Source organism: Roseiconus lacunae, from assembly GCF_008312935.1.
GTDB classification, from domain to species: Bacteria; Planctomycetota; Planctomycetia; order Pirellulales; family Pirellulaceae; genus Stieleria; species Stieleria lacunae.
Window position 1 is genome coordinate 230686 of sequence record NZ_VSZO01000009.1, and the last position, 57671, is coordinate 288356.

At 55.5% G+C, this 57671-nt stretch carries 46 protein-coding genes (2 of these 46 only partly in view); 18 read left to right on the forward strand and 28 right to left on the reverse strand.

Annotated elements, in window-relative coordinates:
* Positions 1 to 102, forward strand: the end of a protein-coding gene (locus tag FYC48_RS13575; RefSeq protein ID WP_149497250.1) for an SMI1/KNR4 family protein. Its footprint begins 1170 nt before the window's first position; 102 of the gene's 1272 nt are visible here — the last part of the coding sequence; its start codon lies beyond the left edge, outside the window; it ends in the stop codon at positions 100 to 102.
* Positions 103 to 288: 186 nt separating this feature from the next.
* On the opposite strand, the gene rimI is transcribed toward FYC48_RS13575, so the two are convergent.
* Together rimI and FYC48_RS13585 are read right to left on the reverse strand one after the other, a co-directional pair.
* Entirely contained in the window at positions 289 to 765 is a 477-nt protein-coding gene (gene rimI / locus FYC48_RS13580) for a ribosomal protein S18-alanine N-acetyltransferase (protein WP_149497373.1), read from the reverse strand.
* 414 nt (positions 766 to 1179) lie between these two features.
* Positions 1180 to 2451, reverse strand: coding sequence for a nickel-dependent lactate racemase family protein (locus tag FYC48_RS13585; protein WP_149497251.1), 1272 nt, complete (start codon positions 2449 to 2451; stop codon positions 1180 to 1182).
* Positions 2452 to 2696: 245 nt separating this feature from the next.
* On the opposite strand from FYC48_RS13585, the gene FYC48_RS13590 reads away from it, so the two are divergent.
* The gene (locus FYC48_RS13590) at positions 2697 to 3917 is read left to right on the forward strand and encodes a DUF481 domain-containing protein (protein ID WP_235034247.1); all 1221 of its coding nucleotides are present in this window, start codon (positions 2697 to 2699) and stop codon (positions 3915 to 3917) included.
* 133 nt (positions 3918 to 4050) lie between these two features.
* Here the strand turns inward: FYC48_RS13590 and FYC48_RS13595 are convergent, their stop codons facing one another.
* Positions 4051 to 5397, reverse strand: coding sequence for a Gfo/Idh/MocA family oxidoreductase (locus tag FYC48_RS13595; protein ID WP_149497252.1), 1347 nt, complete (start codon positions 5395 to 5397; stop codon positions 4051 to 4053).
* A 275-nt stretch (positions 5398 to 5672) separates the two neighbouring features.
* On the opposite strand from FYC48_RS13595, the gene rsfS reads away from it, so the two are divergent.
* The 5 genes from rsfS to FYC48_RS13615 all read left to right on the forward strand — a co-directional run bounded on the left by rsfS (position 5673) and on the right by FYC48_RS13615 (position 11409).
* Positions 5673 to 6116 carry a ribosome silencing factor gene (gene rsfS / locus FYC48_RS13600; RefSeq protein ID WP_230774613.1) on the forward strand — a complete coding sequence of 148 codons (444 nt, stop codon included), beginning with the start codon at positions 5673 to 5675 and terminating at the stop codon, positions 6114 to 6116.
* 12 nt (positions 6117 to 6128) lie between these two features.
* Positions 6129 to 6293 carry a hypothetical protein gene (locus FYC48_RS27790; RefSeq protein ID WP_160149510.1) on the forward strand — a complete coding sequence of 55 codons (165 nt, stop codon included), beginning with the start codon at positions 6129 to 6131 and terminating at the stop codon, positions 6291 to 6293.
* 376 nt (positions 6294 to 6669) lie between these two features.
* A complete protein-coding gene (argS, locus tag FYC48_RS13605) occupies positions 6670 to 8667 on the forward strand; it encodes an arginine--tRNA ligase (protein WP_149497253.1) in 1998 nt (665 codons plus the stop codon).
* Positions 8668 to 9169: 502 nt separating this feature from the next.
* Entirely contained in the window at positions 9170 to 9529 is a 360-nt protein-coding gene (locus tag FYC48_RS13610) for a hypothetical protein (RefSeq protein ID WP_149497254.1), read from the forward strand.
* Between the two features lie 377 nt (positions 9530 to 9906).
* Positions 9907 to 11409, forward strand: coding sequence for a serine/threonine-protein kinase (locus FYC48_RS13615; RefSeq protein ID WP_149497255.1), 1503 nt, complete (start codon positions 9907 to 9909; stop codon positions 11407 to 11409).
* A 137-nt stretch (positions 11410 to 11546) separates the two neighbouring features.
* Here FYC48_RS13615 and FYC48_RS13620 read toward each other — a convergent pair whose 3' ends face one another.
* Positions 11547 to 11909 carry a 2Fe-2S iron-sulfur cluster-binding protein gene (locus tag FYC48_RS13620; protein ID WP_149497256.1) on the reverse strand — a complete coding sequence of 121 codons (363 nt, stop codon included), beginning with the start codon at positions 11907 to 11909 and terminating at the stop codon, positions 11547 to 11549.
* Positions 11910 to 12157: 248 nt separating this feature from the next.
* Here FYC48_RS13620 and FYC48_RS13625 point away from each other — a divergent pair, with 248 nt between their 5' ends.
* A complete protein-coding gene (locus FYC48_RS13625; protein WP_149497257.1) occupies positions 12158 to 15532 on the forward strand; it encodes a DEAD/DEAH box helicase in 3375 nt (1124 codons plus the stop codon).
* 86 nt (positions 15533 to 15618) lie between these two features.
* Positions 15619 to 16230 (forward strand): hypothetical protein, encoded by a 612-nt coding sequence (locus FYC48_RS13630; protein WP_160149511.1) that lies wholly within the window; start codon positions 15619 to 15621, stop codon positions 16228 to 16230.
* A gap of 226 nt (positions 16231 to 16456) precedes the next feature.
* Here FYC48_RS13630 and FYC48_RS13635 read toward each other — a convergent pair whose 3' ends face one another.
* The 7 genes from FYC48_RS13635 to FYC48_RS13665 form a co-directional block, all read right to left on the reverse strand.
* Positions 16457 to 18112: a TolC family protein gene (locus FYC48_RS13635; protein ID WP_235034248.1), complete on the reverse strand. Its 1656-nt coding sequence runs from the start codon at positions 18110 to 18112 to the stop codon at positions 16457 to 16459.
* An 11-nt stretch (positions 18113 to 18123) separates the two neighbouring features.
* Positions 18124 to 19467, reverse strand: a complete 1344-nt coding sequence (locus FYC48_RS13640; protein ID WP_149497260.1) for an HlyD family secretion protein — start codon at positions 19465 to 19467, stop codon at positions 18124 to 18126.
* 63 nt (positions 19468 to 19530) lie between these two features.
* On the reverse strand, positions 19531 to 21642 hold the full coding sequence (locus FYC48_RS13645; protein WP_149497261.1) for an ATP-binding cassette domain-containing protein: 2112 nt from the start codon (positions 21640 to 21642) through the stop codon (positions 19531 to 19533).
* Positions 21643 to 21799: 157 nt separating this feature from the next.
* Positions 21800 to 23482, reverse strand: a complete 1683-nt coding sequence (locus tag FYC48_RS13650; RefSeq protein WP_149497262.1) for a putative ABC exporter domain-containing protein — start codon at positions 23480 to 23482, stop codon at positions 21800 to 21802.
* On the reverse strand, positions 23482 to 24240 hold the full coding sequence (locus FYC48_RS13655) for an ABC transporter ATP-binding protein (protein ID WP_149497263.1): 759 nt from the start codon (positions 24238 to 24240) through the stop codon (positions 23482 to 23484). The genes FYC48_RS13650 and FYC48_RS13655 overlap by 1 nt, the downstream gene beginning before the upstream one ends.
* 22 nt (positions 24241 to 24262) lie before the next feature.
* Positions 24263 to 24478, reverse strand: coding sequence for a DUF4827 domain-containing protein (locus tag FYC48_RS13660; RefSeq protein WP_149497264.1), 216 nt, complete (start codon positions 24476 to 24478; stop codon positions 24263 to 24265).
* 474 nt (positions 24479 to 24952) lie between these two features.
* A complete protein-coding gene (locus FYC48_RS13665; RefSeq protein WP_149497265.1) occupies positions 24953 to 25651 on the reverse strand; it encodes an ankyrin repeat domain-containing protein in 699 nt (232 codons plus the stop codon).
* Between the two features lie 308 nt (positions 25652 to 25959).
* On the opposite strand from FYC48_RS13665, the gene FYC48_RS13670 reads away from it, so the two are divergent.
* Positions 25960 to 26349, forward strand: coding sequence for a hypothetical protein (locus FYC48_RS13670; RefSeq protein ID WP_149497266.1), 390 nt, complete (start codon positions 25960 to 25962; stop codon positions 26347 to 26349).
* 5 nt (positions 26350 to 26354) lie between these two features.
* On the opposite strand, the gene FYC48_RS13675 is transcribed toward FYC48_RS13670, so the two are convergent.
* From FYC48_RS13675 to FYC48_RS13685, 3 genes are all read right to left on the reverse strand, one after another.
* Positions 26355 to 28943, reverse strand: a complete 2589-nt coding sequence (locus FYC48_RS13675) for a serine/threonine protein kinase (RefSeq protein ID WP_149497267.1) — start codon at positions 28941 to 28943, stop codon at positions 26355 to 26357.
* Positions 28943 to 29542 carry a sigma-70 family RNA polymerase sigma factor gene (locus tag FYC48_RS13680; protein WP_149497268.1) on the reverse strand — a complete coding sequence of 200 codons (600 nt, stop codon included), beginning with the start codon at positions 29540 to 29542 and terminating at the stop codon, positions 28943 to 28945. Before FYC48_RS13680 ends, FYC48_RS13675 begins: the two co-directional genes overlap by 1 nt.
* Before the next feature lie 302 nt (positions 29543 to 29844).
* On the reverse strand, positions 29845 to 30174 hold the full coding sequence (locus FYC48_RS13685; protein WP_149497269.1) for a co-chaperone GroES: 330 nt from the start codon (positions 30172 to 30174) through the stop codon (positions 29845 to 29847).
* 391 nt (positions 30175 to 30565) lie between these two features.
* Here FYC48_RS13685 and FYC48_RS13690 point away from each other — a divergent pair, with 391 nt between their 5' ends.
* Positions 30566 to 33679 carry a hypothetical protein gene (locus FYC48_RS13690; protein WP_160149512.1) on the forward strand — a complete coding sequence of 1038 codons (3114 nt, stop codon included), beginning with the start codon at positions 30566 to 30568 and terminating at the stop codon, positions 33677 to 33679.
* Positions 33680 to 33737: 58 nt separating this feature from the next.
* On the opposite strand, the gene FYC48_RS13695 is transcribed toward FYC48_RS13690, so the two are convergent.
* The 5 genes from FYC48_RS13695 to FYC48_RS13715 form a co-directional block, all read right to left on the reverse strand.
* Positions 33738 to 34934 (reverse strand): hypothetical protein, encoded by a 1197-nt coding sequence (locus FYC48_RS13695; protein ID WP_230774602.1) that lies wholly within the window; start codon positions 34932 to 34934, stop codon positions 33738 to 33740.
* 6 nt (positions 34935 to 34940) lie between these two features.
* The gene (locus FYC48_RS13700; protein WP_149497271.1) at positions 34941 to 35498 is read right to left on the reverse strand and encodes a hypothetical protein; all 558 of its coding nucleotides are present in this window, start codon (positions 35496 to 35498) and stop codon (positions 34941 to 34943) included.
* 113 nt (positions 35499 to 35611) lie between these two features.
* The gene (locus FYC48_RS13705; RefSeq protein ID WP_149497272.1) at positions 35612 to 36604 is read right to left on the reverse strand and encodes an NAD-dependent epimerase/dehydratase family protein; all 993 of its coding nucleotides are present in this window, start codon (positions 36602 to 36604) and stop codon (positions 35612 to 35614) included.
* A 168-nt stretch (positions 36605 to 36772) separates the two neighbouring features.
* Positions 36773 to 37909, reverse strand: coding sequence for a glycosyltransferase family protein (locus tag FYC48_RS13710; RefSeq protein ID WP_149497273.1), 1137 nt, complete (start codon positions 37907 to 37909; stop codon positions 36773 to 36775).
* 13 nt (positions 37910 to 37922) lie between these two features.
* Positions 37923 to 39407: a hypothetical protein gene (locus tag FYC48_RS13715; RefSeq protein WP_149497274.1), complete on the reverse strand. Its 1485-nt coding sequence runs from the start codon at positions 39405 to 39407 to the stop codon at positions 37923 to 37925.
* 503 nt (positions 39408 to 39910) lie between these two features.
* On the opposite strand from FYC48_RS13715, the gene FYC48_RS13720 reads away from it, so the two are divergent.
* Positions 39911 to 41215 (forward strand): hypothetical protein, encoded by a 1305-nt coding sequence (locus FYC48_RS13720; RefSeq protein WP_149497275.1) that lies wholly within the window; start codon positions 39911 to 39913, stop codon positions 41213 to 41215.
* Here the strand turns inward: FYC48_RS13720 and FYC48_RS13725 are convergent.
* Positions 41181 to 42302 carry a DUF368 domain-containing protein gene (locus FYC48_RS13725; RefSeq protein WP_149497276.1) on the reverse strand — a complete coding sequence of 374 codons (1122 nt, stop codon included), beginning with the start codon at positions 42300 to 42302 and terminating at the stop codon, positions 41181 to 41183. The genes FYC48_RS13720 and FYC48_RS13725 overlap by 35 nt on opposite strands.
* A 123-nt stretch (positions 42303 to 42425) precedes the next feature.
* Here FYC48_RS13725 and FYC48_RS13730 point away from each other — a divergent pair, with 123 nt between their 5' ends.
* Entirely contained in the window at positions 42426 to 43223 is a 798-nt protein-coding gene (locus FYC48_RS13730) for an undecaprenyl-diphosphate phosphatase (RefSeq protein WP_235034249.1), read from the forward strand.
* On the opposite strand, the gene FYC48_RS13735 is transcribed toward FYC48_RS13730, so the two are convergent.
* The 3 genes from FYC48_RS13735 to FYC48_RS13745 form a co-directional block, all read right to left on the reverse strand.
* Complete coding sequence (locus FYC48_RS13735) at positions 43149 to 44084, reverse strand: glycosyltransferase family 2 protein (RefSeq protein WP_149497277.1); 936 nt, start codon at positions 44082 to 44084, stop codon at positions 43149 to 43151. The genes FYC48_RS13730 and FYC48_RS13735 overlap by 75 nt on opposite strands.
* Before the next feature lie 133 nt (positions 44085 to 44217).
* On the reverse strand, positions 44218 to 44979 hold the full coding sequence (locus tag FYC48_RS13740) for a hypothetical protein (RefSeq protein WP_149497278.1): 762 nt from the start codon (positions 44977 to 44979) through the stop codon (positions 44218 to 44220).
* A 587-nt stretch (positions 44980 to 45566) separates the two neighbouring features.
* Positions 45567 to 46763: a glycosyltransferase family protein gene (locus FYC48_RS13745; protein WP_149497279.1), complete on the reverse strand. Its 1197-nt coding sequence runs from the start codon at positions 46761 to 46763 to the stop codon at positions 45567 to 45569.
* A gap of 482 nt (positions 46764 to 47245) precedes the next feature.
* Between FYC48_RS13745 and FYC48_RS13750 the strand changes: the two genes are divergently transcribed.
* Positions 47246 to 48304, forward strand: a complete 1059-nt coding sequence (locus FYC48_RS13750) for a hypothetical protein (RefSeq protein ID WP_149497280.1) — start codon at positions 47246 to 47248, stop codon at positions 48302 to 48304.
* Between the two features lie 140 nt (positions 48305 to 48444).
* Here the strand turns inward: FYC48_RS13750 and FYC48_RS13755 are convergent, their stop codons facing one another.
* From FYC48_RS13755 to typA, 5 genes are all read right to left on the reverse strand, one after another.
* The gene (locus FYC48_RS13755) at positions 48445 to 49131 is read right to left on the reverse strand and encodes a sensor histidine kinase (RefSeq protein ID WP_149497281.1); all 687 of its coding nucleotides are present in this window, start codon (positions 49129 to 49131) and stop codon (positions 48445 to 48447) included.
* Between the two features lie 2 nt (positions 49132 to 49133).
* Positions 49134 to 49499, reverse strand: coding sequence for an STAS domain-containing protein (locus FYC48_RS13760; protein ID WP_149497282.1), 366 nt, complete (start codon positions 49497 to 49499; stop codon positions 49134 to 49136).
* A 238-nt stretch (positions 49500 to 49737) separates the two neighbouring features.
* The gene (locus FYC48_RS13765; RefSeq protein ID WP_149497283.1) at positions 49738 to 50280 is read right to left on the reverse strand and encodes a hypothetical protein; all 543 of its coding nucleotides are present in this window, start codon (positions 50278 to 50280) and stop codon (positions 49738 to 49740) included.
* A 286-nt stretch (positions 50281 to 50566) separates the two neighbouring features.
* Entirely contained in the window at positions 50567 to 51094 is a 528-nt protein-coding gene (locus FYC48_RS28145) for a hypothetical protein (RefSeq protein ID WP_200836602.1), read from the reverse strand.
* Positions 51095 to 51626: 532 nt separating this feature from the next.
* Positions 51627 to 53480 carry a translational GTPase TypA gene (gene typA / locus FYC48_RS13775; protein WP_149497378.1) on the reverse strand — a complete coding sequence of 618 codons (1854 nt, stop codon included), beginning with the start codon at positions 53478 to 53480 and terminating at the stop codon, positions 51627 to 51629.
* A 444-nt stretch (positions 53481 to 53924) separates the two neighbouring features.
* On the opposite strand from typA, the gene FYC48_RS13780 reads away from it, so the two are divergent.
* The 4 genes from FYC48_RS13780 to FYC48_RS13795 form a co-directional block, all read left to right on the forward strand.
* Positions 53925 to 55274: a Na(+)-translocating NADH-quinone reductase subunit A gene (locus tag FYC48_RS13780; protein WP_149497284.1), complete on the forward strand. Its 1350-nt coding sequence runs from the start codon at positions 53925 to 53927 to the stop codon at positions 55272 to 55274.
* A gap of 118 nt (positions 55275 to 55392) precedes the next feature.
* A complete protein-coding gene (locus FYC48_RS13785) occupies positions 55393 to 56691 on the forward strand; it encodes an NADH:ubiquinone reductase (Na(+)-transporting) subunit B (protein ID WP_149497285.1) in 1299 nt (432 codons plus the stop codon).
* On the forward strand, positions 56678 to 57496 hold the full coding sequence (locus FYC48_RS13790; RefSeq protein ID WP_149497286.1) for a Na(+)-translocating NADH-quinone reductase subunit C: 819 nt from the start codon (positions 56678 to 56680) through the stop codon (positions 57494 to 57496). Before FYC48_RS13785 ends, FYC48_RS13790 begins: the two co-directional genes overlap by 14 nt.
* Before the next feature lie 3 nt (positions 57497 to 57499).
* Positions 57500 to 57671, forward strand: partial view of an NADH:ubiquinone reductase (Na(+)-transporting) subunit D gene (locus FYC48_RS13795; protein ID WP_149497287.1) — the beginning only. 455 nt of this gene lie beyond the right edge of the window; only the first 172 of its 627 coding nucleotides appear in the window; its start codon is at positions 57500 to 57502; the stop codon falls past the right edge of the window.

A 57671-nucleotide genomic window follows, 5' to 3' on the forward strand; every position in this document is an offset into this window, starting at 1 on the left:
CTCGATCGGGTAGCCGAATCCGCCGCGGCGGCAGGATACCAAGCGCTAGCCGAGATGGCAAAGACGCACCGAGCTTGCTTCGAAGGTCGCTACGGCCTCTAAGGAGTTATCCATCAGCCGCAACGCGATCGCGTGCGGTTACCTGGATCACCACTTGCAGACACCCAACTGCGAGCTAGCGCTCAGCGGCTGGTTTAACGCATCAGCCGCAACGCGATCGCGTGCGGTTATTTGAATGGCCACTCGCAGACACTCAACCGCGAGCTGGCGTTCAGCAGCTGATTTTGCTTAACCGGCCATTCGCGAAATGCGATTACCTGGCTGAGCAATCTCGGACGCGTTGGGCTGATAGCGATACTGCATCAGATAGGCGTCTTCGACGGTGTCGTCATAAAAATCACGGAGCACACTGATGGCGCGAAAACCGAGCGACTTGAAAAACAGCTGGGCATCGAGGTTGGTTTCGCGAACTTCCAACATGATGCGGTTGCGACGCTCATGCGAAAGCTTGCCAAACAACTTGCTGCACATGGAGTTTCCGACACCGTCACGTCGGTGATCGGGGTGAACCGCGAAATTCAGAATGTGCAGTCGATTCTTATGCAGTTCATAGATCATGAACCCGACGATCTCGTCATCCTTTTCTGCCACCATGCCTATGCAATTTCGTTGGCGGAGGCAACGGATAAAGTCATCTTCGTTCCATGCGAATTCGAAGCATGCTTTTTCAATACCGAGAACTGAAGGCATATCGCGGCGAATCATCCAGCGAATATGTACGCAGACCGGGGTCTCTTTGGCTTGTTTCACTTCTGGTCTCCTTTCCAGCGAGACGATTAACCCGGCCAGCGCGTCCAATGAACGCCGGGGAAATCGAATTTAATCCGTCAACCAAACCAGCAAATCGTCCCGTTCATCGTGCCGTTTGCCGTTTCGTCGAAAAATAGCAGACGGGCTTAGGCGAACCAATACGGATTAGGGGGAGTTTCGCGGTTGACCGAGATCAGTCGTCTTCGTTGGAAATTCAGTCGCAGACTGCGGTCATTTCCGCGACACCGGCGGAGCACTTGTACCGGGTCACATGGAGAGATCACATTCCGCTCAATTGGGGCAACTGGTATTCAAGCGTCCTGTCGATGCCCCGCCAAGTTTCAATCGTAGCAAAAGCAGCAAAATTTCTTACGAAGTCAGCGTAGCTTGCCAAAGCCCTAAAGCCGGGTTCTGAATGTAATAGAATTCGCTGCCATCGACATCTTTGTGCCAACCGTCGGTTAGACCTGCGGTGTTGTAGCGAGCCATTAACGCGTTGATGTCACCGGGGGTGTAGCCGACCGACCGAATCTCTTCTGCGGACAGTTTTCCAGCCGCATAAACGACCTCAAAACGATTTTCCGGCGATCCATGAACGAGGTGGGCGGCAGCCGATGGGTTGGCCGCTAAATCCTCGTGTTGCTTGACCAATTCGACGATTTCGCTTTTGGTGCGATAGCCGTAGCGCCGGATCAGGCGATCGATTTCGCCATCTTCGCCAAATTCTTCGACGGCCGGCCCAAGGATTGTCAATCGGCCACCGTCGGCGATCGCCAATCGCGTCCGGTAAATCGCCTTGTTGCCCAACCATGTGCTTTTAAACTCGCTGGGATCGAGATAGGCGACGACGTGTTGCGGTGGTTTTTCCAGGTGCGTGATGTTGACTTCATGGGCCAACTCGGCGGCCTTGAAAAACGTTTCGTGATCATCGCCGATATACAGGCCACGCGTATGTAACGCACCATCCGGCATTTGCTGAATCACGGTCAGGGCGTAAAGCAGTGGCAAATCGCCACAGAACTGATCTTGGGCATAGTTAAGAATCTGGCGTAGCGGAGTATTGGCGCGGCCCAACGTCTGCTCGATTCCATAAACGGCGCTTAGATAGTGACTTTCGTTGATTCCTTCGGCGCCGCCGGTGCCGACGAAAATGTTCTTGTTGTAGTTTGCCATCCCGATGACTTCGTGCGGGACGACTTGACCGATCGAAAACAGCAGGTCGTGACCGCCGTCGCGAAGCAACTTGTTGACCTGCGCTTTCCAAGGTCGATTGTAAAGCCCGTCCGTGACTTTCGAGACGTATTCTGCGGGGACCGTTCCGAGTGTGACCACGTCGTCACGCCAACGGTGAGGGCGAAACAGGTCCAGTGGAACGCCGGGAAACATGTGTTCGAGTTGCTGTGGCTTCATCGGGCTATGTGTGCCTAGCGCCGGCATGATATCCGCCACCGCATCACCGAGCATCTCGTAGCACAACGAGGTGATTTCGCCGGCGCGGCTGAATAGACGTGTATGGTCAGGCGGCAGTAGCAATGCCTTCTTAGGCTTGCCTAGCTTTTGAAATGTTTCCGCAAGCGCCTGTCGGAGATCGTCACTGGAAAGAGACGTGGTTGAACTTCCGGTTTCAAAGTAGATGGTCATGGCAAGGCGATCGGGAGCGGCGTGAACAAGCAACGTGGCGTAACAACCAAGAGAATAGGACAGCGACGATGCCCAATCCAGTGGTCGGGCTGACGGGCCGACAACGCCAATTGCCCCCAGGTCGATCAGTCTTAGTTCGATCACCCCGGGCCAGAACTCGATTGACTCGGTCTCGCTGAGTTTGTTACCGGAGGGTCAAAATCTTGTTGGAGAACACTTGTTGACGCCCGGTGAACGTGACCGAGATGAAATTGTCTATTCGTATGATTGCTGCTTTGGGTGCGTTTGGGATTGGCTTGGTAACCGCCATTCCAACGCACGCTCAGTCAGGTGAAACGCCGCTTTGGCAACTGGGAATTTCAACCTTCGGTAAAAAAACCGACCCGTCGGCTGGACCGCCCACACCGATCGCTCCGCCACAAATTCCAGGCGTTTCGCAAGCAAACGCCGACGCCTCGACCGATCCGACCGCCGGCGTAACGCAAGCCGCCGGACCGGCGACGGCTCCGTCAATGGAAATCGCGACGACCAGCGGCACCTGGACGCATCCAGAAGGCGCCACGCCGAATTACGAATCACACGCTTACGAATCGTTACCACTGCCGAACACGGCAATGGACCTGCCGATCGCCCCGCCACAAAATGTGCCTCCGGGAGCACTGCCTCCGGGAGCACTGCCACTTGTCGATGGTCCAGGCGTTGACTCGGCATCACTACCGATCGGCAGCGCGATCGCGAACGGCGAATCTGCCGAAACAGTGCCGCTAGCCGAAGACACGACGGCGTGGTACCAGATCCCATGGGGATGGATTAGCACCGGCTGGGACAACCATGCCGAGTTCGGACTCGATGGCAGCAGCGGAAACGCGAGGACGCTGGCGTTGCAAACCGGATTGGAGATGAAACGGAAGACGGATCGCTACACACTCGCATTGGACTTTGACTACCGCAAAGCGACCAATCGCGGCGTGACGACCGAAGACAACGGGCGCTACAACCTGGACTACGACCGAATGTTCGATGATTCGCGCTGGTCGGCGTTTGGAAAATTCGGCGCCGAATGGGACCAGTTCAAAGCGTTCGATCTTCGCCTGAACCTTAACGGTGGTATGGGCTATTACTTTGTGCGGACCGACGACGCGACCTTCGTTACACGATTGGGTGCTGGTGCGTCCCAGGAGATCGGTGCGGCGGATGATGATTGGAAGCCTGAAGCGGTTTTCGGCACCGAAGCGGAGTACCAACTCAATCGCTACAACAAACTTAAGGGCAAACTCGAGTACTTCCCAGCCTGGGAGGACTTTTCCGACTACCGATTGGTCGCCGATGCCGCCTGGGAGATCTTGCTCGACGACGCTGAGAACTTGTCGCTCAAGCTGGCGGTTACCGATCGCTATGACAGCACTCCGCAAGGTGCGAAACCGAACGACGTTTATTACTCGATGCTGCTATTGATCAAGTTCTAGACGCGGTCTCAGAAAACGCTGTCCCAAGGGCGTTCTCCGCAAGTAGTCAAACAGAAACCGTCGCCAACGCGATTCGGTTAATCCGGAACCTTGCGCGTCGCATGACGCGCAAGGTTGCCGTGCCATGACATCGTTAGGTCAGCTTGGTTTGCCCCGGCACGGCAAAGCTTGGCTCGGGCAAATCATTGTCAAAGCTTAGCGACTCGGGGAACAAATCCAATTCGGATTCCTCGGTGGCAAACTTCCAATCGACCTTCTGGCCGGTGTAAGCTGCCATACGACCGAGGACGGCTGTCATTGAACTGTCGGCGGTTTGCTTCAATTCGACAATCGGTTCGCCGGCACGGATCGAGTCAACCAGATCTTTGTGCTCTTGTTTGTAGGCAGCCTGGATATTGCCTTTCATCGACCACACTTCGTTGCCGTCCTTGTCGTAGATCATCGCACCGCCGTTGCTACCAAGGATCGTCGCGGTCCCGTTGGAACCATAGATCCGGTTGCCAACTTCGGACTGCGTTCCGCGAATTTGGCGACACTTAAAGGACACCTGTCGGTCACCTGGGTAGGTGAAATCGACCGACATGTTGTCCCACATCTCGCTATCGTCGGGGCGGGTGAATCGACCGCCGCCGGCGTATGCCTGTTCAGGCGGACCGCCCATGACCCAGTTCATCACGTCAACGTTGTGAACGGCTTGCTCGGCGATTTGGTCCCCTGACAACCAGATGAAGTGCATCCAGTTGTAGACTTGGTATTGCGTGTCGGTCATGCCTTCCTTTCTGGCGCGGTACCAAATCCCCGTGCTGCAGTAACGGGCGGTCATGTTGATGATGTCACCGATCGCCCCTTCGTGAATTTTTTGAATCGCTTCCATGTAATTGACTTGGCGACGATACTGCGTCCCGGTCACGATCGCGGTCCCGGACTGCTTGGCCAATTCGTGTGCGACCAAGCAGGTTCTGTAGCCGGCGGGATCGACGCAAGATGGCTTTTCGGCGAAGACGTGCTTGCCCGCTTGTACCGCTTCTAAAACATATTTGGGGCGGAAACCCGGAGGGGTCGTCATCAGCACCAAATCAATTTCGGGGTCGTCAAGGATTCGCTTGTATGCGTCAAGCCCGACGAAATTCTTGCCGGCGTCGACGGCGATTTTGTCCCCGTACGTTTTCTTCAGTCGTGGCAGAATGCCCTCGTGTTTGGCCGGGTCAACATCAGCCGTCGCGACCAGTTGAACGTTGTCGTTGATCGTTAAGTTGTCATTGAGGGCGCCGCTTCCGCGGCCGCCCAAACCAACGATCCCGATTCGTACGAGTTCGCTGTTCGCTGCAGCAGCTTCTGCGGAGTGAACGGCGGGGACGTGCAGGGCACTCGCGCCGATTCCGGAAGCAACCGCCGAACCTTTCACCAGAAAGTCACGTCGATTGGACTTGTCCGAAGTGTTTGGCGCGTCGGTGTCAGAAGCTTCAATACGTTCTTGCATCACGAAAAATTTCCTAAGCGGTGAAACGGCGGGGAATTGATTTGCCAGTACAAAACGGCAATTTCAAAACGGGTAACGGAGGGGAGGAACGCGCATTCTAGTCACAGATGCTGCGGCTGTGTATGAAGTCAATCGCTGGTGACCGGCGACGATCCCCCCGCGGCCGAATCATTTTCTCAGGACGCCACCGATCCGCCACATTCCGCCCCGACCTACCAAGCCAGACCCCATTTGCCCCTTCGTGACATGGGCGATAAACCTGATAAACTTTGGAAATGACAGAACAACAACCTTCCCCAACACCCGATCCGATGGCGTCGCCATCGCGTTCGATCCGCCCTCGTGGTACTGAAGAAAGCCGCAAGTTGGCCGCAACGGCGGCGACAGTAGCGATCGACAACAAGGCCCAAGACGTCACCGTCCTGGATGTCTGCGGACAGTCTGCCGAATTTGACCTGTTCGTGATCGCGACCGGGCAAAGCCGTCGACAGCTACACGCAATCAGCGAGCAAATTGACGACGCTCTTGAAAAAGGGCTGGGCGAAAAACGCTACGGAATCGAAGGCTACGACGAGAGCCATTGGATCGTATTGGATTACGGCAGTGTCGTGATTCACCTCTTCGACGAGGAAACTCGCGAATTTTATGACCTCGAGTCGCTGTGGGCCGATGGAACCCCAATCCCGTTGGCTGACCTTGGGGTCACAACGCAGCCATAGTGATTGGAAACCTTGCCGTCTAGTCGCGTTGCCCTGCAAGAAGATGAAGCCGCGATCTGGCAGGTTGCCGACTCATCCTGTTTCTTCGATCACTTGATGAAGCTGACGAGCGGTGCGTCGTCAGCCTTTGAAATTAGGATTAGCCGCATGGCGTTAGCCACGGATTCGGTGCGATAACCGAGGCGAACGCCCGTCGGCTGATGGGCCGAACCCGAACAATTGGTCTAGACAGAGCACTCGCCGATGCCGACTTGTCATCATAGCCCAGGGGATAAGTCTTCAGCGGTCCGCTTGCGTTCAACGTCGCCTTTGCAGATACGGTATTCGCCGGAGCAGCCTTGGCGGCACCGCAGGTCGTCCAATCAATCGCCACCACTGGGCTGAGAAAGTTTTCTTTAACTCACTTTCAGCCGAATTCCTTTCGCTTCAACGTCAATCACTCCGTCATCACATGCATTTTCCCATGTTCCACTGGCGGCTGATTCTTCATTTCGGACGCGACCGACGCTTCGGTCGCGCATGGTTTCTTGACGCCATGGTTTCTTAAAGAACGATGCACATTCCTCATTTGCTTTCTGAGCGTTTCGCAGACGCTATTACACGCAGCCCCTTCGCCGACCAAGTCAGCGACATCCCAAGATTCGCAGGAATGATCCGAATCGCGGGCAACCCGAAGTTCGGCGATTACCAAGCGAACTTTGCGATGCCGATCAGTAAGATGGTCGGCGACACCAACCCGCGCGAGGTTGCTCAACAAGTTGTCGACCTCGTCAAGCTAGATGACGTTTGCGATCCCCCGGAAGTCGCCGGGCCAGGCTTCATTAATCTTAAGCTTAAAGATCAGTTCATTACTGAAAAACTGGTCGCGATGCTGGACGATGATCGATGCTTAGTCCCCAAAACCGATCAGCCCAAAAAGATCCTGATCGATTACTCGTCGCCCAATGTTGCCAAACCAATGCACGTGGGACACATCCGTACCACGGTCATCGGACATTGCTTGGCGCAAACACTGTCATTCCTCGGCCATGATGTGGTGACCGACAACCACCTCGGTGATTGGGGAACACAGTTTGGCATGATCATCTATGGCTACAAGCATTTCGGTGATGCCGAAACTGTGGCTGCCGACCCGGTACCTGAATTGGCAAAGCTGTACCGATTGGTTCATCAATTGATGTCCTACCACAAAGCAGTCAACTCAATCCCAAAGCTACAAACGCAGATCGAGGATCTAGGCGTCCAGCAAGCCGATGCTCGACAAGAGGCGGAGAACGCCGAAGGCAAAGAAGCGAAAAAGAAACGAAAATTGGCGGACTCGATCGCCAAGAAAATCGCTGCCTGCCGTGAGAACCTCAAAAAAGCGGAAACTACGATCGGTGAAATCAACGCCGACAGCGAGATGAAACAACTCGCCGCCGAGCACGCCGAAATTGCGACGGCAGTGCTCGAAGAAACCTCCAAGCTTCATGCCGGTGACGCGGAGAACAAACGGCTCTGGGAACAGTTTTTGCCATATTGCAAAGACGAAATCAATCGTGTCTATCGCCGACTCAATGTCACCTTTGACCATACCTTGGGTGAATCCTTTTATCACGACATGCTGCGTGATACCGTCGACGGATTAGTAGAACGCGGTTTAGCCAAGGAAAGCGACGGCGCGATCTGTGTTTTTCTTGATCAGTTCGAAGCACCGATGATCATCCAAAAACGCGACGGTGCATTTCTGTATGCGACGACCGATCTCGCCACGCTCAAATACCGCGAAGCGGAATTCTCCCCCGACGAAATCCTATATGTCGTCGATGCCCGCCAGGGAGAACACTTTGACAAGCTATTCGCCGTCGCCGAACTAACGAAACTCACATCCGCAAAACTGGTACACGTCAGTTTTGGCACCGTTCTCGGTGAAGATGGCAAACCAATTAAAACGCGCAGCGGAACCCTCATCGGACTGGAAAGCTTACTCGATGATGCCGTCGACGCGGCATTCCAAGTCGTTTGCGATCCCGACCGGTTGGTCAGCTTGGATCCCCCAATGGACGACGAAGAAAAACGCCGGGTCTCGGAAACGATTGGAATCGGCGCGATCAAGTATGCTGACTTATCGCATCACCGAACCAGCGATTATCAATTCAAGCTTTCGAAAATGGTTGCGCTCTCCGGGAATACAGCAACCTACGCTCAATACAATTACGCGCGAACACCCAGTATCCTGCAGCGTAACGGTGTCACTGAATCGGAGGTTCACAAGCGTGTTGCCGAATCGGGTTTTGAGTTCACACATCCCGCAGAACGTGACCTCGCCCTCACAATGCTACGCTTCGAAGAGGCGTTAATGAGCGTCTATGATGACTACGCGCCCAACCATTTGGTTGACTACGTCTATGGCGTTGCAGAATCGTTTGCCAAGTTCAATGTTCAGTGCCATGTACTGCGTGCTGAGACACCCGAGATTCAAACCACACGACTGGGCCTTGTAATGCTGACCGGTCGAATCCTGGAAAAAGGTTTAGGCCTACTCGGAATCAATGTCGTCGAACGTATGTAAATGACATTAGTTCGACCGGATCGACTGCGGAATAAGACTGAACCTCACCAAGGGAATTCATAGTCAAGTCGGCTCGATCTCATGCACGACTTTGCAACATCACTCAACGCGCCGTTGAGTGTCAGTCTCATCAAAGGCGATCACTGCATGACTATGTGGCGAAAACATGTCTTAGCATCATGTTTTTCGGGGGGGGGCTTGACGTTGCTGATTGACACTTTAGCGACATGCTCTATTTTTACGGCGGCGTTTAGATGCTAGTCGATTATAGAAGCGGGCATTGAGAGATCCTCATGATCTGCTCGCTTCAAGGATTTCGACAGATCGATACTGAACATTAGATGAAGGGGCAACCACACGGTGGGTCACCGCGTGGTTCTTTAGGCTCGGTTCGATTGTTGGTAATCGACGAGAGCATCTCGTATTTAGAAAGATTCCTTCCAATGTGTTTCTGATGCCTGAAATGGATGAGGGTCATCAACGAAACAGCAGGCAAGTAAAGATGGCCAAAAAAAGCAGCGGACCAAACAAGTCACTCGAGATCCGAAACTACCTTGGCAAGAACCCTAATGCCAAGCCCCGCGAGATCGTCGACGCAATGAAGGCAAAAGGTATCGAGGTTTCGGCCCAATTTGTCAGTACCGTCAAATCGACCAGCAAGAAAACCGGATCGGCTCCACGCAAGCCAGGTCGCCCGGCCGGGACGACGAAAGCGGCTACCGCGACGCGTCGACCAGCCGCATCCTCCACCGGAGACAAGATCTCCGTCGACTCATTGATTCGCCTGAAAGCGGTCGTTGAAGAACTCGGAATCGAGGAAACCCGAGTCGCACTTAGCACGCTGGAAAAGCTGAGCAAGTAGTTGCTCCACCAGTAGCGATCGCTCGTCTGCCGATGGGACCACCATCGGCCGGCAGGCACGGAATAATCGTGGCGGTGCGTCGTGCTCGACGCGATCGTTTCGCCCCGATCTCCCTCGCGGGGCCCCTCCCCCGACAGAATTTCGCCCCAGCGAAACCTGGTACTAGGTTTCCATCTGCAGGGGCTGACTCGCCCACAAAACCCGCGCCCAGATCCAAACGATTGCGGGTTTGCCTAGCCGTCGCCGAATAATTGGCAGGGTGTTGCTGGTTTTTTCTTTCGGAAGAGAAAGCAACAGGACGAGTTTTCGGAGGTTGGTGTAAACTAAGGCTTGAATTTACACCCCTCCCACGCGCCGCAAGATTCTGCTTCGGACCTATGCAAATTCAGTCTCCAGAGGACTTCGCCCGCCGAATTGTCGATCTAGGACTCGCCGAACGACGGCTCGTCGAAAGCGCGATGGGTGAACTTGGCGGATCCGAATTTACACTCGACGCTGTCGTCAATCAGATGCAGCGACGCGGTTTGGTGACCACGCTGCAAACAGAGAAGATTCTTCGTGGTGACCGCATCGGATACTTCTATGGCGAATACAAAGTCCTGTACCTGATCGGTGCCGGTACGTTCGCCCGTGTCTACCGAGCAAGTAAAGGCGACAAGGTTTTCGCAGTCAAAGTGTTGCGGAAACGGTTCCGCGATGAACCGAAGGAAATGGAGCAGTTTCTGCGTGAAGGCCAAATGGGGCTGAAACTGCGTCACCCAAACATCGTCAGCATTTACGAAGTCGTGCCCGATCCGCGCAATCCATTCCTGGTCATGGAATTTGTCGAAGGACAAACCCTGCGTGAATTGGTCCGAATCCGCGGAAAGCTTCCTGTCGATCTGTCGCTAAAATTGATTGGTGAAATCGCCGCAGGGTTAGCGCACGCGGCCGGGCAGGGAATTTCCCACCGCGATCTGAAGCTTTCGAACGTTTTGATTTCGTCGGACGGTAAGGCGAAGCTCGTTGACTTTGGATTGGCAGCCCTCAGCGATCGAAAAAACCCCGATCAGATTGCCGATTGCCCCAACGCCCGTGCTATCGACTATGCGGCGCTTGAGCGGGGGACGAACGTCCGCAAAGACGACCCGCGAAGCGATATCTTTTTTGCCGGAAACATGCTGTACCACATGCTAGCGGGCACCCCGGCGCTGTCTGAAACGCGTGACCGGCTAGCTCGATTGAATGTGACGCGGTTCCAGGAAGTCAAACCCATTAACGAACTCGTTCCCGGTCTACCCGGACTCGTCACGCAGCTGGTCGGGAAAATGATGGAGTTCAGCCCCAACGAGCGAATTCAATCTGCTGCCGCCCTGACAGCCGAAGTCAAACGTGTCAGTGAACAACTTGCCCGCGGGGTAACTTCGCCGAAAGACAAAGGCGACGAGAACTCGACGAATGGCTATGAAGACGATGAAGCCCCTACCAACGAGGGTGAAGGCTATGTCGTGATGCTAGTCGAATCGAAGGCCAACTTGCAAAATGCGATTCGCGAACGCTTAAAGGCCCGTGGCTATCGCGTCTTGATCATCCAAGACCCCAACCGCGCACTCGCGAGATTCGAACAGGACGACGAACCCGCCGCCGACTGCGTGATTTTCAGTGCCGCAGAAATGGGAACTTTGGCACTCGAGGCGTTCAACCGATTTGCGACCGATGAGCACACTTGTGAGATCCCGTCGATCCTATTGGTTGATCGAAGACAGGTCAAAATTCTCTCCGAAGCGAAGCGGGGCCCCCGGCGACAACTGTTAGCGTTGCCGTTGAAGGTCCGCGAACTCCGCGCCGGTTTGATGAAGGTATTGGCCGGAACAGAGCGCCGGCCAATGGGCACGTATTAAAGGCCCCCGCGATACACGCGAAAGCGTGGGGCCTTCTCGGTAATTCAACGGCTCTGGAGGCGCACGTTGGGGCGTTGTTCGATGATTCGATCGGTTCCGGCCGCTGACCGAATCGCAATGCCAGGGTAGGGGCTAGCTTACTTGGTGGTCCAAACCGGCGGTGGTTGAATCTCCTCCGCGACGGCGGAGCCTTGGTCCTTGCGTCCGCTACCTTCCAGGCGACTGATAAGCTCGACGGACATATCCTCGTCGCAGGTGATTTGACAACTCAGTCGAACGCCGGATTCGGTGACCTCACGGACTCGCAAGGTTTCTTTCTCCGCCTCGGTCATTTTCTCAGGCTCGCCGTCAACGAAGCGAACTCGACAGGTCGTGCACCTGGACACTCCGCCGCAAGCATGCAGTTGGTCGGTCCCCCCTTCTTCGACCAGGGCTTTCACCAGACGTTTTCCGTGCGGGACTTCGATGGCGTCTCGGTTGTCGATCACTAGTTTCGGCATGATGTATTCCTTCGGTTGGTGCCTTTGATTGGGGACAAAAATCGTTGTTTGAGAATGATGAAGTTTTAGGTGAACAGGATTCTAACGCCAGCAGGCATCGCATCCTGTCCCGGCATCGGTAGAATAGCGTGTTGGCCACCGGCGGTTGGCCACAGTCCGCCCGAAGCGATCGGTCGCCCCGCGACGCACGAGAACTTTCGAAGGCGTCGCCCATCTTGAGAGATTGACGAACAGGAATTGATTGAAGCATGGATTTGATGACGGAGAATTTGCCTGCGGCGTTCGGATTGCTGTTAGGCGAAGCGGTCTCCAGGCTCGTCGATGATCATCACGAGTCGTTGGACAAGCGAGCGGCGATGCTGAAGGTTGAGCAGCCAAAGTTCTCTCAAAGCGATGGCAAGTTGTCATTCGAGTTTCGGATGCGCCCCGATCGCAGTCCCCCGTATGTCGTTCAACTTGACATCGCGCCGGAATCCGATGACGACGAGGCTGATTCGCCACTTGATCTTTCACTGGCCGTTGACGCGACATGTGTTTGCCGTGACTTCAAGCGTTCTTCTGAAATGACCGGTGATGGTCGTTGCAGTTGCACTTTGGCGTGTGCTTGGTGGTTGCATGAGCAGATTGCCCGCCGCAACAGCGAAGAAGTCTTGCTGTTTCTCAGTGATCTGAAAGCCGACAACGTCGCCGCCGGACGTGAGGTCGTCGCACAGATTTTGAAACTCACCGAAGAAGCACGTGAGGAGGAATCGCAATCAGACACCCGAGTTCAGTGGCGACTGAAGATCTCCGGTAACCAGCTTTACGGTCCCGTAGCGATCAATCCTTACATCCAAAAACAGAAAAAGAACGGCAAGGGGTGGTCACGTGGCCGGCAAGCAACCCCGTTCGATTTGGTCCGGCCACAACCAGGGCTGATCTCGCTTGATTGCCAAGTAGCTGCGTTGGTGTCACAAGGTAACTACGACGTCAATCGTGAGTATTACAACCTGTTTCAGGCAGTCGATTTATTGGTCGGCCACCCCAACCTAGGCTGGGACGATGCCAATGGAACCCCGATTGAAATCATCCGTGGCGAATTAGGAATCTCTCTGCAACCGATCGAAATCGATGCGCTCGACGATGACGAACGTTCCGGCGAAATCGTGACCGCGACGGAGTCCGACCCCACCCGTCATAAGACACTTTACCGCGTCGGTTTTTCCGTTCCAGGAATCGATATCCAAATTGATCAATGCGAGTTGGTACTGGGGAACCTACACCCGGCGCAACCGGTCGTGTTGATTGCCGAAACCAACGGCAGCCGACTGATCCTGGCCCGACTGCGCGATCGCCGCGCGACACGACTGATCTCTTATTTATTGCGAAGCGAACTCAAAGAGATCTTGGTCGATGACGAAGCCGCGTCGAAATTGTCACTCAAAGCGGGCGTGCTTGGGCAACTGGTGCGCGTCGACCTGCCCGGGCAGTTGGCCGGACCGATCGAGGACGTCTCGGCGGAACTGGTGATCGAACTTCGTCCTCGCGGTGGCGCGGGCATGTTTATTCGGCTGGCAATGTTGGACGCCCGCCTTCACCAAACACTGACGCCCGGTGAGGATCCCGCGATCGTGCCGGCGTTCACCGATGACGGCCCGATCCGATTGAAGCGAGACCTCGCGGACGAGCGAAAACGAGCAGCCGAAATCATTCATCGGTTCAACCTTCAAGAACTCGCCCCGGAAGACGCTTATCACTGGGTCGCTCAAAGTGACGAGCAGGCCCTGGATTTGCTCTCGAAACTTTACGAAGCCGGCGACCTTGCTCCGCGGATGATCTGGCCCGAAGGAGAAACGATCCGCGTCCGTGGTGAGATATCCCCTTCGGCGTTACGAGTTCAGATCGATGATTCCAAGGATTGGTTCGGACTGTCCGGAACGGTCTCGGTCGCCGGACGCGACGTCAATTTGGCCGACCTGCTTCGGGCGGTGACGCAGCGTCGTGCCCTGGTTCGAGTCGGTGACCGCGAATTTGCGAAAATCAGCGAATCGTTTCGGCGACGACTCGAACAACTGGGCGATACTTTGGTCGATGACCGTGGAAAGCTACGTGTCGCGGATGCGGCCGTCCCCGTCGTCCAGGATCTTCTGGGGACCGACGTCCCGATCGAAGCTGCGGCCCGTTGGACTCAGACGATCGAAAACCTTGCATCGCTGAAAGATTTCAATCCTGACAAGCCCGAGTCATTGGACGTCGACTATCGCGACTATCAACACGAAGGCTATCGCTGGTTGGCCAGACTCAGCCGCTGGGGTGTCGGCGGGATTTTGGCCGACGACATGGGTCTCGGAAAAACCGTTCAGACACTGGGCATCTTGGTCGACCGATCACACGACGGTCCCGCGTTAGTGGTCGCCCCGACAAGCGTTGGCGACAACTGGGTGCGTGAGACCGAACGATTCGCACCGGAACTTAATCCGTTGCTTTATCGCGAGTCAAACCGCCAAGAATTGATTCAGTCGGCTGGCCCCGGCGATGTCGTCGTCGTCAGCTACCAATTGGTCCAACGCGATGCCAAGCGGTTTGCGTCACGCCAGTGGGCGACGCTGGTGCTTGACGAAGCCCAGTTTATCAAGAACGCTCAAACGAAAACCTCACGTGCGATCCGTGACCTCAATGCCCAATGGCGTATCGCGCTTTCGGGTACGCCGCTCGAAAACCATCTCGGTGAATTGTGGAGTTTGATGCGAACGATCAGCCCCGGCTTGCTGGGATCTTGGGATCGTTTTCGCAACCGTTTTGCCGACCCAATTGAACGCCACAAAGACCAGGAGCGACGGGAGTCGCTGGCATCGTTGGTCCGCCCGTTCATCCTTCGACGGACCAAAGAAAACGTCTTGAAGGAATTGCCACCACGAACAGAAATCACGCTCCGTGCACAACTTAGCGGTGAAGAACGGCAACGTTATGATGACGCGCGTGTCGCCGCGTTGGCAGAGCTTTCCGGTGCGGCGAACGAAAAACCAGGTGAGTATCGGATGCGCACACTGGCTTGGCTAACCAAGCTCCGGCAGCTTGCCTGTCATCCGCGATTGGTCGATCGTTTGTGGGACCAGGGATCGGCAAAGTTAGACTTGTTAGCGACCTTGATCGACGAACTACGCGATGGCGAACACCGTGCGTTGATCTTCAGTCAATTCGTCAAACACCTGTCTTTGGTTCGTGAGCTGTTGGACGAACGAGGAATCAAATACCAATACCTCGATGGCGCCACCCCCGCAAAAGAACGCGCCCGTCGAGTCGATGCGTTCCAAGCCGGCGAGGGAGAATTGTTTTTGATTTCTCTCAAAGCCGGAGGAACCGGGTTGAACCTTACTGCCGCCGATTACGTTATACATCTAGATCCTTGGTGGAACCCTGCGGTCGAAGATCAGGCGACCGACCGAGCGCACCGTATCGGGCAAGAGCGACCGGTCACCGTCTATCGATTGGTTGCGGCAGGAACGATCGAGGAACAGATCTTAGAAATGCACGCGGACAAACGCGAACTGGTTGCCGGCGTCCTGGACGGAACCGACCGGGCGGCGAAAATGGATACCGAAGATCTGATCCGCTTAATCAAGATCGGCGACGCGACATCCTAGTGCTCGGTCGAGACCAAATGTTCGAGTTCGGCTCATCAGCCGACGGGCGTTAGCCGGGTGATTGCACCAAAACCGTGGCGAACGCCATGCGGCTGATCCTAAAATCGAGTTGGAACGAAACACTCGGGAGTCAACGAATCATGATGACCATTCTTGCCGAACAACCTTGGCTCATCTCAGGGATGATCGCACTTCTGGTCGTCGGTCTTTTCGTGGCATGGACAAACACTGGCGAGAAAAATCTTGCGATCAGTGGCATTGTGATCGCTCTGCTGATCCCTGGTGCATTCATCGTTGCCAACGCAATCGAAACGGACCGCGAGGCAATCTTGCGCACCATCGAAACAACCGCGGCAGCTGCCGAGCAAAACGATCGTGAATCCGTCGTCGTTGTTATCGCCGACCGAGAGACCCGGCAACGGGCACTGAATGAACTATCAAGTTACGAATTCGAACGAGTCCGAGTTGGTAACATCAAAATTCAATTCGTCGAAGGAAGTTTGCCACTCGAAGCAACGGTCGACTTGGATGCGACCGTTCGCGGTGGGCTTGCCAGCGGGCGCGTGCAAGGAATGACCATCCCACGTCGAGTCATTTTGACGATGCAAAAACAAAGCGATGGCCAATGGAAGGTGATCGACTACACCCACGTGTCGTTGACCGGGGATCCGGACGGATTCACACCCAATCGCATCTAGTGCTCCGTCTAGTCCAAGTGATGCGTTCGACGCAACAGCCGACGAGCGTCAGCCCCGGTTATTGCCCCGAAACCGTGGCTAACACCATGCGGCTAATCCTAAATCCAGACGTTGATAAAGCACTGATACACAGTGACGGTCATCAATCTGAACATGATCAACCGAACGGCGAGCATTCAACACGGCGACTGCCCCTCAACGGTCCCCACCGCGATGCGGTCGCCTATCAGTTGCCGAAATCGTCTTCGATCTCTTGTGGATTTTCGATCTTGATTTCTGGAACGTTTCCGGGACCGATCATCTCACTTTCCGGAAGCGAGCCAACGATCATCGCTTGCTCAAGTGGGTCCAGCCCCAATGCCTGCTGAAGTTGTGAGAGAGCGATGAACCAATCTTGTTGGGCCTCGACCAGCTTGATTTCCGTTTCGTTCGCTTTTGTTTCAAGCAGGTTCAGATAGATCAAGTCAATGTAGCCTTGTTCGAACCCGATCCGGTAACGCGTCAAGGTATCGAGCGCGGATCGAAACGCAGTTTGACGCTGCTGGACGACTTGCTCGGCGAGCGTCAAGCGATTGTTGGCCACCGCGATTTCGGTCGCGATTTTGTCACGCACCAATCGAAGCTTCTGATTGATTTGACGCATCTTTGCGGAGGTCGACTGAATCTTTCCGCGTGCTTTGCGACGCTGAATCGGCACCTCGCTCTGAACGCCAATGATCAGTTCAAACTCGCCTTTGTCATCGTCCTTCGTCGCGGCCGGACCGATGTCCTGACTTCCTTGTGAATAGAAATCCAAAGTCGGCAGCATATCGTTGCATGCCAAACGCCGATCCCAATGAACCGACTGCAAGTCCAGCATCAGGATTTCTGGCTCTGGTCGCCGCGAAAATGCGCCGGCCAATTCATCTTGTAGATTGACTTGCAAGTTCGATTGAATCTGTGGGAACCGCATCGGTAGCCACCCATCATCGGGAATCAATGGATCTCCAGATTCATTTCGCAGGTACAAACCGAGCTTGATCGACGAAGCTCGAAACTTCTGCTCCGCCTTGAGTGCGTCGGCCCGGCGTTCGGCAATCAACTGCTGATTAAAAATCAAGTCGACACGTTTGTATTTTCCAGCCTCGACACCGACCTGGATTTGTTTGGCGCGAACTTCGGCCAAATTTAGCAACTCTCGCTGGGCTTGCAGGGTTGCCCCCGACGCAACCCAGTCCCAATAGGCGTTCACGGCGTCGCCGGATGATTGCAAGATCTGCAGTAATAGCTGAGGCTGCGCGGCCTGCTGAGCGAGTGTGGCTTGAAAAACAGCCACCCGTTCGGCATCGAGTGCACGTCCGCGCAACAAGGGCTGGATCCAGGTAAGTTTTCCTTCACCACCTTCGTCGGTCGAACGTTCTTTGTACCAAGGCTGGAAATAACCACGCCCGATACGGTAACCAGCGGATAGGTAGCCACCCCACCAAAGTTGCCGCGCGACGCCTAATCCGTTGCGATAGTTTTCGTAAAACCCCGTTGGCTCGGAAAGCGAATGAGCCTGGAACTTGGTGTCGTAGGCACCAAACGCTGACAGACGGTCTCCGGCGGCAATGGTCGAGATCTCACGTGCTTGCGCGATTTCCGGATAAGACCGATACAAGCTGGCGACGACGTCGGCCAGCGTCAATTTCTCCGCTGCCGACTCAATCGCTCCGGCGGCGGAACGACCAGATTCGACGACGCGTTCGCTTCGGTCGCCGCCACGGGTTGCCCCATCGTTTTCCGTCAGCGAGTCGGCTTCGACCAGCGACAAGAACGCCGCAAACGACTCTGGCTGTCGGGGCGGTTCATCTGCCAGTCCCGCGCCGGTTGTTAACGTCAGCGATGCGCAGGCGATGGCCAACCAACGAGCCTTTAGGGTTTCGGCAACTTGAGCTTGCCACCCTTTGAGTCTTTGGGAGCTTCGTCTGACACGACGGGCGGGAATCCGTTTAGTTGACGCCATATCTCATAACCAAGTGGAACTCGACGCAGCAACACCCATCCGGTAGCGCGTACACCTTGACGAAGGTATCGGCTATCCGGCCAACCGTTCTCCCGCTCGAAGTGGTTATCAGGCACGACGATCACACGAAAATTCCCTTTGCCATCATCAGTGGGGAAAACTCGGTTGACTTTACCGCCGAAGGTTCCGACGGCGACCGAGGGCCAGCCTACGAATTGAACCGCTGGCCAGCCTTCAAATTGCAATCGTACCCGGTCATTTTCCTTGATCAGTGGCATGTCGTTTCCGTTGACACTCATCTCAACGGCCAATTGATCGGCAACGGGAACGATGACAAACAACCGCTCACCTTCTTTGATCGTGTCACTCCCGGTGCGTCCGTACCACTCCTGGATGTAGCCGGACCGCGGCGCTCGAATCGACAAGCGATCGTATTCCTGTCGCTTGTTTCGCAAATCCAAGATCTCTTTTTCGATCGTATTCAGCTTGCTCATCGCATCGAGTACCTTATTCGCCGCGTCTTGATTTTTGATCGAAATCTCTTGTTTCTTTGATTCGATCTCTTCCTCTTTCGAAGAGAGTGTCGCGTAGACTTCTTGGACTTTATTCTCTGCCTTGAGAACTTTCGCTCGTTGAGCTTGAACGGCTTGGCGTTTGTTGATCAATTCCTCTTGCGAGATCAAGCCTTCGGGAAAAACACGTTCGGCGACCTGGAGTTGGTTTTCCTTACTCGCCAATTCGGCTTGAACTTCAACGACCTCGTTCTTCGCCTGTTCCCATTTTTGCTTTGCGGCTTCGAATTCTTGCTCGAGCGCCAGTCGTAAGCTTCGCCCGCTGGAATTTTGCAAGGTTTCATTTTGCTTGGCGACTTCTACACTCGCTTTCAACGCCTCTTCTTTCGACTCGAGTGCGATGATCTGGTTGTCGACTTGCGACACCCCGTCGGCGGCAAACGGAGTCATCCGAAGTAACAATTCACCCTGCTCGACATAACTTCCTTCGCGCAAGCCCGGTTTGACGTAGCTGATCACACCTTTCGCTTGGGCGAGCATCGGTTGAGGCCGTTGTTGGGGATCGAGTGCGACAACGACACCGGTACCGCGAGCCGTCTGACGCCAAGGGACGAAGATCATCGCGGCGATCGAAAAAATCAAAACCCAAAACGTCAGGCGGCCCGCGATTCGAACATAGCGTCCTGTCCGGACCATCTGCAGCGCAGGAAAGTCATCGGCGGAAAAAATGGTTGGTAGCATGGTCGATTGTGCTTGAATCGTTGTTGGAAAAGACGCGGACGTTCTCAGACGCCATCCATGTGTTTAGCGATGAACGGAAACGCGACTATCACATCGGTCAGCGACTTCGGACGCCTGGGTTGCGATCAAAATGGTTGCCCGCACCGCATCACTTTTTAGGTAGTCGAGAATGGATTGGCGATCGTCCAGTGGCAATCGTTCGAACACATGATCGAACAACAGGACCGGAGGGCGTCCCACGATCGCTCGAGCGATGGCAAGCTTCAACACCTGCACGGAGTTGAACGGCATTCCGGTTGTTTGCAAACGCGTGTCGATACCGGCTGGCAACCCTAAGATCAATTCGTGCAAACCAACCGCTTTCAGCGCTTCGCGGATCGCGTTCGGCGAAATCGTCGGTCGGCCCAACGCTACGTTTTCGCCGATCGTACCATGGAAGATTTCCGGATCGCCGTTGACAAATCCGACCAGTTCACCGGGGTAGGCTAGTGCGGATTCGAAGGCATCAAAACTATCGATTTGCGCCGCTCCTTGCTGGGGTCTCGTCAGTCCCGCGATCGCTTTGAGCAATTCCGACGCACCGAATGGATGTTCGCCATTGAGGGCAACAATTTTCCCCGCATCGATTTGCGTAGCTGACAACTTGGATTGCGAGGTCGCTGACTTGAAAACCACATCTGTCCAACTGACCGCCAATGGCCCTTCGGGGAATTGCCCGATGTCCCCGCGAGGATCGTAGTTGAGGTCCAGCATGTGCCCGACTTTGTCGATCCCGGCCATCAAGTCATAAAACTTTTCCAATGACTTGCCCGCCTTCGCGAACGCGCCGACGACGACCGTCACCACCAATTCACTGGCGATCAATTGCCCGAGAGTCAACTCGCCTTCGATGACCAACCAACCGCCAAGTCCGAGCAGTGCGGTTGAAGCGAGTACTTGTAAACTGACCGCGAAAATAACTTGGCGAATGACAACACCGAACTGTCGCTTGCGAGCCTTCACGTATTCGCTGGTCAGTTGATTCGCACGCAAGACCGCGAGCTGTTCCCCACCACCGATCTTGAATGCCGTTGGCATCGAAATCACATCCTGAAGCCAGTGGGCGACCGCATACTTAGTCTTTGATTCCTCGATCGCGGTGCTGATCCCCCCACGACCCAATACCCAAGTCAGGATGACCATCGTCACGATCAGGACGAGGTCGAACCCCAATAAGAACGGATGGTAAAACGCTAACAGAATCAGCCCTAGAATCGTCGTCAAGACGATCGTGATTCCATCGAGCAGCAATATCGCACTCGCTTTCTGAATCGTCATAATGTCGAACACCCGATTGGCTAACTCTCGCGGGTAAATCCCCTGCATTTGAGCCCGCCCGGCGCGGGGAAAACGGTGCGCTAAATCACCGACAATCCGCACGAATTGGCGACGCTGAATCAGCTCGACCACCCAGGTTTGCAACACTTTCAGAATTCCAGCGATGCCAAGACAAACCAATAACATCGCCGACAGCACCAACAACGGCTGGAAATAAATCCCCCAGCTCACGACGTTTACCAAACTTTCAATGACCAAAGGGGTGGCCAATCCAAGAACCCCGGCCACGCCGGCAAACAAGACGACCAGTCCAATGTCATGTCGATCGAGCTTGAGCAACGCAATAAATCGCTGAAGCGGCGAAGGGTGATGGTGCTTCGATGGCAGGTCTGGATTGGTTACCGAGAGTGTTTCACATTCCATTTCTTTCTTCGCGACCAACATTTGAAAGGTCTCTGCCTTCCCAAGCATCCGATCGAGCTGTTCCTGGGAGACCTCTTCGTGCACTTGATCATCATCAATCACGATCACATCCAATCGCTTGCCGACGCGATGCTGCGCGACCAGCCAACGCCTGCCATCGATTAAAAATGCGATCGCATAACCCTGACGGACGGCCGCGAACGTCTCCGCACTTGAGACGTACTCGGTCGGTCGCAGGATGATTCCCGATTCCATCGCCACTTCGACAAGGTGGTCGATCAATTCCTTTGAGGAACGCGGCTGGTCGGAAACGCGGCGGAGCGGCCGCTTATCCAACCTTAAATCAAGGGCAACGGCGATCGCTTCAACGGCTTTCTCGATCGACCGTGCCGCAGTTTGATTCGGAGGCTGGTTTTCGTTATTTGCAGGGTCCATTCTCAGTCCAGTGGCGGCAATCGTTCCCGTCACGAGGGCCGGTAGTGAGGCATTAGTATTGGCACGACAACTGTAGGAACTTGTCGACCTTTGTGACAACTGTCAATCCAGACGATCTATCCGTGCCGCCGGCAAGCATCCAATTTCAATGTTGCTCTTATTCTGTGCCAATCGATTCCCGGTCGCGAAATCGCTGACCGGTGTACCACCAAATCGCAGGAAGTCCCACAAGTAATCCAATCGATCCGCCCAACGCAAATGACATCGGACGAATTTCGAACAACACCCCGGCGAATGCCGCCGAAGCAAGGGCGAATAGGATTGGCGGTATCAAGCTGATTGCGAATAGCAACATGTAGAACAATGATCGAGCACCTTGCAAGATGTCTGGCGTCCCGGTGGGGGTGGCTCGCAACCCGCTAACCGCTGTCACGAAATTGATCATCGTCCCAAGTAAGATGGCGAAAGCAACACCCAGGACCAGCGTCGACAGAGAATCCGATAGCGGCTGTGTACTGATTGCAATCGCAGGTAGCTGAATCGCCACAAAAAGACAGGATACAGCCGCAGCAGTCCCCGACATCGCCCCAATAGCAATCGCGGTGGGACCCACAGGAAGGGTTCGATACCAATCCAGTGTCCGCGGCGGCTTCGCCAACCCTAGCGCGCTGGCGATCGCAATCAGTCCACCCACATAGGAAGCGATCGCAAATGCAATCGAGGGGGCGTAATACTGAACCGTGCTATTCATCCAGTCCGGTCGACTTCTAACGGTGATTCCGCCGACCAGTGCCGCAATCGCTCCCAATAACAAACAGGGGATCAGAAAACGCCCGTTTCTTCGCAGAGCGATCGTGATCTCCAACCAGACAATTGGCCCAATGCCGCTAAGGAATGGGAACGTCGGGATCCCATAACGAACCGAACCTGATCGTCCACGTTGGGATTGGTACGTGTTTCCATCGCGCAGACGCTCAAGTTTCTTGATGCGTCGCGCGACACCTTCGACGGCAAGTTCCGCAAATCCGGCGCTCGTGCGATAACAACAGGCCGTGATCAAGCCCAGGATTGCCAACGATAATGCGGCGTTGGTTGCCAAGCTTACGTCCGCCGGAGCCGAAATCGTTTTAGCGAAGGGCACGAACGGAAATCCGACGATGATCGCGGTATTCGACTTGGTGATGCAAGCCACGATCGACTCGGCGCCAAGCTCTGAAAGCGACGTGGCCGCCGAAAATACGTTCACCAACCGATAGCTTGCCTCTACAACGACGCTCAGGAGCGCGGCGAGCAACCCTAGCCGGATGAGGCTGATCTGTCGTGGTGACAACCGTGGTTGCAACAGCGTGTACTGGAACCCCAGCATGATGATGAAGCCGACGGCGAATGTGATCCCAATCACACCGCCCAGCCAACTAACAAAATAGACGCGCATGAAAAACGTCAGTAAAACGCACAGTGGCAGTAAGCTGATGGCAACCGTCAACAAGCGATAGGTCAGAATCTGAGCCGAAGTAAACGGACCGGCCAAAACAAATTGCAGTTCCGCCGGCCGTAGTTCCAACATCGATTTGCCGCCTTCACAAACAATCAACACTGCCGTCGTCACGAATAAAAGCAGCGGCAGCAACGGCCCGACATGCTTGGAAAACCCTGGGACCGCGTCAGGCTCAGGAGGCTTTAAAAAATAGACAGCCAGCGAAGGGGCGACACCGGCGACAAAACAACCGAGAACCAGCACCATCGAGATCAAGCCGGCCGGCGTTCGGCACATCCGCCAAACGCGACGCACGCTGCCTTTGGCCAATAACCACGTCAACTGAAGCAGTGCGATCGACATCACTCGAGTTCTCGTTCGGTCGAGGTCGCTTCTTCTGATTCCGGCAGCCCGGTCAGATGAAAAAAGACCTCCTCGAGTGACTGCCGCGGACCGCCATACTCTACGCGCGCCTTTTCCAAGCCACCGCAGTAAAGCACTTGGCCACGTCGAATCAAAACCAATTCGTCGCACAGATCTTCGACCAGCGACAGCAGGTGAGAACTGACCAAGACCGTTGCCCCGCGTTGCGACTGTTGACCGATCGTCTCTTTCAGCCGACGAATGCTAGGCGGATCCAACCCCGTCATCGGTTCATCCAGTAGCAGCACATCCGGTCGGCGTAGGTATGCACATGCGATCGCAACCTTTTGCCGCATGCCACGTGAAAGTTCCGATGCCAGTGTTTGGCGTTTCTCTTGAAGTTCGAACAACGAGAGCCAATGTTCGGCTTCGTCTTTCCAGTCGATCAATTGATAGGACGATGCGACAAATTGCAGGTGCTCAAACACCGTCAACGATTCGAACAACGGTGGATCATCGGGCACATAGGCGACGCGACGTTTGACTTCCAACGGTTCACGTTGAAGGTCAAACCCGGCGATTCGCAGCGTGCCGCCGGTCGGACGCAAGATGCCACTCATCGTGCGAATCGTAGTTGTTTTTCCGGCCCCGTTGGGACCGACTAACGCGGCGACACTCCCTGCTGGCACATGAAACGTCGCTCCTCGGACGGCCTGGAAGTCACCGTAGTGTTTGATGAAATTTGAAATTTCGATCATCCGACTCGCCTCGCCGTCCGGGTTATCGCTTGGGCACGTCGATTTCGTACAACAAGATCACCGTCACGTCGCCTCCGGCAAAGGTATTCATTGGCCCGTTGGAAGCCGATGATGCCGATGAATGGTTTCCACTGATCGAGAGCACACGGATATCATTTTTGCGAATGAAACGATTGATTTGTTTTTCCATGTCTTCCAATTCGGTATCGGTCGACTTGAAAATCTTAACTTGCTGCACGTCTTCTTCTCGTCGGTAAAGAGTGTTGTGATGGGAAACACAGGTTAGCGTAGTAGGCCGCCAAACGGCGGCGACGGGGCGGCATGTTTGTCGCAAAAAGCAATGTTTTGAATGCGTCGCCGACACGAATTGTTTGGTTCACGTCTATCACATCAGAAAACCGCGACTGCCATACGCTTGCGATTTTTTCCAATTCGATCGCTACACCGGCGCGTGTTCGGAATCTGGAAAAGACGAGCCGAACGAACTTTCGCTAAGCGTGCTTCACCAACCACCCTTATAGGCGTGGCCCACGGTTCGTGCTCCGCCGAGACCAGATGCTCGGGTTCGACTCATCAGCCGACGGAAAATAAACCTCCATCCAATCGCGACCGCGTCGGGCAACCCTGGCCAAACATGACTTAGCACATAGTTTTATAATCGAACGCAGGTTGGCTCATTGATCGCCGCCGAACCTTGAATTGTAACGTCGCCCTAGTTTGCGGATGCTTCTGAGAGGAGCTGGACCAATTCCGGCTTGCCTTTTTCTTGAGCGAAATCGAGCGCGGTATCGCCGTCAATGTCTTTCATCGTCGGGTCAGCCCCTTTACGAAGTAAGACCTTCGCGACTTCCAAATTCCCTTCGGCGGCGGCGACCATCAGTGCCGTAAATTGCTCGACTTTATCAACCGAATTGATTTCGGCGCCCGCGTCGAGTAACAGCGACACGGTTTTTGGAGCTTCCAGACTAGAAGCATGATACAAGGGCCCACGACCTTCGCGATCGAGCACATTAACTTCTGCCCCCGCATCAATTAGGTAACGGCAAACCTTTTCATGCCCATTGTAGGCTGCCATCGCCAACGGTGTCCGACCTTGCGGATCGGACTCATTCACATCCATCCCCTCTTCGACACACGTTTTCACGAGTTCCAACTTGCCTTCCAAGGCAGCTTTGCGAAACGCTTCGGGCGTGTACGAGAGTGTCGTTTTTTTCGGGTCGCTATCGGCAGAATCTGTCGCCGCTTTCCCATCCGGTTCGGAGACCGACGTCCCAACCTGATCAGCAGCAACGGTCGCGACTGAACCCTCTCCGCCGTCCGTCGGCGCACCCGCCGGTTTCGAAAAATAAAACACGATCGCGGCGGCGAATGCGAGGAAGAAGACAACCGTTAGGGCAATGAATCGAAACATTAGCAGCAGTAAATCGGGGCCGAATGAAGGACGCTTGAGTAGCCCGAGAGTATAGCGGGAATGGGTGACCTAGTATTCCCCGCTGGTCACCACCTCTCGTCAGAAAAACATTGTTAATCGACCAATTTTCTAGCTCCAGAAGCGGCGTGACCGGACGTGTCAACGGACTTTCGATAGTTCTCCTGTCGCCGGCAAACAACCTCGATTGTCCGCGGCAAATCGAACGATCAGTTTTCTCTCGCGACGTTGTCTCACGATAGCTTGACGACCAATCGCGATGGGAGCATCCCGCAAGAAGGAGCGGCACGGTGGCAAAGTTTTACATTTGGTGCGGAAAAACGGAATTGGTTCTCAATTCGGATTCGGCAGAATCTGCGGCGTTGGCGATGATGGATCGGCTGCTGGCCCCGCACCTGTGGGTCTACGACGATCCGGGCCTATCGGAACGCGATTGCTTGGAACACCTGATGCTAGAGGCCCTGCTGCACCTGCCAACAGAAATCGGCATCAGCGAAATCGGAATGGGCGGACGAGATGCCCAGGTGATCCCTGTTCCTGACACCATCCAACAGTGGCATACCTTGATGATTGGAATGCAGCGCATCTTTACCGAAGCAGGTCTCGATCGTAGTGTTGCCGTCTTGGCTGGTTCGGAATGGATCGCCGAAGCCACCTCGATTCGGCGGCTCCCACGATGATCGAATCAGCCGAGATCTTCACCGTGGACGCGCCACCATGCTCGCGCCTGTTCGACCGACCAAGGATACTTGGGGATCAACTCGTCAAGGTGCTTGGCCAGTTCATCGATGGACCGAAAGCGATCGTCGACGTTCTTCGCCATGCACCGTTTCACAAGCCCACTGATTTCTTCGGGAATCTCCTCGTCGCGATGTACCCCGATTCCGATCGGCTGTTCGGTCAACACCAACGCAAACAACGACTCGGGGTCACACTCGAGAAATGGTGGACGCCCCGAAAGCAAAAAGTAGGCGATGCAGCCAACTGAATAGATGTCCGAACGAGGATCAATCTTGTTCGGATCACGATAACGCTCCGGAGCCATGTACATGGGTGTCCCCGCCCAAATGGTTTCCGAAGTTTGATACGAATTGGCGTCCGGCAACAGCGGTTTTGCCAAACCGAAATCGAATACCACCGCCCAATCGCCGACCGATGGATCCATCGAAAGCATCACATTTTGAGGTTTCATGTCGCGATGAACCAAACCTAAGTGATGGGCCTCTCCCAACGATTCACAAACCTGTCGCAAGATGAACAGCGTCCGACCGATGTCAAGATACCCGCTGCGAGCGACCGCGTCGTACAACGTGATTCCACGCAGGTACTCCATCACACAGTAAGCCTCGCCCTCTTCACCACGTCCATAATCGTAGATCGTCACCGTATGCGCACTGCTCAGCGATGCGGCTAACTTAGCCTCGCGATCAAACCGCAACCGATCTTCCAAGTTATCGCGATCGGCCCGCAAGACTTTCAGTGCCGTGTCGCGACCGAGTTGGTTGTGCTTGGCCCGATACACAACTCCCATTCCGCCGCTTCCCAGTTCTGACATGACTTCATAGCGACTGAGCGGATGTACCGCTGCTTGGGCGAGGGCGGTGCGTTTAGCGATTCGGCTGGCAGCGACCAGTGCCGTTAGTGTCAAAAGACATCCGAGCGTGATGAACCCATACCGAACCGTTCGCGCGGTGGCGAATGCGAGGTCGCTGGTTCGTTCGACAACGATACCGATGTCGTATCCATCGATCCAACGCCATGATCCCACAACCGGGATTCCTGCATAGTTCGGATAAGGCGTCAACATTGACCCACTCGCGCCGTTGGAAACCCCGGCAACGGAATAGGTCAACGGTTGAGATCGCCGCAAATCCAAGGCGAGGCTGCTGGTGGCAATCGAATCATCCGGATCAGAGACACGCAGCTTGCAGGCCACCGTTTTCACCTCACTTGCTTGCTGCCCCTCCATGGTCGTCGGCACCACCGCGGCGCACAATCGCTCGATCGCATCGGGGCTGTTAGTGATCATCATCCCGGAACTATTGACCGCGTACACATCCAAGCCGCCGGCTTCGGACGTTTGATGAAAAAGCTCGTCGAACGTCTGGAACATCCCGAAACCGCGGATCAAAATCGTCGCTACAATCCGCCCGTCTTCGTCGTGAATTGGCAAGATCTCCGCCATGACCGGCAGCGTCGTTTCGGGCTCGAAGCCGCTTTCTTGCGGTTGCAGAATTTCCGGCCCGAATAACACTGTTTCGCCGCGCATCGCCCGGGCCAAATTCGCCGCTCCTTCCGGAGGGACGCGTCCCCCGATGTCTTCGCCTCCTTCGAGCCAGCTGGCGATGATCTGGCCGGTCCGGTCCCAGACGACATATTTGATGTCGTCAAGTTGAGACAGTGAGCGCAGTTGGGAACGAATTTCGGTCGCGTGCGGACTATCGCGAAGCTGATCGGCGGAGTCATCGTCTTTGGCGGTTTCGATCAGCGCCAAGATTGATTTGCGTAAGTCGACTTGCTGACTCCACGATCGTGTCAGTCGCGACTGATCGTCGAGATAACGCTGAATATTCAGTTGAACGCTATCAGCGATCCCGGCCAGTTCACTGGCGGTCGATTGCCGCAAGCCTTCGACGACGGTGGTGTAAGTCCAAAACCCGACGAACACGGTTGGTAAGATTGCCGCAAGAAGAAGCCATCCCGAATTAATCCGTCGATGCCGTTTGGCTCTCGATTGCCAAAGACCGGGCGAAGGAGGACGTCGTGGCGGCGAACTGTCGACGGCGTAACGGGGGGAAGCATGCGTCCGCTGGGAACCTTGCATCGTCGCTTGGCCCGCCGCGGATTTGGGCTTTGCTGAGGACTTTGCTCCGCTGTTTTTTCCCGTTCCCGACTTGCTGGGGAGTTCTCGTTTGCGTCGGCTGAATTGCCGGTGTGATTTTTCGGCCGGGCTATTTCCAGTCGCGGTACTCTGTTGACCAAGCGCGGACGGCATGAAGGGTGCGATACCGGAATCGATAGCAGCGGAGGAAACGGTCCCCGAGCTTGTCGTCTCGGAACTTTCGACATCCCCCGGGAGCGTCGGGGGCTTGGCTGCGTTGCCTTCGACCAACGCAGACTCGCTATCGTGCTCATCGAGTAGCGAGAGGACCTCTTCAATCAGCTCTCGATCGTCACCACACCGGTCCGCCAAGTAGTCTTGTTGTTGATCAGACGAAAGTTCCTCGACCGCTAAAAACAGCGATCGGACTTTCGCGTAACGTTCGGCATCCATCAAGCGGTCTCGGAATCCGCTGCTGAGTCATCGTTGGGTTCTTCGTCACGCCGTAGCTCACGGCGCATCCAAGCTCGGCTCATCGCCCATTCTTTTTCTACGGTTCGCAAGCCAAGCTTCATTTCTGCGGCAATCTCGCGCATCGTCATCCCGCCAAAGAAACGCAATTCGACAATTTTGGCCTGACGCGGATTTAGTGTCGCCAGTTGCTCCAACAGATCGTCGAGGGCCACGACGTCTTCGTCGCGGTTGAGTTGGAACGTCACGTCGTCATGGAGTTGACGCCGTTCCCAATCACCGCCTCGTTTCAATGACTGCACTTTTCGCGCATGATCGACCAAAATCCGGCGCATCACTGTCGCGCCGATGGCGAAGAAGTGCGTCTTCCCCTGCCAATTGATTCGCGAATGATCGACCATCCGCATGTACGCTTGGTGAACGAGCGATGAACTGCTCAAGCGATTGCGTAGCGGTTCGTTTTGCAGGAAGCGCCCGGCGAGACGTCGAAGGTCATCGTACATCGCCGAGAACAGCTTGTCGGTTTCGCCTTCGCTACCGCCATCCTGACTTCGATTGATCAATTCGGTAACGGAGGTCATAGTTTCGACTCGAATTCAATCGCGGTTGTCACTCGTTATTGCACCCCAGTTGCAACTCCACAAATCTTGTCGACGAGAAAAACGACGACATTGACAGACTGCGGATTACGCTCCAGTGCTTCGTCTAGACGAAATGTTTGGGTCCGTCTTCTCAGCCGATGGGCGTTCGCCCCGCTGACTGCTTGGAAACCGTGGCGAACGCCATTCGGCTAACCCAGAAATCAAAACTGGAACGGAACTTTAGTGTAACGACTCTCACCGCAAAGTGGAAAAAGTCTTAGTGAGGTTTCTGCGGCGACTGTTCAAGTGTCTTCTGGTTTTTCGCGTCGAAAGACGGCCACGATGTCGTCGACCGGAACGACGAACAATTGATTGTCATGTTCTAGGTCAACTGGGATCGCGTTCTTGGGATGGAAGAGGATTTTGTCGTACTGGCGAAGCGGCAATTCTTCATCGTTTTCTACGACGGCGCTGATCGTAACGATTCGACCGGTGATCGTCGGAATCTCCGCCGCATCGGGAAGCGCGATCCCACCACGGGTTTCACGCTTGGGTTCATCCTTGCGGACCAAGACTCGGTCACCAATCGGCTCGACGTATTCGAACCCCGTATTTGATTTCTTCTTCGCCATTTCCTCTCCAGGACACTTCACTCGTTTCGCGCCATGGCTTTTCTCAGCCAGCCCCATAGTTTTGTCAACGCCGGCGGTTCCGTACACCCGGCATCGCAGCAGCAAAGCATTCGGGAACCAGCGGGGGGACAACACACCTTTCCTGCGTCCGAAGACACTCGTTTTTTTGCTTCGCAGCGAGCGGCATTTCCCTCAACTTGAAGCGACGTGAGCAAAAGTTGACGGAATCTTACTGAAGGGGCAAATCCTGCCGGAGCATGTCGTACCGACTCCGCCGAGATTTACCGACGCCCACCGATCATCGCTGAACCGAGATCATGATCTAGCCGATTTTGGTAGGCAAGGCGGTTTGGATTGCCACCTCCTATTCCCCAAGACCGATGGTCACGCAATGCGCAAGGACGTAAAACGCTCTCTCTTCGTTTGGCCTCTAACGGCGGCCACACTTGTCATTCTACTCGGTGGCGTTGCCCTCCAGCGGAATGCTTTTACGAGGGCATTAGCAGGCCGAACTGCCGGTTTGTGGTTTTCGATCGTCCACCCCGATGGCGAAATCTCACTACCCGACGTTGACCAAAAAACGGTCGCGGTGCAAAAGGAAACCCCGGGCATCGCTGAACTGGCAAGTCGCGACTCGGCCAAGACCGAATCGCCCCTCGCTTCGGAATCCAGCGAGCATCGTTCGCCGGCTCAATTGTCGACCGTGCCCACCGCCACTTCCGCTCCTGAACTGCCGACGAGATCCGACGCGTTTGAAATCGCGATCGCAAATCCGAGCGTGACTCCCGAAGTCACCTCCGACCGTGAGGAGTCCGAGTCCACGAGCGATCTTTCGGCGATCGAATCTTGGCTTGATGCCCCGATTAATGTGAAGCAACCGGTCGTTGCCGGGATCCCTGCACCGACACTGAACAGCCAGAGCGATCTGTTTGGTTTCGATGTCGTTGCCGAGCCAGCCTCTTCGCGTCAGCGGCAGCCACAACGTCAGGCGACCGAGATCGCCGAGTCGACTCCGGAATCACCGGTGATCGATCTTTCTTCCGAGCTGCTCGATCTTACCGTGGGAGCTTCGGTTTTGACTCATGACGAATCGCTTGACCTGCCGTTGGTCGATCATGATGCGTCGCAATCGGTCGAACTGATCCCACCGCGATTGGCTGAACGACCGACGACTGACGATTTCCAAGTCGAACGGATCGCCAAAGAGTCTCGTCCGCCATCGCGATTGTCGCCTGAGCTAGAATCCGACCTCTCTGCGAAAGCGATCCCGGCACTTGGTGAACACGAAACACCACAGCGTACCGAGTTGCAACAAGCATCACCGGCGATCGTTGACCTGGCTGACGAGGCCAGCGAAGAAAGCAATGCCGAACCATCGCGTCCGCTCGCCAAAGCTCGTTCAAAAACTTGGCCGGTCGCCGCAAAGCTGTTGGAGCAACTCGATCAACTCGATCGTGTCGCTGCCACACAACCTCGCGAAAACTTGATCCGTACGGTCAATGTGCCCGTGGGGCCACAGATGGTGGTTTCGTCGAGTGACTTGCTAGATTGGTCTTCGACCGTCCGCGGCATTCTCGAACAGCTACCGCAAACGAAACGACTGGGCGATGACCAGGTTCCGGCAATGTTGGATCAACTTCAGCAGGCTTGCCACTTCGCGTTCAGTCACGCCGAAGCGATCGCCTACCGCAGCGAGCAAGTCGCTTGGCTTCAAGCGGCCTATTCGGTTCAGCGACGACTGCTGGTGTGGTATCCGATCTACCAGATCAACTCTGGGGACTACCCACAAACGCAATACGTGGGCGACGACTTGGTTGGCGCAATCGAAGCGATCGACACATTGAAATCAGCCTTGCCAGAAACTGGGGATGCCGACGGCTGGGACCAATTCCTATTGCTCAGTGATCTCGGATTGGCCTTCACCAGTGGCACCGACGGGGATCGCCAGGAACTATCACAAAAGTTTCTTTCTCGGATCCAATGGCCAAATCTCGAAGCATCCCATCGCAACTGGCTTGATAGTGAAGCCGTGGAAGCCGTGGCCGTAGCGGTCCGCCCATGGGCCACCGGACCGATCGACTACTCTGCGTTCTTGCATCAAATCGAAAAGGCCGAATCAAACGCCATTGACTTGGTCACCGCCGAAGTCGCCCAGTCGATGCAGGCGCTCCGGTACGCCCGTCATCAAAGCGTCAAACAATTGGCAGACAACATCGACCTGTACTACCGAAATGCGAACGTACGGTTTTCGATCACCGACGAGATGCTGAACCAACTGCTGCCAGAAATTCCATCGCGTCACGTCCCGGTTCGAACAACCATGCTGGGCAGCCGAGTGACAGGCGTCAGTACGATTGAAAGCCAGCTAGGCCTAGCCTTGCGTCCGGCCTACGGGGCTTGGGAAATCGACTTGCGAACCAACGGGAGCGTTTCCACACGCAGCATCGGGCGTCGTGGCCCCGCCGCCGTCCGAACGTCTAGCAACAACCCATTCTCTGCGTCGACGCCCATCTCCATTAAGCCCTCCAATGTTGAATTGGGAGCGGTGGATGTTTCTGTCGGTGGCGCATCGCGACTGCGGGGCATCAATACGCACTACGACGATTGGCCGCTTGTCGGTAGCTTGGTCCGAGCATTTGCCGAAATGGAATACCTCGAAAAAGCATCGTTGTCCAACCGCATGGCTCGGGAACGAATCCAAACCGAAGTCGGCGAAGAAATCACGGCGACGGTTCGCGAAAAAGTCGACCAGTCCAGCGAACGGTTCGCGCAATCAATCTTTGGACCGCTCACCCGATTGCAACTGAAGCCACAAGTGGTCGACATGCAATCGACCAACAATCGTCTGATCGCACGCTATCGCATGGCTGGCGATTGGCAACTCGCCGCGATGACCCCGCGACCGCGTGCGTTGACTGGCAGCTTGATGAGTCTTCAAATTCACCAATCGGCACTCAACAACACACTCGAGCAACTGGTCCCGCAAGACGAGGTGATGCCGATCCGCGATGTGCTATCACAGTGTTTCGACCTGCTGGGGATGCAAGATAAAACGGTCCCCGAAGACATCCCGGAAGACATCCAAATCCAATTCGCCAAACATCGCCCGATCACCGTTGAAATCGAAGACGGCAAGGTCTGGGTGACGATGCGAATCATCCGGCTTCAAGACAACGACCACTTGAAACTGCGTAACTTCATCGTGCGAGCGACCTATGTTCCGCAAATCGATGGCTTAGGGGCGTCCTTAGTCCGCGATGGGCATCTGAGCATCAGCGGCCCCGGAATGTCGATGCGAACTCGTTTGCCAGTTCGAGCGGTGTTCAACAAAGTCCTCGCCCACTCGCGTCCGCTGCAACTGACGTCCGACGAACTGCTGCAAGAACGAGTCAGCGAAGACACAAAGATCACACAGTTCGAATTGCGTGACGGCTGGATCGGAATGTCGATCGGTCACATGCAAGAACAGCAAACCGTGGCCGGTCGCCCCCGAGGCATTCGCTAACCAAGAAGTGTTCAATGACCGCGTGACCCCGGCAAAGACGCTGCAAGTCGAAGTGTGGTCAGGCTTGCAGCGTTGCGTACTTCGCGATCGCTAGCGACAACGCATCGTTGCGATCGGTACAGTAGTCAATGATTTTGTCATAACCGGACGAATCGCCCATTTGCTTGGCCGTTTCCGCGATCTCCAACAATTGCGGAACGAGCGTCGAGGGGGGCACATCCTCGGGAACCGACCGGATCGCAAACTCGATCGCTTCGATCGGACGCCCGACGCGGTGCAACAAGTCGACGTAGGTTTCGATCGCGCCCGTACCGTGTTGCTGCGTATCGACCGACATCGCCTTTCGCTGGAACAGCTTCAAACCGGCATCAACGTTTTCGCCCAGTAAGATCGAATAATACGCCGCATAGGCGGGATAGAAATCGACAAACGGTTCATCACCGGGATACTGGAACTGATGATGAAGCTGTCGACCATACTGGGTCAGTTCCCAAGCTTTTCGAAGCTGATCGGGTTCCGTCAAAACGGACGCGATTCGCACGGTCGCCGACAGGTGCGTGGTATCAAGATGGTAGCCGCCTTCCTTCAACACCCACGGACGCTGATGGATCATGTCGTGTAACGATTCGTCTGGCCCGGGTGCCTTATCGCGTGACGTAATGTCTTCGCGAACCAAGCCGGTCAACTCGCCGTAAAAGTGATCGAGCAAACACGCCCCCGCGGCTTGCCGATCCGCCTTGCTACGTTGACTCAAGAACTGATCGTAAACGGTGATGCTGTTGCAAGTCCCCTGGAAATCCAATACCGACTGATACCCACGCGCGACGTCAACGCCTTCATGCAGCAAGACGCGTTGCATTTCTTCACAGTTGTCTTCGGTGATCGGAACGTCGGCAAGAAGCGAGCGCACCAGTTCGTTGTCGCCGACCGGTCGTAAATACGTCCAACCTTCAAACACGCGTCCTTGCCGCAGCAACATCTCCCCCGACTCGCGGCACGCCTCCAATAGCCCAGTCTCTAACTGCCGCTCTATTTCGTCGCTACGAATCGGTTCATTGCTGTCGGCCACCAGCGACAACCCGATGCGATCTCGGACGAGTAACTTTCTCGCTTCGAACAATTCCATCGGAAGCTGCTGTTGGCGATAGAACTCGACGAGTTGCTCCAGCATTTCTGTTCGGCTGCCGTCGGCATCTCGCAGTGCGCTAATAATGGACGTGGTGGGATCGGAAATAGATGAGGATTCGGAAGACATAGTCAGTTAGGTCGTCGGGTCTTGATCGTTCGGCTTGGATGCGGGTGCGTCGGGTTCGGGGGCTGCCGTGTCGAGTCGTGGAATCGCGGACGCATCGGAATAGCGGTGCAATGCTTCGAGCATGGTCTGTAGCTTCGCGGCGGCAGCCGGTAACTGATTTTCGCTGTGATCGGTCATGTCTGCCAAGGGACCGAGCATCTCGTCACACTGGTGACTGATTTCGATCGACAACGATTTTGCGTTGCGCTGCCGTTGCCGGCAAAACTCAAGTCGCTGCTTGGCTCGCGCAACACGTTTCTGAGCTTCAAGGGCACTGACGCGATCCGATGCCCGCGCCGCAGACTGTTTTCGCTGAAGCTCGTCTTTTGATTCGGTCAATTCCTGCTCGGCCAATTCGACCTGACGCCGCCAATAACGAGGCACATCGTCGGTGTAGTAACGCTGCGCACGGTGAACGCTGATGCGAATTTCTTGCAGCGTTTTGTCCCAGTCGTCGGCAAGTTTTAAGATCCCCTGCCGAAACTGTTCTAACGCTTCGATATTGCGAACGTCGCTGGTCGACATCAACTCGTGGGGGATAAAGCAGGTAACGGAACTCGCCGAGAGTTTCGGTTCGCCCCGACGGATTCCCTCTTCAAATTCCCGAAAGCCTCGGCGGCTTCCGCGACGGCATCAGTCTAACGCGCTGCCCACGCATCGCGTAACCGTTGCAGCCCCTCCGCCATCGAGATCCGCACGTGATACCCTAGTCGTTGCTTAGCCGAAGAGATGTCAAAGTAGTGGTGTTTGGCCAATTGAGCAGCAACAAATCGCGTCATCGGTGGCTCCTGTTGCCGGCCCAACACCCGATAAATCGTCTCCAACATCGCCCCCGCCGCATAGGCTGCCGGAAAAGAAACCCGTTTGGTAGGCCCCGGCACCCCCGCGACCTCGCAGATCGACTGGATCCAGTGCCAGCAGTTGACCGGTTCATCTTGTGCGATGAAATACGCCCTGCCACCGGCAAGTTCGGGCTGCTGATTCAACGCATCGATCGCATCCAAGTGCGCACCCGCTGCGTTGATCACGTGAACCGTATCGATCAAATTCTTGCCATCGCCGACGATCTTCAGCTTTCCTGATTTTGCGCGTTCGATCACTCGGGCTAGCAAGTGAGGGTCATCTTCACCCCAGATCAAATGGGGACGCAGCGCGCAGGTATTCAGTTCGCCCAATCGATGAGCCTTGAGCACGGCTTGTTCGGCCGCCGCCTTGGTCCGCGGATAAGCGCACAAAAAGCGTTCCGGATAGCCGACCGATTCGTTGGTGTCACATTGATCGTCACCGGCGAACGTCACACTGGGACTGCTGGTAAACACCAAGTTTCGTATCCCATTGTCCCGACAACTCTTGATGACATTCTCCGTCGCAAGCGTGTTGATCCGGTGAAACATTTCGTCCGGCCCCCACACTCCTGCGACCGCGGCGGTATGAACGACAACGTCAACATCACGAATCGCTTGTCGGCTGAACTCCGCATTGGAAAGATCTCCACGACGATAGTCGATCCGACTTTCCAACCCCGGGTAGTCACCACGGGAGACGCCCACCACTTCGTCGCCTCGCTCAAGTAGTTGCTGGACGATTTCGTTGCCAAGAAACCCAGCCGGGCCGGTGACAAGTACACGCATGGATGGTCAACAAAAACAAAACAGTGGGGAGCGGGGCGGGCAATCACATACCAACACCAATCATTCGGCGACGAAAGGCAAGTGGGACTTTCGGGCCACCCAAGTTGAACAGATCCAAGACGTCGCAACAAGCAGACTGATCAATCGCGACGCCGATCGACTCCCGTACTATGCCACGCGCCGCGACACTGGCAATTCCGCTTTCCGCGGCTCGGAAGGATCCGATGCTTCGACAGCGGCTGGATCGAAGAAATTCTTGTCATGAAATGGCATCGAAACAAAACGAATCTCTCGAGACCGGCCGGCGCGAAAAAGCTTGCCGAGGAATTCACATCCGTCAAGATTCCGATCAAAGTATCGGCAGACGTTCGCAGACATTCGGTCTCGTTCCAATCGCGTCATCGACTGGATGCGTTTCACCGCATGGACTAATCCCCTGCGTCCTCGAAAAGCGATACAGTTTTCGCCGTCTTGCAGCGATGGATAGAATCGATCGTCGTATTCGATGATCGGAATCACCCCCACACTCATTGCTTCGATCACGTTATGGCACATCGGCTGCGAAGCCCCAGGGCAGCACACAAAGAACTGATGCTCGGCGAGCTTCGAAATCCATTTTTGCTGTTCGATCTTTTCGACCGACGTATCCACGAGCACCAATCGGTCTTCGCGTTGGGCGTCAAGCAATTCAGGAAACGCCTCTCGTAAGGTGGCAACGATCTCCAGCCTTGAAAGGACCCCAAAGTGATTCTGCATTTTGGCCCGGCCGTAGCGTTGCTTTTGATTTCCGGCAAAGAAAATGCCCCGTTTTTCTCGGCTTCGCAATCGATTTCGATCAGCGAGGGTTCGCACCGAGATTTGATTAGGATGCATTGGGTACGGCATCACAGTTGTCCCGGGCACCACATCGTTTCCGATCAGCATACTGATTAGGTGCTGCCCGGCGTGCACTCGGTTGGCGTGATACTCAAGCACATCGGTCAAGACGACCGCATGCGCCGGAAAAATCTGACGAGATCCTAACCAGCGAACGTGTTGCATTCCAAGAAACGATCGCCCCAGCGGTTTATGAGCTAACGCCGCCAACATCGATTTCGTGCAACGAAGGTTCACCGCATAGCCCGATTGCTGGGCGACCGCCGCGATACAGGTCAGGTGGCGAGCACAATCAAACAGCAGATGATCGGTGTAGAGATCGATGCCTAAAATCCCTCGAGGTTCCGTTTCGAGCGGCTTCCGAGAACGGAGCAGCGATTTCGCGAGCCGAATCTGCGAAGGGTACCGAAGCAAGTGCTTTAATTTCATCGATCAACTTTCCCTATGCGGCTCGTTCGACCGTCGTTTCACGCAGGTCTCGAACGCCCATCGCAAGCAGCGATTGTGTCCCCGAATGACGCCGCGTGATTCGGGCGGCATAACGCTTGCAGGACTCACGGACTTCCGCGATCTCGTCGGTTGCCTGACGCATCAACGAAGGCAACTCATCGATCGAACGATAGACCCAACCTATTTTCCCGCCTTCAGGATGCGTCTCCGCCAGGCGAACCTGGTCGGCTAACCAACATCCCTCGGGAACGATCACGGCAGATCCACGGATGAGCATTTCCAGTAAGACTCCGCTGCATCTGGCGACGTAGCGTTTTGCGTCGTACAAGAACAACCCGATGTCGGCGGTGTCCAGCCATCGGTGATAGTCATCGCTGGAAAGATTGCCGAGCTTTATTTCCAGGGCGAGATTCCCGGCAGTCTCATCGTCACCGATACCGCTCACGGCGGTGTGATAGACATCTTGTAAACTCTTCGGGATGACTCGCTGCCAACGTCTGGGATCACATTGCAAAGAGACTTGCATGCGACCGCTACGAAGCATTTCAGGCTCGATCGCCTGCAGCAACCGCCTGATCTCATCGCGTCCTTTCTCCGCTCGTGGCAAGCCTGCCAACAAGACCTTGACGGGTGTTTCGCGGGTCTTTGGCGGGACCGCCCGTGGCCGAGTCGGGTAGTCGATTGCGGTGGCACTGATGCCGACGCGACGCAGCTGGTTTCTTAGCGGTTCGGTCGTCGCATGAATCTGGATTCGATGACCGCCCGAATTACGTATGGCCGCAACCGATGCGTTGACTTGATCACCAAACTGAATCGAACGCCAATCGGGACGGCCCTCGTAAACGGCGAAATGGAAGACCGCATGGATCTGGCATCGTTGAAATGTTTTGTGGCTTTCGAAACGCTTCATCGCACGAGCCAACGCTAACATCTGGAAGTCACCCGCCGTGTTGACCACTACCACATCACCTCGCCTCGGGCGAAAGTCAACCAACGATGCATAAAACTGGTCGGACCATTGCTCAATCATCCGGCTTGGGCGTCGTCCCGGACGGCAAAACCAATCGGCGATTTTTTGACGCAGCCGCTCGGGGGAGCTCCCCACCGGTCGCCCCGTCAAGTCTCGCTTGCAACGCGATGGGCCGTCGATTCCCAGGGACCAATTTTCCATTCGCCGAACAGTGAAACGTGAATCGACCTGGAACATCGACAATCGCGGATCATCCGTATGCCTCGCCACTACCGATCCAAAGCTGCGATGACTGGCAAGTACCGCGCCGTACCCCAGTTCGGACGCTCCTTCGGCGAGCAGACTGGCGAGTTCTAAGTAATGCCCGCCGATCGACCGTACATTGTCATCGACAAACAGAATTCTTGACTGCCAATCACACGGAGAATCACTTCGCAACTTCTCAGGCGTTGGCGTGTTGGATTCGCGTACCCGCGTACGACTCGGCTGAGCGGCGTTGGTCGACATTCGATCCTTCGAGTCGAGACGTGAAGCAGATTATTTCATCAAACGGCAACCACCGACCGGACGCGCTCGCGTCGGGCCTTCGTGGGCAGAACCTGGCAAATGCGAGTCCTTCGCCCAATGCTGTCAGTGCACCAAAAAGGAGTCATCGATCAAGGAGCGTTCTCCAAAACGAATACGAACTCCGCAACCGACACGATTTCGCAAGTCATGGCGACAACTGTGCTTAAAAACTGCACGGCCTTCCGGGACGGAAGACCGGCACTCGAAAGTCTTAGCAAATACGGCGCCTGGGGTCCACGTTAGCTTTGCGACAAAATCCAATGTCAAACGCGTGATTGACGCATTCAAATGTCGACTTTGTCGATCGCCACGGCTCGTTGCCATTCGCGTATGTGCAGGATCGATCTTGACCTAACCAAGACGTTCTTGCTAGCTCGTTCTGTGAGGCGGTCGTTTTGTTCCGCCAATGGTTCCCACACAGAACGTTGACCTTGGCAATTCCTATGACAATCGTCCTCCGTCACCTCCATCGTCGCGCCCGAGCCAGTTTGTTGGCCGCCGGTTTCGCCATCGGCGGCGCAGCGATCATGGGCGGTCACACGAGTGCGGAACCACCCAACGCGTTTCCTTTTCCTATCGCCGACGAAACGGACAAGAACGCGATCGATCAATCGACAAATCAGCCAAGCGGCCGACCAGCCGAAATAACGGCGGTGTCCGATTCCTATGTCTTGCTCCGCAACGACAACCTACTTGTCGGTCAGGTACTGCGTCTTGGTAACACCGTCGAAATTAAACGTGGCGATGGTTCCGCGATCCGCGTCGCCTCCGCACAAGTGTCGCTCGTCGCGCCCTCGGCGGCAGATTTGTACGAGTACCGTAAAAGCAACCGATTCGCCGGTGATGTTGCGGCGATCCATGCCGATGCTCGCTGGTATTTGCGAAACGACATGCTACGTCAAGCGGCTCGTGACGCCCTGCTGGCACGCGAAGTCGATCCACGCGGTAGTGAAACCAATCGCCTGCTAAGACAGATCGCCGGTCGGTTGCGTGCCGACATGGAACGGCCCGCCCCTGCTGCATCGACGATTCAAACGGTCTCCCACGAAACGCCGATCGAAAACCAACCGACGAACGACGTCACCGAACCGACCTCGGAGTCATTGGCGCTGCCCGAAGAGGCAATTTATTGGTACCAAGCGCGCGTCCAACCGATCTTTTTCAATCGATGTAGCGGTTGCCACACCAAACAAGAGAACAACGAGCGAACATTCCAAATCCACCCCTCCTCGCGAGCTCGCTGGGCGCCGTCTTCGACCGCCCGTGAGAACTTGGTCGAGATCCTGAAATTCGTTGACCGTGATCACCTTGCCGCCAGCGAAATCAGAGTTCGAGCGATGGACGGACACGGTGGGGCGAAACGGACCTTCGGTCAAGAAAACTCGCCCATGATGCTGCAACTCGACCGATGGTTAGCCAGCCTACCACAGACCGAACAAACGAATTCGCCGACGACGTTTTCTGACGCGCAACCGTTGTCCTCCGAAACCGCTTCGCACCGCGTTGCCACCGCGCAAATTCCATTCGCTCAATCGGCCCCCAAGGTCACGCCCTGGTCCGAACCGGGCGACTTTCAATCGGACCCAATCGCAAATTCTTCCGACGAATCACCGACGTGGTTTCCTGGAGAACAAACTCGCGATCAGCCCGAATCATCGACGGAACACGTCCGGCGAATGCCTGAAGTCAAGAACCCCTTTGACCCGGACATCTTCAACCGGCGATTCCATTCTCAGCCGCCTCAGTAGCAGCGCCGGCGATCCGCTCGAGCACCAAAATCGCGACCGCGGAAACGATCGCCAAAGCAAGCAACGACCAGAGATTGCCTTCCCAATCGCTTGGATGAATCGTTTGCATCACTCGCTCCTTCATCTTAAGCGATGCCGTTTCGGGTGTCGGAATTTGCAACGGCCACAGTTTTTCCACGCTGCCTAGCATCAGCCCGATCAATGCAGCCATCGAAAGATTTTTGTGGTGGTCGAGCATCCAGTGAAGCAATCGCGAAAAGGCAAGCAGCCCGAACAGGCACCCGCACGCGAACACCGTCAAAGACAGAAACGCCTGGGTGTCGACATTTCCTTTCGCAAAGTCTTTGACCATTCCGGTGATCGGATGGTAGACGCCGAGCAACAACAAAATGAACGCACCGCTGATGCCAGGCAAGATCATCGCACAAATCGCGATCGCGGCCGAGCCAAACAAATACACCAGTGAATCACCGCCGTCGGTCGGCGACAGTCGCCCGATCATGATGGCTACGCCCACGCCGAACGCCAATGCGACGACACTACTGACCGACCAACGCGTGATCGTTTTGCCGACGATCAAGACGCTGGCTATGATCAATCCAAAAAAGACCGCGAATGTTTCTGGCATATGATGATCGAGCAGCCAATGCATCACGCCCGCTAGGGTAACAATTCCGGTGCCAACCCCCATTCCAATTGCGGCCAAGAAACGACCGTCGACATGATCGAATGCTTGTCGAAACCTTCCCGATGTCACCAAACCGATCGCATCTCGATCGACTCGACTGATCGCGGTCACCAAACGCTCATAGTGACCTAGAATCAGAGCAACGGTGCCACCGCTGACACCGGGCACTGTGTCTGCGGCACCCATGCAAAATCCGCGGGCGACATTGATCGCGTCTCCGACCACGGTGGGATGCATCGGGGGCCGAGGCGGTACCGACGAATCCGGTTCGGACGCGAGGTCGAGCGGCGAGGTGACCGACGGGTGGGGGTCAAGCGGACTCGGATTAACTTCACCCGGATCAACCCCGTTCGGATCGACTTTGTCGGCCGACGTGTCTTGGTGATCGGAGGCGGTCATCGGGTGGTTCCCATTTTTATCGGTGTCAGAAATACTTGGGCACTGAAATACTTGGGCACTGAGTTTGATCTGGATCGCTCACAGGCCCATCCCACGAAAGTCCTAAAAAACAAGAATCAGCTCGTGGTCGAGAACATAATCCAAACGATCGTCCTAGCGATTGTCCAGGGGATCGCCGAATTCCTGCCCATCAGTTCATCCGGACACTTGGTCATTTTGGGGGCGATCTTTCACCAAATCACCGGGGCGGTACAAAGTGAGTCGCCCACGATGGAGATCATTTTGCATGCCGGAACTCTGGGTTCTATTTTGGTCATTTACTGGCAGCGAATCCTTAACTTGCTCACCAGTGATCGCCGTGTCATCCCCTTGTTGATCGTCGGAACCATCCCGGCTGTGATCATCGGCTTGACGATCAAATCTCAGTTCCCAGGTGTCCTTAAGAATCCGCTCCTCGCCGGCGCGATGCTACTTGTCACGGGAGCCATGCTGATCGTCCTCGGCAAACTTCCCAAACGCGAGGGACACTACCAGGAAATGACGTTTCTGAACGCTTTCATCATCGGCTGTTTCCAAGCGTTCGCAATTCTTCCCGGGATTAGCCGCAGCGGATCGACCATCCTAGGCGGACGGTTTCTTGGCCTGAAGACTGACGACGCCGTCACATTTTCATTCCTGCTCGCGATCCCCGCGATTTCCGGCGCGACGGTCCTGGCGATCAAAGACGTGCTCGAAGAAGCGACGCCTTCCCATGGGGCGATTGAGTTGGTCGCCGGCGCGGCGATTTCCTTCGTCGTCGGGATTTTTGCACTCAAGTGGCTGATCAATTGGAGCCGCCTTGATCGCTTACATTGGTTCGCCGCCTGGTGTATTCCCGCCGGAATCGTGGTCTTGCTCCTCGGCACGCTGGGATTGGTCTGATCCGATCGAAGTACGAGCAACCGGACGAGGACGGATCTTCTCCGGTAGCGAAACTTCGATACTGTTTTGCATTTCACGATTGCCTTCGGCGACGACGTCATCTGACATCAAGACTCGCTGAAAGAACAGCATCAACAACGTACAGAGATACCGCCGCCCCATTTCTCGCATCCGTAGGTTGGTCGATCCCCAAGTCCGACCTTCCCAGCCGATCGGAATCTCCTTGATCCGGTAACCACTGATCAACGCACTCAACGACATTTCAAGCGTGATATTGAAGTGGCACGCACGGTATGGACCACACCGTTCGATGACGTCGGCTCGGTACGCTTTAAACGCATTGGTCAAGTCATTCATCGACGTCCAAAACATCCACTCAATGGCTTTATTTACAAGCCGATTGACGATCAATTTAACTCGCGGATAACGCTTGACCTCGGCACCGCGGACGAAGCGCGAACCGAAAACGCAATCATACCCTTCCTGAATGGTGTCGTAATACCGCTTGGCATCAACCGGATGATCCGATCGATCACCCATGTAGACGATCACGACCTCTCCACGGACATACTGCAAACCGGTCCGAATCGCACGCCCAAATCCGCCGGGCGGTTGCCTTCGAACCAGCCGAATCGATGGCCACCGCTGCTTGCGTTCCAGCACCACCGCCTCGGTCTGATCCTGGCTGTTGTCATTTACGACAATGACTTCGGTTGCAATGTGATGCTCATCAAGCAAGAACGCCATCAGGTCATCCAGGCAGGGACCGATGTTTTCCTGCTCGTTATAAGCCGGGATCACAATCGAAAGCTGCGGACGTCGCTCGGTACTACGTTCTGGCGTTCCAACTAAGTCAGGCATGTTGATTCGCCTCGTCGTAAGGGGACGACTGAGACACTAGAAAAAGATCTTGTGGTCTATCATGTCTCTGCGGTTGATGTTCTGTCGTCCGCACTCACGAAAACACGATTCTGATTTTACGAACTTGCATTCGCTAGGCACTCTGACTTTGCACCAACAGTCCCGCCGAAACCCCACCGAGGACTAACATGACGATCAGGGCACCGATACGACCTTTCGGTTGCTGGAACACGAAAACGAACAAATAAACCACCGTCAAACAAAGCAGTCCTGTGTTACGATCTTGCCGGAACCCCTCGGTGACAAGTTTGACGAAGGCACCAAAGGAGACCAACGCGCAAGCGGTTCCCGAAAGCTGCAAGAAAGTACGCATGGCATTGAACGAGCTTTCTCCGGTCACACGGTTCGCCGACATCAATGCCATCACCGCAAGTGCGGTCGCGCTCCCCAGGATGAACAGGATCAACCCCAGCATCCACCACGGCATTCCGGCTTTGTCAGTCATGTCGCGTTGCAGTTTGTCTGCCCGCTTCATGTCATCCGCGGCACGCTCAAGTGCCAATGCCCCAGGCGAAATATCCAAGCCTGCGGTCATGTGTCCGCGAACGAGTTGCCCGGTGGCCTTATTAAAACCGCATTTGGTGCACAACACCGCTTCGGCAGCCATTTCCGCGTTGCAGTTCGGACACAACGCACCGATGTTGTTGCTGAATCCCTCCTCGTCAAACAGATCGTTCAGCGGATTACCCGCCGCCGTCGTCCCCACGCTCTGTGCCGCCGGAGCGGCGGGAACCTGGATTGGCGCCTTGCACTTTGGGCAGGAAACGGTGCGACCGGCAAACTGCTCTTTGACCGAGAGGGACTGACCGCATTGGCAACGAATCGAGATCGGCATGGATTCTGACGAGAGAAAGTGGGGGAGAGATCGGCGCAATCCGCCTGAGTGCACTCAACCTGACCAATCCAGGCCCAGCGTGAGTAATGCAGGAGGGCTAGGAACAACCGATCCGAAGCTTTTTCAGCCGAACGCGTTCGCATCGGGCGACGTCAGCTAAACCGCCGCCACGGCTAAACACCGTCGGCTCACAAGTCGGCACGCATCGGATTTCGGAGAGGTTCTCAGGAGACACGGATTCACAAGACACATTGTGACCTAGCAACGTCCGTTCGTCCAGATTTACAACGACGACCGCTCCCAATGCTTTGCGGCCGATTGTTCACAGGCCCACTGCTTACAATCACCGGTCCATTGTTCACCGGTCCAACGAGCTGTCCAGCAAGACGCCGATGCCATCGCACAGATTCGGGGCAACTCGTGCTGGTTTTTACGGTTCTACCGCGCAACGGCTCCGAACAAAGCGTCAACGTCCCGATCAAACAGCACGCGGCAAGCAAGGTGAATCGCGATGCACGCATGAGATTCCGCTATCGTTGAGGTCCCGCTGCCCGCCGCGCTCCGGTAAATCCAACGATGCCGATGCATTACGTCGCGTCGCGGAGACGATCGACAAAATCTGGAAACGCGGCTCGCACCCGACTCCAGTTCGGAATCGCTTCCGCCCCGTTAGGGTCGGCGCGAAAGACTTCGGCGGCCGTCGTGATGCAAGTTGCAAACGCGTCAATCATCGTTTCTTCGCCATGGCGATCGTAATCCAAGCCATTGACGCGTGCATCGGCGGCATACTGTCGAATACAGTCCTGAGCGGTGCGCAAAAACAAGCTCCGCAAGGTGATGAACGCACCGTCGCCCAAAATTACGCCTTGGCTGGCAAGCGTTCGGTAGATCGTTGTCAAAATGTCGGTCGCCATTTTCATCAGTCCCGCCTGCTTGTTGTGCAACGAAGCGTCCTGATGCTTATGCTCATACAAACGACACAAGTCCGCTTGGCAGACACGCTTCAAAGAGGTGTTGCGGAACACTTCTGCCAACGTTCCGACTTCCAGCCCCCAATCGCTGGGAATCCGATTGGTTCTCGCCAGATTTCGCGTCAGTGAGAATTCACCTGAGAGCGGATATCGAAAGTTCGCTAGGAAATGAACAAATCGGTTACTGGGGTAAATCTTCATCAACGCCCGCAGCAGCGGCGCTACCAACAACCGAACCACTCGGCCGTGCATTCGATCGGTCACGCGAGCGTAATACGCTTTGCAGAATTCAAAGTCGAGCGCCGGATGCACCATCGGTAGACACAATCGTGACAACAGCGTCCGATCGTAGTCCACAATGTCACAGTCGTGGAGTGCGAAGACTTCGATCGACGGATCTGCAAGCAGGTATCCGAACGCCGTCCACACGCTACGCCCTTTGCCGGGTGTGTTGACCGGAATCCCGGCATCGATCAATTCGTCATACATCCCCTGCACTTTTGGACCGTCGGTCCATAACACTTTGCACCTTGACCCCAATGAGGCGACTTTCTGTAGCGTTTCCTGGTAGTCGGATTCATCGGGAGCAACCCCAAGCGTCACCACAATCGTGTCGACGTAGTCGGCACCGGCGAGCTCTGCGACGATCTTGTCAAAGGGTTCGGCGCGCATGTCCGATGCCGTCACCGGCAAAACTAAGCCGACCTTGGACTCCTGTGTCGCGGCCACCAACATCTCTTCCATCTGATCCAACCCGCCAGTCCGCAAGTCGTGAATGGTTGTGATCAGTTCGTGCTGAAAGAAGTCAGGCATGGTGCACCGCCAATTGCGAAAGGGAATCCAGTGCCGGCGTTTGCCACATCGGCAAACCGAAATCAAGGCCAGAGAAGAGTTTCCGTTGATCGACACAGACAATCAACCCCGGACCGCACGACCCGACAAAGAGGGGAAATCAAAGGGACCACAACGGCGGTCTATGTCGACGCGGTCGCTCATCGCCGGCCAGCATTGGTCGCCAAAGGTTGGTAAGACGCCCCGGCCTGCGATCAATCGCGACTGGCCACACACTACAAATTAGACCTTTTGTCTTGTTTTCGAGTCCGCGGTCACTTAGAACGTATTGGAAAAGCATCCTGCCGCAACAAACCTAGTGCTCCGTCTAGATCAAATGTTCGAGTTCGGCTCATCGGCCGATGGGCGTTCGCCTCGGTGATTGCACCGAAACCGTGGCGAACGCCATGCGGCTAATCCTAATTTCGAAGGTTGACGAAGCACTAGCCAACGAAATACGGCTGATGGGCCACACCCGATTTTTAGCCGTACCGAAACACTCGACCGAAATCGCGAGTCGAAAACCGGACCGTGACAGCGAAACAAAGGACGACATTACGATGGTGATTGCATCTCCTTCACGCCGTGGATCCATCGGCGTCGTGATCATGTTCGCCGTGACCACGTTCGCTTTAAAAGGAACCGCCGACGAACCCCCGACACGCACCGATCAGTCATCCAACGATCAGTCATCCAACGATCAGTCATCCAACGATCAGTCATCCAACGATCAGTCATCCAACGATCAGTCATCCAACGATCGGTCGCACAGCAACGCCGATCACGCCCTGCGAATCACGACCGAGGCGGCAAAGAATTACGAATTCTATCCCACTAGCAATCCGGCTCGGCAGTTCGCATTCCAGCCCCGCTCGGTCCTGCGATGGTCCAACCCGGTCGCGGGTGAGATCTACGGAAACGTTTACCTTTGGACCGACAATGGGAGACCACAAGTAATCGGATCGATCTATCAGTGGTATTCACCGATGACACACGGATCACACGAGTTTCATTCACTCTGCGCCGAAGCAATCGAAGGACAACGACAAGGCCGCACCGTCATGCGTTCCCAGGATCCGGGTCTTTCCTGGCAACAAGTCCCCGAACAACCGGAAGTCGCCGAAACGAAACCCCGCCGAACGCGACAGCTCAGCTCAATCGCACGACGGTTTCAGATCACCAAAACAGATCGTGAATCAGTCACTCGCCAACTTCGACTGCTCGCCCAACCAATTTATCGCTACGGCGATCAGGATTCCGACATCGTCGACGGTGCAATTTACACGTTTGTGCAGGGCACAGACCCAGAAGTCTTCTTGCTGATCGAATCGATTAAGCTAAACGGCAAAGACCGCTGGCACTACGCGTTCGCCCGCATGAACAGCGTCAAATTTGTTGCCGAGTACCGCGACCGCGACGGTGAATACCGAGACGTCTGGACGAAGGAAATTCAACCCTGGGGCGTCGTCAAAAGCGGGCGAGAACCGTACGCCAACTTCGGCCCGTTCAACGCCAGCAACTAGTGCGCCGACCATCTTAAATCTCCGCCCGTCGGCTCATCAGCCGATGGGATTTAGCCGCGGTGATTGCACCAAGACCGTGGCGAACTCCATACGGCTAATCCAAATTTCGAAAGTTGACGAAGCACTCGCTAACTCGCCGATCAATCAACGGGAGCGCAATCAAAGTGCAGCGTGACCGTGGTTGGGCCGCCAACAGACGAATCCACGACCACGCGATTCCCGACCAAGGCGGCTCGCCCCTTCATCGCACGAATTCCGAAGTGACCGGTCGGCACGCTTTCCGGATCAAATCCTTTACCATGATCCTGAACCACCATCCTCGCGTCGTCGCATTTGATGGTGATCGCTGACGCTTCGCCATGCCGGACCGCATTGCGAACCGCTTCGACCAGAATCCGATACGCCGACGTCGCCACACTGCGATCCAAATCGGGATCCGCCAGCGGTGTCCCCTCGCTGACCTGCCAAGTGACATCGCGGTTGGCACCGCATATCTTCGCCACGGTGTCCCTGGCTGCCATCAACCAGGGGAGACTCTCGAGTTCTGGTGGGTAGATCTCGGTCAGTAGATTTCGGCCCAGCGACAGTGCCTCACGCAACCAATCGTTGACTTGGCCAAGTTGCTGCCTAGCGCTATCACTCAAAACGACGTCGCTATCGGCGTTTGCCGACTCTGCTTTCGCCGCCAACGATTGCACCGTCGCCGAGGCACCAAAGATCAACGGAAGCAGTAAGTCGTGCAAGTCATGCGCGATTTGCGAACGTTCCAGATCGAGTAGCTCTGACGCGGCCGGAAGGCCACCACCGGGGGGCTGTGAGGGTGGCATCCTCAGCTAAACCAACCTTTCTTTTCGAAGCTAGAGATCGCCTTTTCCTCAGATGCTTGGATGTCAAACAGCTTATTGAGGTTGGTGATTTTGAAGACCTCGAGGACGTTCGGAGAGACCTCGCAAAACTTCAGGTTCACGCTCTGAGCCTTGCAAGTCTTATTCAGCATGACCAACTTCGTGATCATCGCCGACGACATGAATGAGACGCCTCGAAAGTTCAACAACAGTTTCTTGTTGATCGCTTGCGGTACGGCCTCCTGCAATTCCCGGCCGACCTGCTCAATTCGTTGGCTATCGAGAATCTTGCTGTCCATAAACCCGACAACCAAGACTTCGCCGTTATTTTCCGTTGTGGTGGCCGACATTGACAATGCTGCTATGAGTAGATGAAGGGGCCAGCGAAAGTTCATGGATGCTCAAAACACATCCCCTTTCGATCCCAACAGAGTACCAGCCCGAACGGCCCAGGGCAATTCGGCGGCCCTTCTCGGGACGAGATTCTCGGCGGATCGTTCCCCCGACTAGGAAGCCTTCTCCCATTGGGAAAGCCCGGCAATTATTGCCGACCGCAGAAAGCAGACCTCGCCGATGTGAAACAGCCGACTAACGCAGATGAAGCTTCGTCGCGTCGACCATCACCGTGTCGATGTCGGCATTGAATGTCGCCGAACCGGTTACCAACACCACGTCGCCTTTTTTAATCCCCAGTGCAGTACGTGCATCGCCCGGAATCACATTTCCGTCGGCACCGACAAATCGAACAATCGCCTTGGGAGCCATCGCCAACTTCCGCTTACAGAACGGACAATTATCAGCGTGTTCGGGATCGCCACCGGCGTGATCTTCGTCGGGAAGTTGCGAAATCATAAACGCGACCTCGCCTGGCTGAAACGGATCGCTGTCCCCCGCGTCGATCCGTCCTGCGATCACGACGACTTCGTTTTCCATCTCAGCTTCTTTGATTTCCGTCGGCGTCTTTGCCTCTCCTTCAGGGGCTTCGGAAAGCAACAACTCCGGCGCCGTCGCCTGAGGTCGATCCTGACTGGCATCGGTCGTTGCCAGCTCGGCCGAATCACACCCGACCAAGACAACGCAGCCGAGCACGGCGACAAATGTGAATCGAATCAAACCAATAAACATCTTCATCTACCATCGCCCCTCAGATAACAGCGACTCAGCTTTAATAATCCAGCGTACCAACACTGGATTGCCACTACAGCGGACGGCGTTAACAGACACAGCGTTTCAGCCACCGTTGAACACCTGACAAGAAGCGTTGTCGCTCCCGCCGAATTTCCGCTAACGCTCTGCGGATAACGAAGGGTCAACGGCGCCCGTTATCCTTGAAGCAATCAGCGGGGAACGGCGTAAGCCCATCACGGCTTACACCGCGCCGGATAAACTTGCCCCTAGAAGCAATGGCCAAACGTGATTATTCCACGCCGCTCAATTCGTCGATCGATTTCTGGATCGATTCCTTCACTTCGTTGTACTTACCCACCGGATCAACATTTTCATCCGATGTATGCAAAGTATCGTCGACCGCGGTGAAGTCATTGATCAATGACTCGAGCGACGCTTTTGCCGCAGCCTTGGTCTCCGAGTCATCCATTTTTGCGACCATCTCTTCGCCGGCGATCAACACCTCGCCAACGTGGTGCAATGCTCCGTGGGCGTAGCTGGGGTTCGAATCGCTCATATGCTTGGCGATTTCCTTGTTCAGCTCGGTGACCTCGGCGACAACTTCGTCAATCGACTTAAAGTCATGGCTATGGTCATCGTCATGATCGCCGTGGTCGTGACCGGCGTGATCACCATGGTCATGACCATCTTCATGATCGTGCTCAGCCGTTTCGGTCTCGCTGACGGTCGTCGTCGACGACTGGCCACAGCCGGGAACGATTGCCAACGAAAAGGCGGCCAAAATACCGAGGCAAAATGTAAAAGTTGTCTTGGTCATCGAGTGTTTGTGTGGGTAGAAGGAAGGTGGGGGTGACAATCGGCACCCTACGACCGAGGCTTGAAGTTGCGTTGATACGGGCGAGATATTCCAGGGGATACGATGATGACGATTGACGCGTCCCCGTATTTTATCGGGACTCCGGCACAGGCATGACACCGTCCATTCCACACCACGTCTCCCAACCGGCGGCCAGACCGGCCGATGGCAGAAAACAGTCGGTGGCGAAAAACAGTCGGTGGCAAGGCGCCAGGCGGTAGGGAAAAATCGACAGCCTTCAATCACGCGACGGAAGGGAAAACGCAGCCGAAGGCCCACGGCAGCTTGAAACGCCGACGGGATTCTGACGACAATTATCCCTCACGATTACGCACGCGGCAACGGCTTGGTTCAAACCGTTTGGAACACCCCAGCACTTCGTTCCATTTGAAAATACGGGTTCGAGTCATTAGCCGCGGGTGTTAACCCCGGTTAACGCACCGAAACCGTGGCGAACGCCATGCGGTTAACCCTGAAATCGATCCGGAATTCCCTAGCTTCGCCGCTCGCGACGGCGTTCGGATTCCTTCAACAGGATCTTCCGCAACCGAATGCTTTCCGGTGTCACTTCGACCAGTTCGTCATCTTCGATGTATTCGAGTGCCATTTCGAGCGACATATCGCGCGGCGGCTTTAAAATTACATTTTCGTCGCTACCAGAGGCACGCATATTGGTCAGCTTTTTCTCGCGGCAAGGATTCACCGTGATGTCATTGTCACGAGCATTCTCGCCTACAATCATGCCTTCATAGACATCGATCCCGGCGGGCACGAAAAATTCGCCACGATCCTGCAACCCGAACAGGGCAAACGGCATCGTCTTCCCACTGACCATCGAAATCAACACACCGTTGGATCGACGGGGAACCTCGGCTTCTAGCGGACGGTAGCTATCGAAACGGTTGTGAATCACTGCGGTCCCACGAGTCGCATTAAGCAATCGCGTTCGCAACCCGATCAACCCCCGCGATGGAATGGTGAAACGCAGCAAGCTGTACTCGCCACGCTGCTTCATTTCCTCGAGCGCGCCACGTCGCAGGCCGACCAACTCCATGACCGGCCCCATTGCCTCGGTCGGAACCTCAACCCGAAGTTGCTCAAACGGCTCATGAAGCTTGCCGTCGATTTCGCGGTTAATCACACGTGGCTTACCAATGCTCAGCTCGTATCCCTCGCGCCGCATCGTTTCGATCAAGACCGCCAGGTGCAATACGCCGCGCCCCTTCACCGCGTAGGCCTCGGTACCCGGGATCATTTCGACCCGCAGGGCGACATTCCGCTCCAACTCCTTTTCCAACCGGCCCTTAATCTGACGCGTCGTCACGTACTTGCCTTCGCGTCCGGCCAGTGGTGACGAATTGACCGCGAACACCATTTCCAGCGTCGGCTCATCGACTTCCAACCGCGGGTAGGGATTATTCGCGTCGACCTTCGAAATCGTGTCACCGATCTCGACACCCTCAAGACCTTCGATCGCGACGATGTCACCGGCAGTGGCCGTCTCGGTCTTCGTTCGCCCGAGCTTATCAAACACATACAAGCCAGCAACTTTGTGCTTGACCACGCCCTCTTTTTGGTGCAAATCGATCGTTTGCCCCTCGGTGATCTCTCCCGCACCGATTCGGCCGATCGCGATTCGGCCAACATATTTGCTCCAGTCCAACGTCGTCGCCATCATCCGCAGGGAAGACTTGGTATCGACGACGGGCCCCGGAAGGTGATCGACCAATAGATCGAGTAGCGGCCGCATGTCTTCACTCGGCGTCTCCGGATCGTCGGTCGCAAACCCAGCTTTCGCACTCGCGAACACATAAGCGACCGAGTCGAGTTGATCTTCCCCACCGAGTTCGGCGAGTAATTCGAGGGCCTCATCGAGCGCCTCGGCAGACCGTGCGTCGGGCCGATCGATTTTGTTCACCACGATAATCGGTTTGACGCCCGCGTTGAGGGCCTTTTCCAGAACATAGCGCGTCTGCGGCATCGGGCCTTCGGCGGCATCGACCAACACCAAACAACCGTCAGCCATTCGCACCACTCGCTCGACCTCACCGCCAAAGTCGGCGTGACCAGGCGTGTCGATCAAGTTGATTTTGACGTCCCGATAACTGATCGCGATGTTCTTCGACAGAATCGTGATCCCACGCTCTCGCTCTAAGTCGTTGGAGTCCAAAATCTGCTCGCCTTTCAATTCCGTGTCACGGAACTGGCCGCTCTGTCGCAGCAAGCAGTCAACCATGGTCGTCTTGCCATGGTCGACGTGGGCGATAATGACGACATTCCGAATATCGGCACGTCGTTCGGATGCGCCGTCTTGTTCGGAAACTGCAAGTGGTTCGGACTGAGACAAGGTAACAAAAACGTGTTGGTGAAGACTTTGCGCCAAAGTCGAAGAGAGTTTGGCTGGGCGGAACGACACGTATCAGATCAATTGTGCCCCTAGGGATAAACGACGAGATCTTGCAAAACTTGATCTTGCGGAAGATCGCATCGCTAACCCGCGGGCACCGGAAACTTACTTACCCTAAAAGCCAGGATTGATCGACGAGTGTCTGAACATCGAGCACCTGCCCTTTGCGGGTTCACTAAAGAGTTGTAATATTCCGCACAGCAACCACGTGAAGAGTCCGAAACGCCTGCGATTCGTCGTCGCGGGCTTTGACTAGCACCAACTTTGTGAAATAAATCACAAAGTCCTCCTGCATTTGTACAACGTTCGAGCGTGAATCCACCGGCTCTTCGGTGATTTGTTGTGTCGACGACGGATGCACACCCACCGCTTCTCCCTAGGCATATGATCACGATCAAAGAGGGACTGGATCTTCCGATTCTCGGCAATCCCGCCCAGCACATTGAAGTTGCCAAGCCTGTCAAACAGGTCGCATTACTTGGCGACGATTACATCGGAATGAAGCCAACCATGTTGGTGTCGCCCGGTGACAAGGTCAAACTCGGTCAACCGTTGTTCACGGACAAGAAAACCGAGGGCGTGACCTACACGTCGCCGGCCGCCGGTACGGTCGCGGACGTCATCCGCGGAAAGAAACGAAAATTTGAAGCGATCATCATCGACGTTGATCCCTCGCCCGCCGAAAGTGACAGCGTCACCTTTGACGTCGGCGATTTGGACTCGATGAGCGGTGAAGCGTTGACGTCCCTGCTGACCGAAAGCGGTCTATGGACGGCACTGCGGACACGCCCGTTTGGAAAGATCCCCGCGCCCGGAACGACGCCGAGTTCGATCTTTGTCCAAGCGATCGACACCAACCCACTTGCGGCTTGCCCCGCAACGGCGATGGCGGACCGAAAGGACCAATTCATCGTCGGCCTTCGAGCCCTCACTAAGCTGACCGAAGGCACCGTACATGTTTGTAAAGCTCCGGGATCCGAAATCCCCGGTGACGGGGTCAACGGCGTTCAAGTCACCGAGTTTGGCGGTCCACACCCCGCGGGGCTCGTGGGCACGCACATCCACGAACTCGACCCGGTCGGTCCGAACAAAATGGCTTGGTACCTCGGCTACCAAGACGTGATCGCAATCGGGGCGTTGATCACAACCGGCAAGCTGGACGTTCGCCGCGTGATTTCGCTGGCGGGCCCGGTCATCGACAAACCGCGTTTGCTAGAAACCCGTCTCGGCGCTTCGGTGACCGAGTTGATCGACGGGGAGTATGACAGCGATGTTAAAGTTCGCCCGATCTCCGGTTCGGTGCTCAACGGGCACACCGCCATCGCCCCGCATCAGTTCCTGGGCCGATTCCACACGCAGATTTCCGTGCTTGCCGAAGGCGACGTGCGGGAATTCCTCGGCTGGCAAATGCCCGGGTTTGATAAGTACAGCACCACGCGAGTGTTCGCGTCGGCGATGTTGCCCGGGAAAAAATTTGCCTTCACGACCTCGACCGGCGGCAGCGAGCGTGCCATGGTCCCATTGGGGACGTACGAAAAGGTCATGCCACTGGACATCCTGCCGACGCAATTGCTGCGGGCGTTGATTGTCCGCGACACCGATCAAGCCCAACAGCTCGGCGCCCTCGAACTTGAAGAAGAAGACTTGGCGTTGTGCACGTTCGTTTGTCCCGGGAAGTATGAATACGGATCCCTGCTTCGCGAGAACCTGACAACGATCGAGCGTGAAGGCTAACCACGCAATCATTCCCCCGTTCAACGATTGGCGCCCGCCGCCATCGATTCCAGCATTTGATTTCGGCAATTCTGAATCGATCCAAATCACCCGAAATTTTTTGGACACTGAGTAACCAATGAAAGCACTTCGCGATGCTCTGGACAAAGTCCATCCGCTCTTTGCCAAGGGCGGACCGCTGCAGATCGCGTATCCAATGTACGAGGCGCTCGACACGTTCTTGTACACACCGGGCGAAGTCGCGCATGGCAAAACGCACGTGCGCGACACGATCGATCTGAAGCGAATGATGATCACAGTGGTCATGGCACTCGTGCCAGCGACCTTATTCGGTATGTGGAACGTCGGTTACCAAGCAAACTTGGCGATCCAACAAGCCGCCGAAGCCGGAGAGCTTTACCAAGGCGGACTTTACTACGACTTCCACCACTGGCTCGGCTTCGCCAACGATCCGAGCAACATCACGGATTGCTTCTTCTTGGGGGCGATCCACTTTCTTCCGATGTACATCGTTTGCATGTTCGTCGGGGGACACATCGAGTTGGTTTTCAGTGTTCTACGCGGGCACGAGATCAACGAAGGCTTTTTGGTAACCGGTCTGCTGTTTCCCCTGACGTTGCCCGCGTCGATTCCGCTGTGGCAAGTCGCCGTGGGGATCTCGTTCGGGGTGATCGTCGCTAAGGAAGTGTTCGGCGGCACGGGGCGGAACTTCTTGAACGTGGCATTGACCAGTCGTGCGTTCTTGTACTTTGCCTACGCCGGCCAAATCAGTGGTGACAAAGTCTGGACGGCGGTGGACGGTTTCAGCGGTGCGACGGCCCTCGGCCAAATGGCCGCGGCTACGCCCGACCCGAGTGGCGAAACGAACGCCGCGATCGCGTCGTTGCAAAGTGTTCCCTATGCCCTCGGCCAAGCCGACCCGGTCACCTGGACCGAGCCGATCACCCTGACCAGCGCGTTTCTTGGGACCATTCAAGGCTGCGTCGGCGAAACCAGCACGCTGATGTGCTTCATCGGTGCGGCGATCCTGATCGGAACCGGCATCGGCTCGTGGAAAATCATGGCCGGCGTCCTCGGCGGCGTGACCGCAACGGCACTGTTCCTTAATGGCGTCAGTGGCCACACCAACCCGATGATGGACGTTCCGTTTTACTGGCACTTTGCCGTCGGCGGTCTGGCCTTTGGACTGGTCTTTATGGCGACTGACCCTGTCAGCGCCTCGATGACTGAAACTGGAAAATGGATCTATGGCGGTTTGATCGGGTTCATGACGGTGCTGATCCGCTGCATCAACCCGGCGTTCCCCGAAGGTATCATGCTGGCGATTCTGTTCGGCAACGTCTTCGCCCCACTGATCGATTACTTCGTTGTCTCCATGAATGTTCGCCGGAGGATGGCTCGTTATGCCGCAACGTGATTCAATGCTCGGAACCCTGCTGACCGCAACGATCTTGTGTGTGGTCTGCTCCGCCGTCGTCAGCGTCGCCGCTGTCGGCCTGCGTGACCGGCAGGAACAGAATAAAGTCCTCGACCGCCAAAAGAACATTTTGGACGCGACCGGTTTGGCTCGCGGCGAATATGGTCTGCCGGCGGCCGAGCTGTCAAAAGAACAGATCGAAGAGTTGACCGGCTGGATTAGCGAAAAGCTGGTGGACTTGGAAACCGGTGAGTACGTCACCGACATGGATCCGGCCGACTACGATCCGCGTGAAGCCGCCGAGAAACCGGACAGCAGCATCGCGATCACCGACGTCGTCTACGATCCCGGTGTCGATCGCCGCGAAAAGATTGCCAAGGTCTACGTGGTAAAAAAGCCCGGTTCCGAAGGTGACTTTCAGCAGATCGTATTGCCGGTTTATGGCAAAGGATTGTGGTCGACCCTGTACGGCTACTTGGCGTTGCGAAGTGACTTGCAGACGATCCAGGGTCTGACATTCTACCAACACGCCGAAACGCCGGGTCTTGGCGGTGAAGTCGACAATCCGGCATGGAAAGCCCAGTGGGAAGGCCAACAACTTTACGACGACGAAGGCCAGCCAGCCGCGATCGTCGCAAAGGGCCCCGCCCCGTCGGGAAGCGTCTATGCCGTCGACGGCCTATCGGGTGCAACGATTACCAGCCGAGGCGTGACGAACCTGCTTCGCTATTGGGCGAGTGAGAATGGCTATGGCCCATTCATCTCGCAACTCAAAGACAAACAATCCGACCAGTCGGGATCTTAAGACATGGCAGAACCACAAGCGAAAAAGGTCGTGCTCGATCCGTTGATCGACAACAATCCGATCGCCCTACAGATCCTCGGGATTTGTAGTGCCTTGGCGGTCACGACCAAGTTAGAAACCTCAATCGTGATGGCGATCGCCGTGATCCTGGTCACGGCATTCAGCAACTTGGCTG

Bases quoted from the DNA above. Each gene is read 5' to 3' on its own strand.
- rimI (WP_149497373.1), bottom strand. From the start codon at position 765: ATGATTCGCCGCGATATGCCTTCAGTTCTCGGTATTGAAAAAGCATGC.
- FYC48_RS13585 (WP_149497251.1), bottom strand. From the start codon at position 2,451: ATGACCATCTACTTTGAAACCGGAAGTTCAACCACGTCTCTTTCCAGT.
- FYC48_RS13590 (WP_235034247.1), top strand. From the start codon at position 2,697: ATGAAATTGTCTATTCGTATGATTGCTGCTTTGGGTGCGTTTGGGATT.
- FYC48_RS13595 (WP_149497252.1), bottom strand. From the start codon at position 5,397: ATGCAAGAACGTATTGAAGCTTCTGACACCGACGCGCCAAACACTTCG.
- rsfS (WP_230774613.1), top strand. From the start codon at position 5,673: ATGACAGAACAACAACCTTCCCCAACACCCGATCCGATGGCGTCGCCA.
- argS (WP_149497253.1), top strand. From the start codon at position 6,670: ATGCACATTCCTCATTTGCTTTCTGAGCGTTTCGCAGACGCTATTACA.
- FYC48_RS13610 (WP_149497254.1), top strand. From the start codon at position 9,170: ATGGCCAAAAAAAGCAGCGGACCAAACAAGTCACTCGAGATCCGAAAC.
- FYC48_RS13615 (WP_149497255.1), top strand. From the start codon at position 9,907: ATGCAAATTCAGTCTCCAGAGGACTTCGCCCGCCGAATTGTCGATCTA.
- FYC48_RS13620 (WP_149497256.1), bottom strand. From the start codon at position 11,909: ATGCCGAAACTAGTGATCGACAACCGAGACGCCATCGAAGTCCCGCAC.
- FYC48_RS13625 (WP_149497257.1), top strand. From the start codon at position 12,158: ATGGATTTGATGACGGAGAATTTGCCTGCGGCGTTCGGATTGCTGTTA.
- FYC48_RS13630 (WP_160149511.1), top strand. From the start codon at position 15,619: ATGCGGCTGATCCTAAAATCGAGTTGGAACGAAACACTCGGGAGTCAA.
- FYC48_RS13640 (WP_149497260.1), bottom strand. From the start codon at position 19,467: ATGCTACCAACCATTTTTTCCGCCGATGACTTTCCTGCGCTGCAGATG.
- FYC48_RS13645 (WP_149497261.1), bottom strand. From the start codon at position 21,642: ATGGACCCTGCAAATAACGAAAACCAGCCTCCGAATCAAACTGCGGCA.
- FYC48_RS13650 (WP_149497262.1), bottom strand. From the start codon at position 23,482: ATGTCGATCGCACTGCTTCAGTTGACGTGGTTATTGGCCAAAGGCAGC.
- FYC48_RS13655 (WP_149497263.1), bottom strand. From the start codon at position 24,240: ATGATCGAAATTTCAAATTTCATCAAACACTACGGTGACTTCCAGGCC.
- FYC48_RS13665 (WP_149497265.1), bottom strand. From the start codon at position 25,651: ATGTTTCGATTCATTGCCCTAACGGTTGTCTTCTTCCTCGCATTCGCC.
- FYC48_RS13675 (WP_149497267.1), bottom strand. From the start codon at position 28,943: ATGGATGCCGAACGTTACGCGAAAGTCCGATCGCTGTTTTTAGCGGTC.
- FYC48_RS13680 (WP_149497268.1), bottom strand. From the start codon at position 29,542: ATGACCTCCGTTACCGAATTGATCAATCGAAGTCAGGATGGCGGTAGC.
- FYC48_RS13685 (WP_149497269.1), bottom strand. From the start codon at position 30,174: ATGGCGAAGAAGAAATCAAATACGGGGTTCGAATACGTCGAGCCGATT.
- FYC48_RS13690 (WP_160149512.1), top strand. From the start codon at position 30,566: ATGCGCAAGGACGTAAAACGCTCTCTCTTCGTTTGGCCTCTAACGGCG.
- FYC48_RS13695 (WP_230774602.1), bottom strand. From the start codon at position 34,934: ATGTCTTCCGAATCCTCATCTATTTCCGATCCCACCACGTCCATTATT.
- FYC48_RS13700 (WP_149497271.1), bottom strand. From the start codon at position 35,498: ATGTCGACCAGCGACGTTCGCAATATCGAAGCGTTAGAACAGTTTCGG.
- FYC48_RS13705 (WP_149497272.1), bottom strand. From the start codon at position 36,604: ATGCGTGTACTTGTCACCGGCCCGGCTGGGTTTCTTGGCAACGAAATC.
- FYC48_RS13710 (WP_149497273.1), bottom strand. From the start codon at position 37,909: ATGAAATTAAAGCACTTGCTTCGGTACCCTTCGCAGATTCGGCTCGCG.
- FYC48_RS13715 (WP_149497274.1), bottom strand. From the start codon at position 39,407: ATGTCGACCAACGCCGCTCAGCCGAGTCGTACGCGGGTACGCGAATCC.
- FYC48_RS13720 (WP_149497275.1), top strand. From the start codon at position 39,911: ATGACAATCGTCCTCCGTCACCTCCATCGTCGCGCCCGAGCCAGTTTG.
- FYC48_RS13725 (WP_149497276.1), bottom strand. From the start codon at position 42,302: ATGACCGCCTCCGATCACCAAGACACGTCGGCCGACAAAGTCGATCCG.
- FYC48_RS13735 (WP_149497277.1), bottom strand. From the start codon at position 44,084: ATGCCTGACTTAGTTGGAACGCCAGAACGTAGTACCGAGCGACGTCCG.
- FYC48_RS13740 (WP_149497278.1), bottom strand. From the start codon at position 44,979: ATGCCGATCTCGATTCGTTGCCAATGCGGTCAGTCCCTCTCGGTCAAA.
- FYC48_RS13745 (WP_149497279.1), bottom strand. From the start codon at position 46,763: ATGCCTGACTTCTTTCAGCACGAACTGATCACAACCATTCACGACTTG.
- FYC48_RS13750 (WP_149497280.1), top strand. From the start codon at position 47,246: ATGGGCCACACCCGATTTTTAGCCGTACCGAAACACTCGACCGAAATC.
- FYC48_RS13755 (WP_149497281.1), bottom strand. From the start codon at position 49,131: ATGCCACCCTCACAGCCCCCCGGTGGTGGCCTTCCGGCCGCGTCAGAG.
- FYC48_RS13760 (WP_149497282.1), bottom strand. From the start codon at position 49,499: ATGTCGGCCACCACAACGGAAAATAACGGCGAAGTCTTGGTTGTCGGG.
- FYC48_RS13765 (WP_149497283.1), bottom strand. From the start codon at position 50,280: ATGAAGATGTTTATTGGTTTGATTCGATTCACATTTGTCGCCGTGCTC.
- FYC48_RS28145 (WP_200836602.1), bottom strand. From the start codon at position 51,094: ATGACCAAGACAACTTTTACATTTTGCCTCGGTATTTTGGCCGCCTTT.
- FYC48_RS13780 (WP_149497284.1), top strand. From the start codon at position 53,925: ATGATCACGATCAAAGAGGGACTGGATCTTCCGATTCTCGGCAATCCC.
- FYC48_RS13785 (WP_149497285.1), top strand. From the start codon at position 55,393: ATGAAAGCACTTCGCGATGCTCTGGACAAAGTCCATCCGCTCTTTGCC.
- FYC48_RS13790 (WP_149497286.1), top strand. From the start codon at position 56,678: ATGCCGCAACGTGATTCAATGCTCGGAACCCTGCTGACCGCAACGATC.